This window comes from Oligoflexus sp. (assembly GCF_035638955.1).
In the GTDB taxonomy this organism is placed as follows: domain Bacteria; phylum Bdellovibrionota_B; class Oligoflexia; order Oligoflexales; family Oligoflexaceae; genus Oligoflexus.
Genome location: NZ_DASQYZ010000397.1, coordinates 1 through 56753 on the forward strand (window position 1 = coordinate 1; position 56753 = coordinate 56753).

At 53.2% G+C, this 56753-nt stretch carries 55 protein-coding genes (1 of these 55 running past the window's edge); 20 read left to right on the top strand and 35 right to left on the bottom strand.

Annotated features, from left to right (window positions below; translation table 11 throughout):
* The first annotated feature begins 186 nt into the window (after positions 1 to 186).
* Together VE954_RS34010 and VE954_RS34015 are read left to right on the top strand one after the other, a co-directional pair.
* Complete coding sequence (locus VE954_RS34010; RefSeq protein ID WP_324961454.1) at positions 187 to 960, top strand: hypothetical protein; 774 nt, start codon at positions 187 to 189, stop codon at positions 958 to 960.
* Between the two features lie 36 nt (positions 961 to 996).
* Positions 997 to 1824, top strand: coding sequence for a hypothetical protein (locus VE954_RS34015; RefSeq protein WP_324961456.1), 828 nt, complete (start codon positions 997 to 999; stop codon positions 1822 to 1824).
* Between the two features lie 7 nt (positions 1825 to 1831).
* Here the strand turns inward: VE954_RS34015 and VE954_RS34020 are convergent, their stop codons facing one another.
* The 4 genes from VE954_RS34020 to VE954_RS34035 form a co-directional block, all read right to left on the bottom strand.
* Positions 1832 to 3181, bottom strand: a complete 1350-nt coding sequence (locus VE954_RS34020) for a glycosyl hydrolase family 18 protein (RefSeq protein ID WP_324961458.1) — start codon at positions 3179 to 3181, stop codon at positions 1832 to 1834.
* An 11-nt stretch (positions 3182 to 3192) separates the two neighbouring features.
* A complete protein-coding gene (locus tag VE954_RS34025) occupies positions 3193 to 4500 on the bottom strand; it encodes a family 16 glycosylhydrolase (protein ID WP_324961460.1) in 1308 nt (435 codons plus the stop codon).
* Positions 4501 to 4840: 340 nt separating this feature from the next.
* A complete protein-coding gene (locus VE954_RS34030; RefSeq protein ID WP_324961462.1) occupies positions 4841 to 6760 on the bottom strand; it encodes a sensor histidine kinase in 1920 nt (639 codons plus the stop codon).
* A gap of 71 nt (positions 6761 to 6831) precedes the next feature.
* A complete protein-coding gene (locus VE954_RS34035; protein ID WP_324961464.1) occupies positions 6832 to 7134 on the bottom strand; it encodes a 2Fe-2S iron-sulfur cluster-binding protein in 303 nt (100 codons plus the stop codon).
* Positions 7135 to 7441: 307 nt separating this feature from the next.
* Between VE954_RS34035 and VE954_RS34040 the strand changes: the two genes are divergently transcribed.
* Positions 7442 to 8896: a glycoside hydrolase family 5 protein gene (locus tag VE954_RS34040; protein ID WP_324961466.1), complete on the top strand. Its 1455-nt coding sequence runs from the start codon at positions 7442 to 7444 to the stop codon at positions 8894 to 8896.
* A 36-nt stretch (positions 8897 to 8932) separates the two neighbouring features.
* Here the strand turns inward: VE954_RS34040 and VE954_RS34045 are convergent, their stop codons facing one another.
* The 9 genes from VE954_RS34045 to VE954_RS34085 form a co-directional block, all read right to left on the bottom strand.
* Entirely contained in the window at positions 8933 to 9568 is a 636-nt protein-coding gene (locus tag VE954_RS34045; RefSeq protein WP_324961468.1) for a cyclase family protein, read from the bottom strand.
* An 11-nt stretch (positions 9569 to 9579) separates the two neighbouring features.
* On the bottom strand, positions 9580 to 11007 hold the full coding sequence (locus VE954_RS34050; protein WP_324961470.1) for a Rid family hydrolase: 1428 nt from the start codon (positions 11005 to 11007) through the stop codon (positions 9580 to 9582).
* 2 nt (positions 11008 to 11009) lie between these two features.
* On the bottom strand, positions 11010 to 11903 hold the full coding sequence (locus VE954_RS34055; protein ID WP_324961472.1) for a hypothetical protein: 894 nt from the start codon (positions 11901 to 11903) through the stop codon (positions 11010 to 11012).
* Positions 11900 to 13357, bottom strand: a complete 1458-nt coding sequence (locus tag VE954_RS34060; RefSeq protein ID WP_324961474.1) for an aldehyde dehydrogenase — start codon at positions 13355 to 13357, stop codon at positions 11900 to 11902. Before VE954_RS34060 ends, VE954_RS34055 begins: the two co-directional genes overlap by 4 nt.
* Positions 13332 to 14387, bottom strand: coding sequence for an asparaginase (locus VE954_RS34065; protein ID WP_324961476.1), 1056 nt, complete (start codon positions 14385 to 14387; stop codon positions 13332 to 13334). The genes VE954_RS34060 and VE954_RS34065 overlap by 26 nt, the downstream gene beginning before the upstream one ends.
* Positions 14384 to 15601, bottom strand: a complete 1218-nt coding sequence (locus tag VE954_RS34070) for an LLM class flavin-dependent oxidoreductase (RefSeq protein ID WP_324961478.1) — start codon at positions 15599 to 15601, stop codon at positions 14384 to 14386. The genes VE954_RS34065 and VE954_RS34070 overlap by 4 nt, the downstream gene beginning before the upstream one ends.
* On the bottom strand, positions 15598 to 16362 hold the full coding sequence (locus VE954_RS34075) for an SDR family oxidoreductase (RefSeq protein ID WP_324961480.1): 765 nt from the start codon (positions 16360 to 16362) through the stop codon (positions 15598 to 15600). The genes VE954_RS34070 and VE954_RS34075 overlap by 4 nt, the downstream gene beginning before the upstream one ends.
* A 135-nt stretch (positions 16363 to 16497) precedes the next feature.
* Positions 16498 to 16920 carry an HPP family protein gene (locus VE954_RS34080; RefSeq protein ID WP_324961482.1) on the bottom strand — a complete coding sequence of 141 codons (423 nt, stop codon included), beginning with the start codon at positions 16918 to 16920 and terminating at the stop codon, positions 16498 to 16500.
* A 436-nt stretch (positions 16921 to 17356) separates the two neighbouring features.
* Positions 17357 to 17923, bottom strand: coding sequence for a hypothetical protein (locus tag VE954_RS34085; RefSeq protein WP_324961484.1), 567 nt, complete (start codon positions 17921 to 17923; stop codon positions 17357 to 17359).
* A gap of 264 nt (positions 17924 to 18187) precedes the next feature.
* Here VE954_RS34085 and VE954_RS34090 point away from each other — a divergent pair, with 264 nt between their 5' ends.
* Entirely contained in the window at positions 18188 to 18937 is a 750-nt protein-coding gene (locus VE954_RS34090; RefSeq protein WP_324961486.1) for a LysM domain-containing protein, read from the top strand.
* An 18-nt stretch (positions 18938 to 18955) separates the two neighbouring features.
* Here the strand turns inward: VE954_RS34090 and VE954_RS34095 are convergent, their stop codons facing one another.
* Entirely contained in the window at positions 18956 to 19495 is a 540-nt protein-coding gene (locus VE954_RS34095; protein WP_324961488.1) for a hypothetical protein, read from the bottom strand.
* Positions 19496 to 19632: 137 nt separating this feature from the next.
* Positions 19633 to 20514 carry a hypothetical protein gene (locus VE954_RS34100; RefSeq protein ID WP_324961490.1) on the bottom strand — a complete coding sequence of 294 codons (882 nt, stop codon included), beginning with the start codon at positions 20512 to 20514 and terminating at the stop codon, positions 19633 to 19635.
* Between the two features lie 201 nt (positions 20515 to 20715).
* Between VE954_RS34100 and VE954_RS34105 the strand changes: the two genes are divergently transcribed.
* The 3 genes from VE954_RS34105 to VE954_RS34115 are packed head-to-tail and all read left to right on the top strand — an operon-like array spanning position 20716 to position 24565.
* Complete coding sequence (locus VE954_RS34105) at positions 20716 to 22557, top strand: hypothetical protein (RefSeq protein ID WP_324961492.1); 1842 nt, start codon at positions 20716 to 20718, stop codon at positions 22555 to 22557.
* Positions 22554 to 24032, top strand: a complete 1479-nt coding sequence (locus tag VE954_RS34110; protein WP_324961494.1) for a UbiA family prenyltransferase — start codon at positions 22554 to 22556, stop codon at positions 24030 to 24032. The genes VE954_RS34105 and VE954_RS34110 overlap by 4 nt, the downstream gene beginning before the upstream one ends.
* Before the next feature lie 50 nt (positions 24033 to 24082).
* On the top strand, positions 24083 to 24565 hold the full coding sequence (locus tag VE954_RS34115; protein WP_324961496.1) for a peptidylprolyl isomerase: 483 nt from the start codon (positions 24083 to 24085) through the stop codon (positions 24563 to 24565).
* 133 nt (positions 24566 to 24698) lie between these two features.
* Here the strand turns inward: VE954_RS34115 and VE954_RS34120 are convergent, their stop codons facing one another.
* Positions 24699 to 25583, bottom strand: a complete 885-nt coding sequence (locus VE954_RS34120) for a hypothetical protein (RefSeq protein WP_324961498.1) — start codon at positions 25581 to 25583, stop codon at positions 24699 to 24701.
* A 329-nt stretch (positions 25584 to 25912) separates the two neighbouring features.
* Positions 25913 to 26983 carry a DsbA family protein gene (locus tag VE954_RS34125; RefSeq protein WP_324961500.1) on the bottom strand — a complete coding sequence of 357 codons (1071 nt, stop codon included), beginning with the start codon at positions 26981 to 26983 and terminating at the stop codon, positions 25913 to 25915.
* Positions 26984 to 27187: 204 nt separating this feature from the next.
* Between VE954_RS34125 and VE954_RS34130 the strand changes: the two genes are divergently transcribed.
* Positions 27188 to 28084, top strand: coding sequence for a 50S ribosomal protein L11 methyltransferase (locus VE954_RS34130; RefSeq protein ID WP_324961502.1), 897 nt, complete (start codon positions 27188 to 27190; stop codon positions 28082 to 28084).
* Here VE954_RS34130 and VE954_RS34135 read toward each other — a convergent pair.
* Genes VE954_RS34135 through VE954_RS34145 form a run of 3 tightly spaced genes read right to left on the bottom strand, consistent with a single transcriptional unit; the run spans position 28079 to position 29567 of the window.
* Entirely contained in the window at positions 28079 to 28660 is a 582-nt protein-coding gene (locus VE954_RS34135; protein ID WP_324961504.1) for a hypothetical protein, read from the bottom strand. The genes VE954_RS34130 and VE954_RS34135 overlap by 6 nt on opposite strands.
* Before the next feature lie 28 nt (positions 28661 to 28688).
* Positions 28689 to 29180, bottom strand: coding sequence for a hypothetical protein (locus tag VE954_RS34140; RefSeq protein WP_324961506.1), 492 nt, complete (start codon positions 29178 to 29180; stop codon positions 28689 to 28691).
* 18 nt (positions 29181 to 29198) lie between these two features.
* On the bottom strand, positions 29199 to 29567 hold the full coding sequence (locus tag VE954_RS34145) for a response regulator (RefSeq protein WP_324961508.1): 369 nt from the start codon (positions 29565 to 29567) through the stop codon (positions 29199 to 29201).
* Positions 29568 to 29781: 214 nt separating this feature from the next.
* Here VE954_RS34145 and VE954_RS34150 point away from each other — a divergent pair, with 214 nt between their 5' ends.
* A complete protein-coding gene (locus VE954_RS34150; protein WP_324961510.1) occupies positions 29782 to 32475 on the top strand; it encodes a 7TM diverse intracellular signaling domain-containing protein in 2694 nt (897 codons plus the stop codon).
* 12 nt (positions 32476 to 32487) lie between these two features.
* On the opposite strand, the gene VE954_RS34155 is transcribed toward VE954_RS34150, so the two are convergent.
* Positions 32488 to 32976: an asparaginase domain-containing protein gene (locus tag VE954_RS34155; protein ID WP_324961512.1), complete on the bottom strand. Its 489-nt coding sequence runs from the start codon at positions 32974 to 32976 to the stop codon at positions 32488 to 32490.
* Positions 32977 to 33118: 142 nt separating this feature from the next.
* Here VE954_RS34155 and VE954_RS34160 point away from each other — a divergent pair, with 142 nt between their 5' ends.
* The 3 genes from VE954_RS34160 (at position 33119) to VE954_RS34170 (ending at position 35529) form a co-directional block, all read left to right on the top strand.
* A complete protein-coding gene (locus tag VE954_RS34160; RefSeq protein WP_324961514.1) occupies positions 33119 to 34417 on the top strand; it encodes a dihydroorotase in 1299 nt (432 codons plus the stop codon).
* Between the two features lie 191 nt (positions 34418 to 34608).
* On the top strand, positions 34609 to 35232 hold the full coding sequence (locus tag VE954_RS34165) for a TetR/AcrR family transcriptional regulator (RefSeq protein WP_324961516.1): 624 nt from the start codon (positions 34609 to 34611) through the stop codon (positions 35230 to 35232).
* 36 nt (positions 35233 to 35268) lie between these two features.
* Entirely contained in the window at positions 35269 to 35529 is a 261-nt protein-coding gene (locus tag VE954_RS34170; RefSeq protein ID WP_324961518.1) for a hypothetical protein, read from the top strand.
* Here the strand turns inward: VE954_RS34170 and VE954_RS34175 are convergent.
* Together VE954_RS34175 and VE954_RS34180 are read right to left on the bottom strand one after the other, a co-directional pair.
* Entirely contained in the window at positions 35517 to 36269 is a 753-nt protein-coding gene (locus VE954_RS34175; RefSeq protein WP_324961519.1) for a ThiF family adenylyltransferase, read from the bottom strand. The genes VE954_RS34170 and VE954_RS34175 overlap by 13 nt on opposite strands.
* Positions 36266 to 37132, bottom strand: coding sequence for a hypothetical protein (locus VE954_RS34180; RefSeq protein WP_324961521.1), 867 nt, complete (start codon positions 37130 to 37132; stop codon positions 36266 to 36268). Before VE954_RS34180 ends, VE954_RS34175 begins: the two co-directional genes overlap by 4 nt.
* Before the next feature lie 275 nt (positions 37133 to 37407).
* Between VE954_RS34180 and VE954_RS34185 the strand changes: the two genes are divergently transcribed.
* Positions 37408 to 38736 (top strand): HAMP domain-containing sensor histidine kinase, encoded by a 1329-nt coding sequence (locus VE954_RS34185; RefSeq protein WP_324961523.1) that lies wholly within the window; start codon positions 37408 to 37410, stop codon positions 38734 to 38736.
* Positions 38737 to 38739: 3 nt separating this feature from the next.
* On the opposite strand, the gene VE954_RS34190 is transcribed toward VE954_RS34185, so the two are convergent.
* Both VE954_RS34190 and VE954_RS34195 read right to left on the bottom strand, forming a co-directional pair.
* Entirely contained in the window at positions 38740 to 39240 is a 501-nt protein-coding gene (locus VE954_RS34190) for a chemotaxis protein CheW (protein ID WP_324961525.1), read from the bottom strand.
* Entirely contained in the window at positions 39241 to 41316 is a 2076-nt protein-coding gene (locus VE954_RS34195; protein WP_324961527.1) for a methyl-accepting chemotaxis protein, read from the bottom strand.
* A 216-nt stretch (positions 41317 to 41532) separates the two neighbouring features.
* On the opposite strand from VE954_RS34195, the gene VE954_RS34200 reads away from it, so the two are divergent.
* Both VE954_RS34200 and VE954_RS34205 read left to right on the top strand, forming a co-directional pair.
* Positions 41533 to 42405 (top strand): protein-glutamate O-methyltransferase CheR, encoded by an 873-nt coding sequence (locus VE954_RS34200; protein WP_324961529.1) that lies wholly within the window; start codon positions 41533 to 41535, stop codon positions 42403 to 42405.
* Positions 42405 to 43469 carry a chemotaxis response regulator protein-glutamate methylesterase gene (locus tag VE954_RS34205; RefSeq protein ID WP_324961531.1) on the top strand — a complete coding sequence of 355 codons (1065 nt, stop codon included), beginning with the start codon at positions 42405 to 42407 and terminating at the stop codon, positions 43467 to 43469. The genes VE954_RS34200 and VE954_RS34205 overlap by 1 nt, the downstream gene beginning before the upstream one ends.
* Before the next feature lie 4 nt (positions 43470 to 43473).
* On the opposite strand, the gene VE954_RS34210 is transcribed toward VE954_RS34205, so the two are convergent.
* From VE954_RS34210 to VE954_RS34225, 4 genes are all read right to left on the bottom strand, one after another.
* Positions 43474 to 45039 (bottom strand): chemotaxis protein CheB, encoded by a 1566-nt coding sequence (locus VE954_RS34210; RefSeq protein ID WP_324961533.1) that lies wholly within the window; start codon positions 45037 to 45039, stop codon positions 43474 to 43476.
* Entirely contained in the window at positions 45036 to 46055 is a 1020-nt protein-coding gene (locus VE954_RS34215; RefSeq protein ID WP_324961535.1) for a chemotaxis protein CheW, read from the bottom strand. Before VE954_RS34215 ends, VE954_RS34210 begins: the two co-directional genes overlap by 4 nt.
* A 9-nt stretch (positions 46056 to 46064) precedes the next feature.
* Positions 46065 to 48137, bottom strand: a complete 2073-nt coding sequence (locus tag VE954_RS34220; RefSeq protein WP_324961537.1) for a response regulator — start codon at positions 48135 to 48137, stop codon at positions 46065 to 46067.
* Positions 48138 to 48717: 580 nt separating this feature from the next.
* Positions 48718 to 49359 carry a DUF4360 domain-containing protein gene (locus VE954_RS34225; protein ID WP_324961539.1) on the bottom strand — a complete coding sequence of 214 codons (642 nt, stop codon included), beginning with the start codon at positions 49357 to 49359 and terminating at the stop codon, positions 48718 to 48720.
* 566 nt (positions 49360 to 49925) lie between these two features.
* Between VE954_RS34225 and VE954_RS34230 the strand changes: the two genes are divergently transcribed.
* Complete coding sequence (locus tag VE954_RS34230) at positions 49926 to 50993, top strand: HDOD domain-containing protein (RefSeq protein WP_324961541.1); 1068 nt, start codon at positions 49926 to 49928, stop codon at positions 50991 to 50993.
* The gene (locus VE954_RS34235; RefSeq protein ID WP_324961543.1) at positions 50993 to 51691 is read left to right on the top strand and encodes a response regulator; all 699 of its coding nucleotides are present in this window, start codon (positions 50993 to 50995) and stop codon (positions 51689 to 51691) included. Before VE954_RS34230 ends, VE954_RS34235 begins: the two co-directional genes overlap by 1 nt.
* Before the next feature lie 3 nt (positions 51692 to 51694).
* Here the strand turns inward: VE954_RS34235 and VE954_RS34240 are convergent, their stop codons facing one another.
* From VE954_RS34240 to purU, 6 genes are all read right to left on the bottom strand, one after another.
* Positions 51695 to 52189, bottom strand: coding sequence for a hypothetical protein (locus VE954_RS34240; RefSeq protein ID WP_324961545.1), 495 nt, complete (start codon positions 52187 to 52189; stop codon positions 51695 to 51697).
* Between the two features lie 398 nt (positions 52190 to 52587).
* On the bottom strand, positions 52588 to 52806 hold the full coding sequence (locus VE954_RS34245) for a hypothetical protein (protein ID WP_324961547.1): 219 nt from the start codon (positions 52804 to 52806) through the stop codon (positions 52588 to 52590).
* Positions 52807 to 52865: 59 nt separating this feature from the next.
* Positions 52866 to 53168, bottom strand: a complete 303-nt coding sequence (locus VE954_RS34250) for a hypothetical protein (protein WP_324961549.1) — start codon at positions 53166 to 53168, stop codon at positions 52866 to 52868.
* Positions 53155 to 53694, bottom strand: a complete 540-nt coding sequence (locus VE954_RS34255) for an RNA polymerase sigma factor (protein WP_324961551.1) — start codon at positions 53692 to 53694, stop codon at positions 53155 to 53157. Before VE954_RS34255 ends, VE954_RS34250 begins: the two co-directional genes overlap by 14 nt.
* Positions 53681 to 54355 carry a DUF6249 domain-containing protein gene (locus VE954_RS34260; RefSeq protein ID WP_324961553.1) on the bottom strand — a complete coding sequence of 225 codons (675 nt, stop codon included), beginning with the start codon at positions 54353 to 54355 and terminating at the stop codon, positions 53681 to 53683. Before VE954_RS34260 ends, VE954_RS34255 begins: the two co-directional genes overlap by 14 nt.
* 108 nt (positions 54356 to 54463) lie before the next feature.
* Positions 54464 to 55318, bottom strand: a complete 855-nt coding sequence (gene purU, locus VE954_RS34265) for a formyltetrahydrofolate deformylase (RefSeq protein ID WP_324961555.1) — start codon at positions 55316 to 55318, stop codon at positions 54464 to 54466.
* A 212-nt stretch (positions 55319 to 55530) separates the two neighbouring features.
* On the opposite strand from purU, the gene VE954_RS34270 reads away from it, so the two are divergent.
* The 3 genes in view from VE954_RS34270 to moaA are tightly spaced (at most 12 nt apart) and all read left to right on the top strand, a layout consistent with a single transcriptional unit that may run on beyond the window.
* On the top strand, positions 55531 to 56073 hold the full coding sequence (locus VE954_RS34270; RefSeq protein ID WP_324961557.1) for a molybdenum cofactor biosynthesis protein MoaE: 543 nt from the start codon (positions 55531 to 55533) through the stop codon (positions 56071 to 56073).
* Positions 56070 to 56447, top strand: a complete 378-nt coding sequence (locus tag VE954_RS34275) for a hypothetical protein (protein ID WP_324961559.1) — start codon at positions 56070 to 56072, stop codon at positions 56445 to 56447. Before VE954_RS34270 ends, VE954_RS34275 begins: the two co-directional genes overlap by 4 nt.
* A 12-nt stretch (positions 56448 to 56459) precedes the next feature.
* A protein-coding gene (gene moaA, locus VE954_RS34280) for a GTP 3',8-cyclase MoaA (RefSeq protein ID WP_324961561.1) crosses the window boundary here: on the top strand, positions 56460 to 56753 show its 5' portion. 684 nt of this gene lie beyond the right edge of the window; the window shows 294 of its 978 coding nt (coding positions 1–294); its start codon is at positions 56460 to 56462; its stop codon lies beyond the right edge, outside the window.

A 56753-nucleotide genomic window follows, 5' to 3' on the forward strand; every position in this document is an offset into this window, starting at 1 on the left:
ATGGGCACATTCTACGCAATCCGAAGGTGCTGCACCAAAGGATATTCGCGAGGTTTAAAAATTTTCGTTCTCTATTTTGCGGCGAATTGACTCTGTAAGGATCTCTGCAATAATTTCGGGAAATTCGGTCCTGCCAGGAGCGGCTGTTTCAGGTGGAACGACTGACAAAAACGTGGATAGGACGCGATGGACACGAAAAGACCCTGGAACAATAAATTATTGCAGAGTCTTATAGCGTTCTGGGCGACCTTGATTGGCAGTCTGATTTACTTTGATATGCCGTCAGAACTGCGCAATGTCAGCCACACTGATCAGACTTGGCTGGATGAATTGACATGGATGGATCCACGGCTGCAACAGGAAATCGCAGTAAGCCCCGTTACTGTGGTCAAAGGCCCCTTCAGGCATAATTACGATATCAACTTCAGGATCACCAATCTCCTGCCGAAGACTCGATGCTTTGTGAAGCTTGATCTGCGTCTCAAAGGGGTCCTGCTCCCGTCAATAGTTTATGCCCGAAGTCGCCTGATGCGATTGGGTCGAACTGAAACGGCGACCTGTCTCAGGCCCGGGGAAACGGGCTTTGTTCTCACCAGTAAACTTTCAATGACAAAATTCACGGGTATAGAATTGCATTCCATCGCATCGAGCGACGTTGATGACGAGCCAGTGCCGGTGAATGATGTTCGTGTCCTGTCGCAGACTCTCGAGGGATCCCATATTAAGGTCGTTTTGAAAAATGAAGCGCTGGCCGAAGGTTTCGCCTCCGTTGGTTTCAGTCAATGGGTCATCACGAGCGACGAAAAAATAATCGGCAGCGGTCATTTGAGTTCGGACTCAGTTCAGGACAAAAAGTTTGTCAGGCTCCACGAAACTGTGGAAATTAAAACCAGATCTCACATGAAAGGGCCTTTGCCTGAGAATGCAAAGCTCCATATTATTTTAGGTTCAATGGAATAAGCCCTGCAGCACTTCACCAATAGGAATCGAAAATCCATGAGTATGTCACGCCTATGTATGATTGTCCTGGGATTGGCTTCCATCACTTCCGCCTGCGGTGGATCCAGCAGTAAAAGCGGGGGACCCGATGGCGAGCTCAGGCCGGGTTACGAAGGTCCTTCCCTACAAGCTCCGATCCTTGATCCTCCACGTCTGGAATTTAATTTTGCCGACGCGCGATTGAAACAGGAGATAACCGTCGGCCCTGCTTCGATGCTTGGCAAATTTTTATTTGAAAAGGGCGTTTACAGTCATAGGATTGGCTTCAAAGTCACGAACCTCCTCGAAACCACCCGGTGTTTTATGAGGCTTGATCTTCGAGCTGATGGATATCAATCACCAGGTCTCATGGGCATGACATTTGTTCGAGGTCGTTTGATGAAGGTAGGGCCGGGGAGTACCAACACGTGCCTGGAACCCGGTGGAACAGGTTTCGTCGTGGATGATGTGGAGTCACGATTGCCAGAACCCAGGACTCTCACACTCCATGGCATCGACGATAATGGCCATGGCGCAGAAGCTGAGCCGTTGAATGAAGTCAGCGTCCTGTCACAAACGCTGACCTCGGATGGTTTCAAGGTCGTTCTTAGAAACGACGCGCTGCCTGATGGGTTGGATACCCTGGGATTTACCAAGTGGGTTATCACCTCGGGTGACGCAATCCTGGAGTGGGGCTTTTTGGATATCTCCTCCAGTCGAGACAAGACGGTCGTTCCCCTCAACGAAACTGTCGAAATTACCGTGAGCGCGTTCCTAAAGGGCTCCCTGCCTCAGAATGCCAGGCTCCATATCATCATGGATAGCATGGAGGACTGGAATTCTTAATTCACTGTCATTTCGTGCAGTCCAGGCAGGTCCACTCGATTGCGCCATCGCCCAACCCGAAACGTTGAGCGGTGTAGCTCTCCAGATCGATGAGAAAACCAGTCGGCCGACGATTCTCCGAGCAGCAACCGTTGCAATCAGAATCCGCGCACATATCATAAACTTTCACATCGATCTGCGCTGACTTATGGCGAAGGCGCAGAGTCTTGAGTTTGTATTGCGGGAAATCAGCCGAGTGAACGGCGGCTATGTTCGTCGCTTTTACCCAGCTCTGAGACTGCTTGTCAGGAAGAGCAGCAAACATGCCAGCCCAGGCGCAACCATTGTATTTCAAACATTCTTCACTGCCGGGGTCCGGGTAGGAGGTGAAATTCGTGAGATTGGCCTGGCGCCAGATCGCGGATGGTTGTGAAATTTCGTCGGCGATCGTTTTTAAAAGAGACGTTTCATCAGCTGTATCCTGCGAGATCTCCCAGATCATGACGCCACCCGCTTCCTGACGAGCCAATTTCGTTTTGGCTCGCATGGTCGGTTGTCCATTATAGTCCAGGCCATCGTTGGCTGTATCGGACGCTGCTGCGGAAGCTCCGTATTTGCTGATGATATCCTTATAGGCCACATAACCCTTGGCCCGCGAATAGAAAGGGACACCGAGAATCAGCTTGTCCCGATTCAGCCCTTCGGTTCTCTTCCAATGGACTATCGCTTTTTCCGCGGCAGCAAGACTGGAGTGTGGTGCATCCAAATCATAGACCATGATATTCAGGTAATCGACCGCGCTGATGATGCCTGGATCGGTCGAGCCTGGAAAATCGGAAGCCGTCACCGCCGCCGAGAGAAGTTTGCCCTTTGCATGCAGTCTGACCGATAGCGCCTTCATCAAAGCCTGAAAGCCAGGGACTTCATTCCCATCGGGATATTCCCAGTCGATTTCCACGCCATCAAGCTGCCAGGTGGTGACGAACTGCAAGACGTTGTCGACAAAGGCTTGCCGATAAGCGGCGTTGGCAGCGAGCTGGACAAAGGCTGAATCATCGCCATCATTCCAGCCACCGATTGCAATCAGGACCTTGACTTTGCTGGCATGAGCACGCTGCACCAGTTGGGTTAAACGCTCCGGATCCTCTAAAGCCGACAGGCGACCGTCAGGAGTCGGCAGGAGAAAGGAATAATTAATATGCGTGAGCCGGTGATAGGGAATGCTCTCAACATCACCCGACCACGTGGGGAAGTAACCCACGACCTTGAAATCCGAGCCTGGCGGCACGGCACTGGCACGAACAGTTGACGATGAGCGCTCCACGGGCCGAAAGCACGAAGCCATCAGCATGAGGCCCAGGATCCATAATTGTTTCATCGGACTCCCTCTCATTTCTGATAGACACGCACATAATCAACCAGCATCTTCTGCGGCCAGACATTAGCATCCACACCCTGCGTACCGCCCCAATCCCCACCGATGGCAAGGTTCAGGATGATGTGGAAATTTTTCTGGAACGGCCAGGAATCATCGCCCTTATAATCATTGGGCGAGGTGTAATACTTCACGCTATCGACATAAAAATCGATGCGGTCCGGATACCACTCCATGGCATAAAGATGGAATTTTTCGGTGGCCTGGTTGGTGAACATCGTCCCGGTTCGCTGTTCAGGGCGCTTCCAGTTATAGTTCTGCGAATGAGTCGTGGCATGAATGCGGTTATTCTCGTAGCCCACGTGCTCCATGATATCGATTTCACCACAGGCCGGCCAACCGCGACTCTTGTTGTCGGGCATCATCCAAAAGGCTGGCCATGTGCCTTTGCCGCTTGGAAGTTTGATACGGGCTTCGACCCGGCCGTAAGTCCAGCTGGCTTTACCCTGGGTTTTCAAGCGTGCAGACGAATATTCCAGGCCCTGGAAATAATCGCGACGCCCTTCGATCACGAGGTTGCCTTGTTCCACGCGGGCATTTTCGGAACGATGCCCCGTATAATTTTGCAGTTCATGGTTAACCCAACCCGGCTTTTGCACCTCATAGGACCATTTGGATTCGTCGATGGTATGGCCGTTGAATTCGTCAGACCAAATCAACGTCCAACCGTTTCGATGGGGTGAAGCTGGATTCGAGCCGATGATCCAATGTTCCCAGGGACCAAGCTCGGCGCCGAATGAAAAGACATTCCCGCCGCCACCGTTCTCAGCCGACAGCCATTGCCCGGACGTTACAGCCTGGAGTCCAATGCTGTCGCCGTCCCGAATGGTTCCGCTGCCCGCGGCTTTCACCATGCGGAACGTCTCCCAGTCCTGCTGGTTGCGACTTTCGGCGTTAATGTCGAAGGTCGTGTCGCCCGGAGGCGCCTGGACAAAAAAACCACCCGAAGTTTGCAAGTGGACAAGGTCACCGCTTTCCAAAGAACCACCGTTCTTATCCAGCAGGGTAAAGGTTTCCCATGCCTGGGCTGCCATGCGATTCGCCGTGACCTGACCCCCGCCTTCATTTTCGGCTGTCAAAAAGCGATTCAATATTCTGGTTCTTAATGTGATGGGTGAGGTGCTGCCAGCAGCGACGATGCGGGATTCTGTGTCTTCAGTGTGAAGGGGACTGGTGTTGCGATCGGCACAACTGCTTCCGGCAAGACCAAGAATGATAAGACCAGTGACCTGATGGAATGGTATGCGCCTTGGCTTTTTCATGATTTTCCTCTCCTTTGCAACGCACGATGGGACAAGGAGTCGGCCCAATGCCGACTGCAATCGCACGCAGGTTGTTGAGATGGGTGATGTGTTCAGGCGGTAACAGAAGACGCAAAGCTAGAGAGCATGCATTGATCCCAATGCATCATGTGAAATTCAGTCCGCCCGTATCAAGGTTTATCACATAGATATTTCAAGATTGGAATTACATTTCGGCATTCGAATTCATTTTTTTCGATTATTTTGCGTTGCCTGATGGCGACAGCAACCGAGACGTGTGAAAAACTTCGCGTCTCTGTTCTCAAAAGACAACATACTTCGCGAGACGTGTGAAATGAATTTAAGCTGCGGTTTGATGGGGCGCTTGATCTTTGCGTAGTTCCAGCACGAAACATGTATGGGGCAGGCTTTGATCCACATAAATATGTCCACCATGCCTTTCCATTAGGCTTTTGGAAATGGACAGGCCGAGTCCGGTGCCTTTGCCGATTTCCTTGGTGGTGAAGAACGGATCGAAGATGCGCTCGGCTACAGCGGGTGGAATGCCGGGGCCACAATCCATGATGCGAATGCGAATCAGATCACCTTGGTCCTCGGCATGAATTTCCACCCAGGCCTTATTCATGGTTTCCGTGGCGTCGTACGCATTGTTCAGCAGATTGATCAGGATCTGACAGATCTGACCCGCGTTGCAGCGCAGATGAACGGGTTCCGCCGGCAGAACGACCCGCAGAGCGACACCGTTATGGGCAAAGCGACTTTCGCACAGGCTCAGCGCATCGTGGATCACCGCTTCCAGCGTCGTCTCAGTGAACTCGTCATGGGTCGTATCGCGCGAAAGATTACGCAGCCCGTTGACGATTTTGCGAATACGATCGGTCGCCTTTTGAATGCGTTCGTGGAAAGCGATGGCTTTATCCTGGGTCAGCTGATCCTTTTGAATCAGGGTGGCCATATTTTCGGCATAGCCACTGATAATCATCAGGGGATTATTGATTTCATGGGCAATGCCGCCCGCCATTTCACCAAGCGAGGCCATCTTCGCTGTTTGAATCATGGTCTGCTGCTGTTCCATGACGGTGCGGGTGCGTTCCTCCACCTTCTTTTCCAAGGCATTGTTGGCTTCTTTGAGCTGCCTCATAAGGTCCGCGCGCATGCGGGTGATCTTGCTGCCAATGGCTGAGGACAGCACCAGGATTTGAAAATCGAGGGCAAAGAGTCCGGCATTCTCCGTCAGCATGCTGCGTTGAATCCAGCCATACTGAAGGCCAATCATGATGATCAGCGCCAGGACATATCCACTCCAACCCAGCAGATAGTTGCGGGCCAGGTCATGGCCCTTCCGCCAGGCAACGAAAGCAAAGGACAGACAAAGCATCAGGCACAGCACCATGTTCGCGTCGATGAGATACTGGAATTTACGCGAAACATTGGCGGCTAACAGAACGCAGCAAAGGACGTTGGAAATCTGTCCGGCCAGGAACAAACGGTCAAACGTCGGCGACATGCGGCAGGTGTCGAAGAAGGATCGGGTGAAGCGCAAGCCGCTGGCCATGCTGATGGCAGCAATGCACGCGACCCAGCGGTTGGTCCATGCCGGGAGCCCGAGCACCGTGAAACCACCCGTGGCGCCGAAGCTGGCGACGATCAAACAAAAAGCATAGAGCGAGAAATTCGCCAGATCCAGGTCACGCAGAAACAAAAAGAGGATCAGGTTATAAATTAAAAGGCCTGCGGCGAATCCGGCCAGCATGAAGCCAAAGGAAAAAGCATTGAAGGGACCTTCATAGGCGGAAAAGGTCGGCGGTAGCGCTTCAAATTTCAGACCGGTAATATCTGGCAGAAAGATCTTGAGCAGAATCTGCAGACGTTCATTTGGTTTTGTTTGTAGCTGCAGCAAGGGATAGCGATGGCGTATGGTTTGAGCGGGAAGGGCCTGAAGTTCACTGCCGACCACAAGCCAGGCTTGAAATTCGGAGATCAAAGTATTTTTGATATGAAGAATATCTGTGGGGGCAACGTTGTCCAAAGATCGTATATCGAGGAGAAACCAATGGGAGCTGTCGCTATAGGGGGCGTCGATGCCCTGGAAGGCCCTAGGCTTCGCTTGCATGCTTTGCAGGGCTTCGGCCGGCGTGAGTCTATGCTGCGGATCCTCCCAGTGAAGAACCTGGTCGATCACGAGAGTCTGGGCCTGCAGAGCCTGTGTCACGAGCCCTAGGCATGCCATAAATAGCAGGTATATTGGATACTTGACCAAGCGCTTTCCTCAACAAGACAGACTCACCCTTGGTATCGGCAATCTTGAAGAAAGCTTGAATAGTTCGAGAGTTAGATATAATCGTCGATTTCCAGGGTCAGCGGACCGAAGGCCCGGCACTGGCAGGCGAGCCGTTCGTCCGGTGCCGCCTGCATGGCTTTCAGAAAATCGGCCTCGGCCGATGTTGGCGGCGAAAGATGGTCGGCGCCTTCCTTGACGTGAACGATACAGATTCCACAATCGGCTTTGCGACAGTCGAATTCCAGCCATTCGCAGTGTTTGCCGAGGGCCTGCAGGCCGAGGCCATGGCGCAAAGGAACAATTTTCGTGTGGCCCTTGTGAATGATCGTAACAGGATGAGTTTCAACCGACATAAAAAACTCCGCAGGAATTCAACCGATTCTGTAACATGGCCCTTGAAAAAAGTCACCTACGGCTGTCATCGCTTCAACACCGTGCATACTTTGGTCAGCTGCAGCGAACGGTGTTACGCCTCTTGAGGCAGCTCTGTGAACCTTGAGACCTGATCTAACAAGCCATAAATTCTCGCTAAATTCAAACTCCTGGGTTTTTTCTGCGGGCAAAAGCTCAGTCCATACGAATTATACGTGAGGGACTATATTTTGCTTTGGACTGTTTTGGCATGATTTGTCCTGTGGCACACCTGAACTGAGGTTGAAAATGAAAGCTGATCCTTGCCTGCTGTACCTGCCTCTGCTGATGTTATCCATGTTTTCTGCCTGTCGTGCTCCCTTAACAATTGAGGATGATGGCAGTCGACTGGCTGAAGTCTCCATTCAAGAACTTGAAAATCAGGATTACACGAGCTACCAGTTTGCTTTGGAGCAACAGGATGGTAGCTACAAGATCCCCAGAACGACCTACAATCGTGGCAGTCAGAGCATTGCTGCCAAAGTCCCTGTGGGTACCTATAAAATCATCCTCGACTATTTCAAGGATAAGGACCTGACTCTGAGCACATCATTTTGCAAAGATGGTGTTCGCAATGATGTGCAGGCGTTCAAGGCCGGCCTGAACAGTGTGGTCGTTTCCATTTGTAACATCAAAGCCGATCCGGTGGCGTCCACGGTGGTGATCAAGCCCGTGCCTACCGAGACCGCGCCCAAGCCAGGAAGCAAACCGACCCCGACCCCAACTCCCACTCCAACAGCCGCCGAGACCTTTACCATTCAAAATGGCAATCTGGTCGACCCGAGCGGCAAGACGTTTATTCTTCGTGGCATCAATATACCCTTCGCCTACTACTTTGATCAGTCCTTCAATGCGATTGAAAATACCAAGGCCATGGGCTTTAACTCGGTTCGCGTGGTCTGGTGCGCGGATAACTATCAGGACCCGAGCGGCCGGTGTCAGACGAAAGATTTCCGCCCTGCAGCCGACCTGGATCGAGTCCTCACCAAAATCATCGATCAGCGAATGGTGCCGGTTTTTAACCTGCAGAATGCCACGGGTCAAAATACGGCAGATTCCCTGCAGCTGATGGCTGACTATCTGATTCGCGACGATATCAAGGCCGTTCTGATGAAGCATAAGAAAAACATCATCGTGAACATTGCCAACGAATGGATGGGCGATTGGGCCAAGAACCGGACCTGGGTTGATGGCTACAAGGCCGTGGTCGCTAAGATCCGCAAAGCAGGTCTGCCGCACGTACTGATCGTCGATGCCCGTGGCTATGGTCAGGATTTTTCAAGCATCGAAGAATCCGCAACGGAACTCATGGCTCTTGATAAGAATCTGATCTTCTCTTCGCATATGTATGCAGTTTATAACACTGATCAGATGGTTCAGGAAAAACTGAATTATATCCGGAGCAAAAAAATACCCTATATGATCGGTGAATTTGGCTGTTCGCACTTTGATGACAAAACCGGCATCAACAATACTGTCGCCTGTGATGCGATCCTACGAGAAGCGGCGAACAGCGCCTATCCCATCGGTCACATGGCTTGGTCCTATGCTGGCAACCGTCAGCAGGAAGTGGATCTGGATGTGTTTAATGCGGCTGATTGGAAAACCTTGTCAGCTTATGGCGAGAAAGTTGTGAATAGCACCTATGGTGTGAAAGCCACTTCGAAGCAAGCCTGCTTCTTTGATGCTATGCTTTGTCAATAAGGGGTTTGTGGGCCTGAATCGGGCCCACCCCCTCCTTCACCCATTATAATCCATAGACCAAAGCACGGCTCGGACTGGTGAGGCATCGGCATCAGCCAAAGCCAAAGGCAGAGCTGTCAGCTTCCAATAGCCGGCAGGGACGCGGTCAAGGTCAATCCCCTCAAGCACAGCAAAATCGTTGCGATACAGCGCCTGATGGGATGGCAAATCTTTGGAATCCGCGGGATCCACGGAAGGCGTATCAATGCCGACCAGCTGGACTCCAAGTTCTGCCAGGGCATCAATCAGCTCGGGCGAGAGCGAGGTAAAGGCCATCTGGAACGGTTCCGTATGCTGAAAGGAGCAGCTCTTAAACAGCACGCGGGGCGCTTCAATCGAATCCAGAGGCACGTCGGATGGAAGAATGCGCCGCGGCCCGACATGCTGCACGTCAATCACCTGGCAACGTCCCATATAGAGCCGCAGATCCCGCTGTTCGATCGAGGCTCCATTACGGTGGTAATGGCTCGGCGCATCCGCATGCGCTCCGATATGCAGGGTGGATTTGATCCAGGAAAGACCCAGATGATCGCCCTGCTCGAAACCCATCGTCACGTGTCGCTCGTAAGCCTGATCGCCTGGAAAAACCGGGCTTCCTGGCCTAATTCTGGGCGAGATATCAAAGTACTCCAAAAGCTTCTCCTTCAGGGCCGCGCGATGACTTTGAATTCCACGGCGATCGGGGTGGGCAGCGCGCCCACTTCCACGGTTGTGCGCGTGGGACGAATATGTTTGAAAGCCTCATTGTAAACTTCATTGTAGCCAGGAAAATCCTGGGCCATGTTGGTCAGGAACGCTTGAACATCAATGACCTTCTCCAGGGATGACCCGGCCTCTTCCAGGATTTTTTTGATATTGTCGATCACCGACTGCGTTTGCACGCGAATATCATAGCTCACCACCTTGCGCTGCGCGTCGAAGACGATCCCGGGAATATCTTTCGTTCCATGCTTGCGGGGGCCGATGCCTGACAAAAATAAAAGATCTCCATAACGCCTGGCATGTGGATACGTACCCACCGGCTCGGCACTGGTCTTGCTGACGATTTCGTAATCGGGCAAAGGCGATGCAGGCATGACCGGCGGCGCCTTCCGCATCACGGGTGCTGGAATCACCAGCTGGGAAGAGGGTTGGACCACCGGTCTCGTGACACGTTCAAAGTCGGTCAGCTCTTCCACCATCTCGGCCTGGCTGCCTTCCTCCGAACCCAGCGTGCTTTCCAGAGGTCGAGCCACGACGGGAGCGGTTGGTGTGAGAGCCACGAGGGCCGCGCCTGCACCCCAAACGGGTTCATAACCGTGGATATGGCCTTCAAATTGATTGGTCTGTCCCAGAAGTCCATTCAGCCACCACATGCCTTTGAATTTCTGATCACCGTTGGCCTGGCGCGCGAATTCACGCACGGTTTGGGCGACATCCTCGACATCACCGGCGCCCAGCATGTCGAGAATCTTGCGGTTCCATTCATCGTCCTTGCGTGACGACACCTTGTCCTGCCTCGGGTCAATTTTTTCAATATGAAAGCGATTGGAAAGATTGGAGACCAGAACAGCGACAGCTTTTTTGCCAGATTTTTGCAGAGCGCGCGCTGCGGCCTGGCCGATGCGCGTGGTCTCCTCTTTCTCACTGTACATATTGCAGGAGACAATGGCGGCAGGCAGTCGATTGTTGGGATTCAAGAGCTTTTGAGCAACGATGGTTCCCGTGTCGATGGGAAAACCTCGATAGTTGATCAAGCGCGTTTTATACCCAAGCTGATCCACTTCCGCGGCGTAGCTGGCGGCAAAATCGGTATCGATAAGGAATTGATAGGGAATCGAACCCAATTCATGCCAGTTCTGATCCACATGCACCCACTCGGGTTTCGGATCAGCCTGAAAGGTGTAGCCCAGGATCGAAAGCCACTGGGTGGAGTAGTATAAAATCAAATCTGCCTGCTGCTGCTGAATATCCTCGGCCAAAGCCTGGTAGGCGGCCCGCAAGCGGCCCCAGGCGGGGGACTGGTCCGGAGCCAGGAGAACCTGCGGCATGCCGGAGACGATATAGGCTTTGCTGATCAAAGAACCTTCCACAATTATGCTCCTTGAATCAAGCTGGGATTCCATTCAACGACCGCATTGCCAGTTCCAATCACCGTGCCATAGCCGTGAACGACGGCCGGATAACTCGGCACTTCCATGGCTTCCAGCATCCAGGTCAGGGCTCCGGCCTTGGTTTCCGCACTGGCCATCTCGTTAAATTCCGGCATGATGTCCAGCAGCTCGCGGCACTGACCGCGGCGCATCATGTCGAGGATCTTCATATCCCAGAGGTACTGGCCGTGATGGTGAATGCGTTCGAAACTCATGTCCTCGGGAATATCCGGTTCATGCACGAAATGTCGATGCGAAAGGGAATTGGAGGCCAGCAGCACGCAACGTTTCCCGGAGGCTTCCACCGCGCGCCTTGTGGCATGGCCAACGTCCGCCGCCACCTGGTTGCCCACTTCATTGGAGAAATAGAAAGCCGCTTGATTCGAGGAGATAAAGACCACGGGAATATCCCAGTCAGGATTAATCAGATGCAGACTGATGATGCTGCCATAATCCAGACGGAAGTCAGGATTGGTCACCAGGGTTGTGCTCATGCCGGCCTGTTCGCATTGGCCCATGATGGCCTTCGAAAGTTCGACATCCACGCGAACATCATAATGATAGCGGAAAAGATGCGGAAAAATGGGATCAACGGACAGACCCTTGAAATGGGGCAATCCTAAAAAGTGATGACCGACCACGGTGGGCCAGTGTGGAGAATGCACGATCAGTGCGTCTGGCTTGAGGGCTTTGATATTGGTGCGACACCGTTCATAAGCCCAACGCAGAACTTCCCAGCCACATTCCGCACGCGGTTCATTCTGCGGAGGATTTTCAGCATAAACGAGATGCGGCGGATGGGGTGAAAGCACCCCGGCGACGATCTGGCCTTTCATAGACGATTCCTTCCAATCTGCAGACAGACATTCTTTTCTTCGGTATAAAATTCCAGGCTGTAATCCCCGCCCTCACGACCGATACCAGAATCCTTCATGCCACCAAAGGGCACGCGCAGATCGCGCAGCATCCAGGTGTTGACCCAGATTTGGCCCGCTTTGATATCCGCAGCCGCATGGTGCGCGGTGTCCAGATTTTGCGTCCAGATCGTGGCGGCCAGGCCATAGCGTGTGCTGTTGGCTTTTTCCACGGCATCGGCGTAGTCGGTGAAGGGCGTGATCGTCACAACGGGACCAAAAACTTCCTGCTGCATAATTTCTGAGGACGCATCCTGGGTGCTGATCACCGTGGGTGCGAAATAAAAGCCTTTTTGGAGGGCCGCAGAAGGGGCGACCCGCTCGCCGCCACAAAGAATCGTGTGACCCTGAGCCTTCGCGCGCTGCACAAAACCGTCCACCTTTTCCAAGTGCTCGGCACTGACCAAAGGACCCATGAAACTTTCCGCCGATTCGGGATCACCAACTTTGAGCTGGCGGATGCGTTCGACAAAGAGTTCGGTGAATTTAGGCAGGAGGCTTTCCTGCACGAAGAGCCGCGAGGTGCAAAGACAGATTTCACCCTGATTAAGAAACGAGGAACGCACCGTGGTGGTCAAGGCCGCTTCCAAATCGCAATCGGCAAAGATCAGACCAGGATTTTTTCCACCGAGTTCAAAACTGATTTTTTTATAAAGCGGGGCGGCCCGACGACCGATGATGGCCGCAGTATCCGTTCCGCCGGTAAAGGAAATCAACGGCACATAGGGATGCGCGACCAGGGCATCACCGGCCTTTTCGCCCAGCCCGAACACAAGATTGCAGACGCCCTTGGGAAGACCGACTTCGTCCATGACCTGGGCTAACAGAAAAGCTGTGGCCGGGGTCAGCTCCGACGGTTTGGCGACTGCGGTATTGCCAGCCGCGAGAGCCGGGGCTATTTTCCAGGTTAAAAGATAGAGCGGCAAATTCCAGGGTGATATCAATCCGGCGACGCCCACAGGCTCGCGTCTTGTGTAATTCAGAACTTCGGGACTGGTTTGAAAGGCCCGTTCCTGTTGATGGAGGATGGCACCCGCAAAGAAACGAAAGTTTTCCACCGCCCGCGGAATATCCATACTGCGCGCCAGGTGAATGGGTTTGCCCTGATCCCGGCTCTCCGCGGCGGCGAAGATGTCCAGTTTCTGCTCAATGGCATCGGCGATTTTATAAAGATACTGGGCTCGCTCCTGCCTTTTCAATTTATGCCAGGCTGGAAAAGCGGCCTTGGCCGCAGCGACCGCCCGATCCACATCGGCCGCTGTGGAATCAGGCAACTGCCCATACACCGCGCCGTCGCGAGGCCGATAATTATCGAGAAACTGCCCGGAGGCAGGTGCAACAAAAGAACCATCAATATAGTTGAGAATCCGATCCATCCTGCCAGCCTTTCACATAGGAATCCGGGTTGTAAAACCAGCGATCCTGATCGGGATCCCAGTCATCCCAGGGTTTGACGTCCGACATGTTCTTGCGCAGATCGGGTGGAATGATCTCCTCGACGATAAACGCCTTCTGACGTTCGAGCGGGTAGGGGTTGCGCAGTTCAAAACCGAGCACACCCAGCACCCAGCGCGCCACGTACCATGTCGCCCGGGGATCCCAGCCGTGAGACATTTTGATGACCACGCCCAGACCTTCGGGATAATCAGGATGCAGAATGCTGAGGCCCAGCAGTCCATCCGCGCCTTCCTTGGCGATCACGCGACCGCCACAGGATTTCAAAATGGTCGAATCCAGGCGATTGAATCCCCCGATGTGATCGGGATGACGAATCATCGCCTCCCAAATCCAATCCTCATCCTTGCGAACGGCGAGGTCAGCAAACAGAGCCGCCAGCTCATTGACCGTCATGGCCAGGGTCGGCAGTCCACAGCCATCCTTCGCAAAGACGGACGATTGCAGATCCGCTCCCAGGATTTCGCGCACCTTGGCAACATAGACCTGATGGAAGGGGTGTTGCGGCAGGGTATAACCGATACGCGCCCAATGGTTGATCGCACAGGCCCTTAGAATCGCCGCATGCTTGCCGGAGCAGCTGTGATACCAGCGGCGCGGTCGCCGCAGCTGTTTTCCGAACTGCATGAGCGGCAGGGAATGGGGTGTTTGCAAAAGACCATATTCCGAAGGTTTCAGGATATCCCGCACGGCCTCGATATGAATCGGCTCAGCATTGTGCGACGCAATCGAAACAGCTTTGGATTCCCAACTCAAATGAGGATCCAGTTCCTTGGCGATCACTTTGATTTGAACCGGCTTCATCATGGAACGGCCATAGCAAAGAACGTTGCCGCCATAAGAATGATAGGGCTTTTTACCTTTAAACCAGGCGACAGCACCATGCACGGTGACCTCGGGCACACCGTTGCGGCGATAGTCGACCAGCGGAACCCAGGTGTTGTCGATCATTGTGCATCCTTCATCAGCAGGGGCCTTGTCTGATGCCAGAAGGCTTCCATGCTGGCTTTGATGGCCGCATTATCGTGATTGTTAAAATCAAACCAGAGCATCAGGCGGTCCTCGGGATGATACTTGGCCTTGAGCTGCTGCGCCACGTCCTGGGGGTTGCCATAAACCGCATTTTCCACGGCTTCGGCCACTTTGCGTGGATCAAGCGTGCCTTCCATCGCGCGCCAGTAATTTTCCAAGGCGCTTTGCGCGGACGCCCGTGCTTTGCTCCGCTGCTGATCCGGCGACAGATGCGCATCACCATTTAAAAAAATCAGCGAGGTGCGCGGCATGTAGGATCGGTTCCACGCACCACCTTCGGCATGGTAATGCTGAGTCATGCGCTCATGCGTGGCTTCAATGGTGCTGGTTGGGGTAATGGAAAGATTGAAAACCCAGCTGGGGAAATAACGGTTGGCCAGAATCTGCACCTCAGGATCGTGCGATCCGACCACCAGCTGCAAAAGATCAAGTGGGGCTTCGAAAGGAATCACTCCCACCTTATCAAATTCCCAAAAAGGTGGAATCAGCACACCTTCGTCCTGGGTTCTGTAGGGCACGCGTTCCAGCACGCTCAGGTCCTTGAGAAACTTGCGAGGCAAAATCTGCGGCGCCAGGTCCTGGCTGCTGAAGACTTCATTTTTCAAACTGCGCAGAAAAATTTCCGTGGCCTGATTGAAGATGAGACCTTTGATGACAGACCATCCGGCTTCTTCCAGTTCATTACGGGGTTTGATGCCATAGGGTTTATTGGAAAAAGGAAAACGACCCGCAGCAAAACCGAGAAAGAGTTTACGCTTTTCCTGGGGATCCAGGGTGTGCAGAGTGAAAAAAGTCTTCAAAGCCTCGGCATGGGCCAGCGGTCCGCCATTGCAGAGAATATTGCGAATCGCCGAACCCAGATTGATCCGTTGAGTCAGGCCGAAGGCTTTATGCGCCAGCTGAAAAATATCCGTGTTGAGGCCGATTTCGCCCTTGAAATGCGGAATCACCGCATCCGGGTTGCATTTCTGTGTTTCACAGGACAGATGGGTTTCGGCGACCCAGGCGGTTTCGAAACCCAAGGCATCAGCCAGCTTAAGCTGATCAAAGAAATTCTGAAACATCACCCTTTCATTCGGCATATAGCCATCAATTTCCGTCTGGCAGATGGAAAAGAAAATATCGAATTTCATAAGCAGCCTGTCCTTCCCCCATCAACGGGCAGGTTGATGCCATTGATATAACCGGCCATCGGCGAAGCCAGGAATACGCAGGCATAGGCGAGTTCCTGAGCCTCGGCGAAACGTCCGACGGGGACATCCTTAAGGAAGCCTTTCTCGACCTCCTCGCGGCTCTGGCCGGTCTTCTGCACGTTGTTGACGAGAATCTGCTCCAGCCTTTGCGTGCTGGTGTAACCCGGCAAAATATTGTTGACGGTAATGCCGTGTGGCCCCAATTCCCCGGCGAGAGTTTTGGCCCAGCTGGCGACAGCGCCGCGCACCGTATTGGACACACCCAGATTGGGCAAAGGAATTTTCACGGACGTGGAAATGATGTTGATGATACGGCCAAATTTGTGTGCCCGCATATGGGGAACAAAGGCCTGCACCAGCAAAAGATTGGCCAGGACATGCTGGGTGAAAGCGGCGCCCAGGGACTCGGTTTCCGCAGCCAGGAGCAGTCCCGGGTTGGGGCCGCCGCTATTGCAAACGAGAATATCAACATCGACGCCTATGATGGCAACCGCGGCCCGCACCTGATTCAAATCGCTTACGTCACAGACGACGGGCCTATGGCCCTGACCCAGTCCTTCCAGGCTTTTCATGGTGGCTTCGAGGTTTTGCTGGCTGCGCGCCAGCACCGTGACGCGTGCTCCGGCGCGGGCGAGTTCGATCGCGCAGGCCTGTCCAATTCCTTTGGAAGCTCCGCATACAAGTGCATGCTTCCCCGTCATAGAATCCCGTGTAAACATAGTCAGCACAGCCCCTGATACCGGTGAATTTTGCCTCTCTTATACAGAGATACCGGGGGACTTGCAACGCGGCACTCGGGTTGGTTTCAGCGAACAGGGCGGCCCGAGGCCGCCCACTTAGACCATGGCTGGGAGCGGTTGCGAACGTGTAAAACCGAGGTTCTTGAAGCCAAAACGCAAAAGGTCCGTGGTGGTGATAATGCCGACAGGGCGATGCTTGGAATTCACCACTGGCATGGCATGGATGTGGTGCTCCAGCATCATTGCGGTGATCTGAGCCAGGTTATCCTGGGCGCCACAGGTGATGACATCGCGCTTCATAATGCTGGCCACGCGCGGAAACTCGCGATCGGAATTGGCAACTTCAGCCCAGGCGCGCAGCACATCGCGATCACTGACAAGGCCGCAGAGTTGGGAGTCGACGTCCACCACAACAAGTTGATGAATGTGATGGTGGCGTAATTTACTGAAGGCCTGGTAGATATCGTCGGATTCCATCACATCGACGACGTGCCGGGTCATGATGTCTTCAGCTTTCATGTTGGTTCCTCCTGAATCGATCGATCTTGCTGAAATGACTCATGCAAAACGAAGGCCAGCTGAGCGAACGGTTTTCCGATAGCATGCGGCCGGTTATGATTAAAATGCTTCCTTATGCACAAAATAAGCGCGACCCTGGAGCGGACGGAAAGAATTCAAACTTCGGGGTAGGAAGATCGAGACGGTTGGCACGGAAAGGTGGGAAAATTCGCATTTTTTTCAGCGAACAGTTTAACTCTGATCGCCCTGCCTGCCGCATTTCGCGCATATGAGGTGGGAGATTGCGCAGAAATTTGGAAACCAAGTGCATGGAACACGTTGGATTCCTTTACCATGCAGGTAAATCCATTCATGTTAATAGTGACGGATAGTGTTGAAAAAAAGGAAACCAGGCCCATGGCTGAGCCTGGTTTATGACTGGACTCAACAACTGAAATTACAGACCGTCCCGACCATTGGCCAGAAGCTCACGCAGCGAATGCACGACGATCACAGGGGCCTTTTCGGGCTGGTCGCGATCAAAAATCCGCGCTTCGATTTCCATGGTGGCAATGACCCGGCTGTTCAAATGATTCAGAGGTGTTTCAATCTGAATCTTTTGACCGAAGTCCATGCCTTGGGTCTCCACGAACGTGGCCTTCACGAACGAGTAAGGGCTCGATACAATCCTCCAGTCCACCTGATAACGGCGGGGATCGAGCTTCTCGCCTTCCAAAAACATCTGCAGGCCGATTTCACTCTTCAGCCAGTTGGCCTGAATTCTCTGCTGCTCGACCAGACCTGTAAAGTAAGTGCCGTTGACTGGTGTTGGCGGTGTGGCCTGCTCCCCATCCTGGATCATCACTTCCAGTATGTTTGGACCATTCCAATAGGCATCCGTCTGAGCGCCTTCCGTCAATCCTTCGTCTTCATTCACCTCAAAGTTACGGGCTAATGCTGGGTTTGTCGTGGAACATAGCAGGATCATACCTGCAACCATTTCCATTCGTTTAAAATTTTTCATGAACTATCCCTCCATCCCTACTAAAGTTATCGGCCGGAAATTGTTTCCTGTCCTTTCGGCGAAAATCCGCTAAAGACTGCCAAGACTTGTGAGGGGCGAGTTAATTCGTGCCGTTCACTCGGACTCACACCCCAACCCTTTAGTTCTCGGTAACTCGTTTTAAAACTTAAAATATTCAGAAATCGGGCGGCATTTTCGGCTTTGTGACGTGATGAAAAAATTTGCAATCCGTGCTACAATGTAAGAAAAATTGGAGAGAAAATCATGATGCCAACGAAATGCCAAAATTTCGTCAAAATCGTGTTGGTTTCAAGCTGCTATCTCAGCTTTTCCGCCTGCAGAACAGCCGATGGTTTTGATGATGACGCGATCAATCAACGATCGGTTTACCGTGATGATGATACCAGGGGCCTGCTCCCGACTCCCCAGCAGGCGTCGGAAGAAGCCCGGCAGTATAAGGTGGAGGAGGAAAAGAAAATCGCGCAGCGTAAGCAGGGTGATGATCCTATCGCCGGCGCGGAGAGCGATGGCACGCTCGACGATCTGACGGCTGCCTATACGCAGATTCTGGTGCCCCAGGCCGCGGATGAGCAGGCGTATTTTGCACCCGTTAAAAAAGGTGCTCAGGAGCAGATGGCGACCGCCATGAAAGGTTCCATCAAGGCCGGTGGTACGACGCGACGCCGACCCGTCTTCCTTGGCAAGATCGGTGTGGAAGCCATGATTCAGCAGGCCAAGGGTGTGAACATCAATGCGCCGGCAGCGGTGACCGGCGGGATCATGAGTTTCTCGGCCCGTTCGGCTCGCGGCGCCGGACCCATTGCCAATCGTGAGAACATGGGCAGCTATATCGTGCAGCCAGGGGATACGCTCAGCGTGATCTCGATGAAAATTTACGGAACGTCGGGTCGTTGGATGGAACTCGCGCACATGAATAGGCTGGGGAATGGTTCGGTCATTTTCCCAAACGAATTGATCCTTTATGTCCCGGAAAAGGCTGCCCCGACGCCCTGAATCCTGGTGCGGCCCTTTTCAACGCTTCAAATAAGTTTGACCTGGCAGTAGCTGCATGGCTTCCTGGCGCTGGCCTTTGGTTTTGACGTCACCCTTACAGTCATAGGCCACAGCGCCCTGCTGATCGCGGATTTTCTCGCCCCGATTAATGACCGATAATTTCCAGCTGAGCTGGCAGCGACCGTCATCGATTTTCACCAGCTCGACCAAAGCAAATTTTTCGATAGCACCCGCCATCTGCGAGCCGCGATACACGTAGCGAATCACACCCTGGTCATCGAACTTTTCAGGTTTGCCCGTCGCCGCTACGCCCGGTATGGAAAAACGCTGCTCATGCATCAAAAAATGCAGAGTCGGGAGATTCTCGTTCTGTAGGGTATAAAGCTCAACGCCTTGCTCAATCTCAGCCCGCGAACGGCCTATTTTTTTCGTCAGATCACCGTTCCAGATATCCAGACTTTGTCCTGGTCGAGGCAGGAGGTCCTCGACGCGATCCATTGCGTAACCATTTGAACTCCAACTCCAGCACAGCAGCAGCAGCAAAAGAAAGACCAGCATGGAACCACCTCAGCGAAACGTGGCCCGCGGGCAGCGCGGGTTTCGCCAGGGTAGGAGCAAGGATAATGCCTTTAAAATAAAAGGTGAAAAGGTGGTTCAGGGAAAGATCGGCGCGACAGGTGTCAGAAAATTTGACACTAACTGCGCGGCCACCAGTTCTTCCTGGTGATAGCGCCTTCCGTGCGGTAGCGGACGTAGCCAAGGGCCCCTTCATAACTCACCAGAGGGGCAAGCTCGGTATCCTGGAGAACCTCGGCCAGGGGGAGGGGGCGATCGTCCACGAGGATCATGCCACTGATCAGGCGAATCCCGTGGCTGTAGTCTGCATACCAATTGCCATGAACTGTACTTAGGGGCTGAATGGGCAGGCCTCCGACCTGATGCCAACCGTAGATGGCCACCTTTTGCGGGCGATCGTTGAGCTGATTGGACAGGACCACATCCTTTTTATGGCCAGCGAGCAATTCCTCGGGCGTTTCCCCGTCGAGCTGCAGGCGGATCACCCGGTCGTGCCGTAAAAATTCCTCGACGGTAACCATCGCGTCACTTGCTTTGAACGGATTGGGTGGCAATTTGATTTCCGACGCGCGATAGATTTCGTCGACAAGACGGGCTGTTGGCAGGGAAAAACCAAAGGCATCGGCCACGCGCTGACCGGTCACGGGACTCATGGGAACCCGCACAAAGTCCTCATCACTGCCAACCGCCAGGTAATCTTTCATGGCCCAAAGCGTGACCGTCACCGTGCGACCGGAACGGGTTCTGGCTTTATAGCGAATGCGCGCCAGTTGGCGAAGGAAATCAGGCATATTCCCGCGTCGCAGCTCACGCAGGATGTGGAGCTCGCGGGCCCCTTCATCCGTTGAACGGATCATCTTGGCAAAGGCCAGACCATCCGGGGCATCCCCTTGCCTGATGGGAATGGAGCCGGGCACAAGCGGATTTTCCAAGGTCAGGCAGCCTGTGCAAAGCGTCACCAGGAAAAGCGATAAAATCAGAGGTGTGAAACGCGCATTCATGCAAACGGCTCCTGATCAAAACCCAACACATCGGGAACATCTTTCCATTTTACGGCAGGTAGATGAAAAAATCCTCAGTGATCCAGGATTATTACGAACCGCCGCGCAAACCGCAGCAGGAATTTCTTAAGACCCCTGAATCATGGAACGATAAGAGGACCGGTGAAGTTTTACCGAGCATACCTCAGGCGGCTGGAACACATGCGCAGAATTTTGCAGGCAGTCCATATAGCCACGCTGCTTTTGACAGCGGCCCCGGGCTTTGCCCAGGACGTCGAGACCGAAGAGATGATCTGCCGCGACATTGGCGATATTTTTTGCCTATTGGAAGAATTCTCTAAAAACCTGGAAGGTTCCACGAGTCTATCAGCCAAGCCCACGCCTGCGGCCAAGGCTCCTGTCGATCGCACGGTCGTGGAGCTGCAAAGGGACCGTCGGGAATCCAAGCTGACTTTGTCGGGATCAAGCCAGCCCACCGAGGTGACCCTGATCAACCTCTCGCCTGAAGTCAACGTCTGGTACCTTTTGAAACTGCAATGGAGTCCGCAGAAGATTGAATGGTATCACCTCGACAACGTGGATCCCAGTGGACTCTGGCTCGAGCTGAATCAGCAGGAACCCAATGGCCTTTGGCTGCGCAATGGCAAGGGCGGCGATCGTCTCTGCGAGCTGTGGTCGAAAGATAGCGGTCATCCTTTGCGCGCGGCGCGGGCCGCCAATGCTCCTTATGCTCCGCTTTGCCAGAATGCGCTTTACCTGCGTAATCGTATCGATGGCTATCGCACGACCAAAGAATGGGTGGTGGAATTTTTGCGAGCCAACATCTGGGGCGGTGAAACCATCACCAATATCGTCAAGGAAACCGTTTACAAGGACAGCTTCCTGCTCAAGTCGAATCCCGTGGGAACGACGGGCAGCGCTGAAACCAACGAACTTCCCAACGGGCCAGCTCTGGCTCGCGTCGCCGCGAAAATGAAAGGTGAGATGCTGCCCGTTAAAGAGCTGGGTATCAGCGTGATGGGGGCTACGGACGAAAACCTGGAAGTCGGTCGCTGGTATCGCACCACAAGGCAGGATGGGGTCTTCGTCAGTGTCATGGAACCCAAAGCGGTCGACGAAGACATCATGAAAAGCCACCGTGATTATGTGCGTGACCTGGATGCTGTGGAAATGGAAGCCATCTCCATCCTGGTTGCCTTTGATACCACCGTATTCGATTTGAGCTTCGCCATGGGTACGGATCATCCCGCTGTGGGTTGGTCCGAACGCGTGCTGCCGGATGTTCGCAATCCTTTATCCAAGGGTCCGGATGGTTTTGACAATCTCAATCCGCTGACCAGTACAGGTCTGATTCCTCCTTATCTCTCAGATCGTGTGGCGGGCATTTTCACCGGTGGATTCAAACGCGACCATGGCTCGTTCCGCTGGGGTGATCTGGCCCGGAAAAATCAGGGTTCGCATTATGGTTTCATGGAAAACGGCACGATTCTGAGCAGCATCGTTCCGGATCTGGCGACGCTGATCGTCTATAAGGACGGCCGCGTGGATATGAAAACATGGAATGATCAGGATGCTCTGAACATCGGTAGCATGAAGCATGTCAGACAGAACGGTGTGCCCATCATCGATTGGAATGATCTCACCCAGCAGGCCGTCCCAGGTCGTTGGGTCAGTAATTGGACACTCGGCAACTGGTCAGGTTCGCAGGATAAAAAATTCCGCTCGCTGCGTGCGGGTGTGTGTGAAGCGGAAAACAAGGGTCGACGCTTCGTGATCTACGGTTATTTTTCCAGCATGACGCCAGCAGGCATGGCCCGGGTATTCCAATCCTATGGCTGTACCTACGCGATGCATCTCGATATGAATGCGCTTGAGCATACTTACATGAGCCTCTATTCGACGAATAAAAGCAAAGAACCGGCCCCGCAGCATCTGGTCAAGGGCATGAAGGTTCTGGACGAACGCTTTAAAGGCAATGTGCCTCGGTATATCGGTTACCCGGATAACCGTGACTTCTTCTATTTCACCGAGAAGAAGAAATGATAAAATCTCACCTGCAGCCTGTCACGCAAGAGGAAAAGCGGCCGTTGGTCGTGGATCTGGACGGCACCCTTTTGCAATCCGATTCCCTCTTGGAATCCATGTGCGCGGTGGTGCGGCGCAAGTTTTCTGATCTCTTCCTCATGCCGCTCTGGCTTTCGAAGGGACTGCCTTATTTCAAGCAGCGGGTCTATGCCCGCAACGATAGTGATACTGCGCGTCTGCCTTACAATCTCGATATATTGGAAGCCTTACGCATTGAGCAGAAGCGCGGCCGCCGTCTGATTCTGGCGACTGGGGCGCGACAGGAATTTGCGCAGAAGGTGGCCGATCATCTGGGCCTTTTCGCCGAAACGTATGGGTCCACGGACCAGGAGAACCTGACCGGAAGCACCAAAGCCCAACGTATGGTGGAACGCTTCGGTAGCAAAGGTTTTGATTATGCCGGCAACAGTCGCGTGGATAAAGCTGTGTGGCGTCAGGCTTCGGCGGCATGGCTGGTCAGTGATAGCGAGGCTTTTTCCCGCGAAGTGAAAAGCCTGATACCGGTTTCCAAGGAATTTCGTTTTGGCCCGCCACGCCTGAAGGTTTATCTGAAAGCTCTGCGTGTGCATCAGTGGTCAAAAAACATGCTGATTTTTTTACCCACACTTTTGTCTCATCACTACTTTGAAATGCAGAGTTGGATATCCTGTCTCTTGGCATTTGGATCCTTTTCTGCTATTGCATCATCGGTCTATATTTTGAATGATTTGCTGGATATCGAGGCTGATCGCCGTCATCCGGACAATCGCAAGCGGCCTTTTGCAGCAGGAACATTGTCGATCATCACGGGCTGGAGTCTGGCGCCACTCCTGCTGCTTGGTGGGCTGGGGTTGGGCCTCTACCTTTCATTTAACTACTTTCTGGTGGTTCTCGGCTATTTCGCGATGACCTGCCTTTATTCCTTGAAGGTAAAACAACTCGCCATTGCCGATATCATTGTGTTGGCTCTGCTCTACACATGGCGCGTCCTGGCTGGTGGCGTGGCAACGGAAACGATTATTACCGAATGGTTCATGACTTTTGCTTTGTTCTTCTTTTTGTCATTGGCCACCCTCAAGCGCTGCTCTGAGCTTATTTTAATGGAACAAAATCAGGAAAAGAAAAATAAACGTCGTGGCTATATGGTTGCCGATTTGCCTTTGCTGCTTAGTTTCGGCGTAGCAAGCAGCTACCTTTCCGTGCTGGTGATGGCTTTGTATCTGAATGATCCTCGTGTGGCTGTTCAGCTTCGCTATCCAGAAGCACTGTGGACGTTGTGTCCCATTCTTCTTTACTGGTTAAGCCGCCTGTGGCTGATGGCGTATCGAGGCCACATGACGACTGATCCACTGGTATTCGCTCTCCGCGATCGCACCAGCTATGTCATCGCCTTAAGCGCAGGAATACTGTGGCTATTGGCCCGCGGACCCCTGTTTCTTGCTTTCGCGTTTTAAGATTTCTATGCTAGGGTGGTGACTTGTGCTCTTTAGCGTAGAGGATATTTATGATCGCAGGACAAAATTCAGTCGTTCTCATGGATTATACCGTCAAAGACGACGAGGGCAATTTGATCGATACGTCCGCCGGCCAGGACCCATTGGCTTTCATTCTGGGAATGGGCAACATCATTCCTGGTCTCGAACGTGCCTTCATCGGCAAGAAAAAAGGTGACTCCTTCCAGGTTCGCGTCAAGCCGGAAGAAGGCTACGGTGAAAGAGATGAGGCACTGGTTGAAATAGTGCCCCGCACTCAGTTCTCTGGCATCAAGGATCTCCGTCCTGGCATGCAGCTGCAGGCTCAAACCGATGATGAAGTTATGGTTGTGACTGTTGTTAAACTGACTGATAAAGAAGTGACAGTCGATGCCAATCATCCGCTGGCTGGTAAAACCCTTAATTTTGACGTGGCAGTCGTTGACGTAAGAACTGCGACCCAGGAAGAACTGGCTCATGGTCACGTTCATGGGGTCGGTGGTCATCATCACTGATTTACAATGCAGTCCTGCATATGCAGAAGCGGAAGCCGCCGCGTCCAACACCGGCGATCCGCTTTCTTGTCCGCAAACTTTCGGCCTTTAGGCCGAAAACCTTCCAGCCCTAGGTCGAAACCCACCTAACTTATTATTGTGATGCCATGGGGAATGTCGAGCGACCCGAAATGTGATAGGGCTGTGGAATTACGCCTTCATCACTCAGAAGCGATGCTGTCGGCGATTGGCTCAGCGCATCGCGCAGATCCAGTGTTCTCGTGCCGATTTCCACAGCGTTGGAAACCAGGCGGATGCCATGACTATAGTCAGCGTAATCGGCGCTATGAACGGTCGAGAGGGGTTGAATGGGAGTGGAATTCTTTTGGTGCCAGCCATAGATCGCAATCGCACCAGGTTTTTTCGTCAAGCGGCGGCTCTGCACCACATCTTTCTTATGACCCGCCACGAGCAGGCCTGGGCGCCAGTTGCTGGAGTTCAATTGATTCTGCACCAGACTATGATGCTTCATGATATTGCCCGCGCTGGTGATCGCTTTGTTCGCGGGAAGTGGCGCAGGCTTTAACTTAACTTTGGCTTGGGCGTAAATATCATCCACCATCTTTGCTGTGGGCAGACTCAAATCGAGTTTCTGCGCCAGCGCTTTCACACTATACATATTGAGAGGAACGCGGACGTAATCGCGATCCGAACCGATCGCCAAATAATCCGGAACAGCCCAAAAACGTAAGATTTGACCGCGATAGGGGCCGGCTGTCAGTCGACGTTCCACAGGCGTTAGGAAGCGTTGAAAGTTGGGAATATTACCCTTGAGAATTTCAGCCACAATCGCTTTTTCACGTTTTGCTGGAGCAAGATTTTTGATTTTGTTCACGAATGCCGAACCAGTCATGGCATTCTTAGGCCGCGGAGGCAGGTCCAGAACGCGTCCCGAAGGTTTAGCGGTCAGAGCCAGAGCCGACGTGCTCAGGGTCAATTGAAGACCTAATATCAAGCTCAGGAAGGTGCGCACAGTCATAGCTCTTCTTCCCTCTACCCAGTTAACGTTCCACAGCCCCAAGGTGACAACTCTTCACAATGATAAGCATCCGGCGCCCATCATTACTTTCCGTTTCGACACATGGAACCCCTGATGTTTAATATCAGTGAATCCAGCTGAGAAACCCGAGTCTTGAGGAAACGCTTAAAGCTTCGCACACAATGCAAATGGGAAGTGATCCCAGGTTGCCAAACTTTCTTACGGTAAGGAAATTTTTGCGCAATACCTGTTAAGCATATATTGGTGTCATGTGCTGGAGGAGGGAGAAGACGGGGCCCGCTCCGTTAGGGGAGCGGGATCAAGACGGATTAACCTGCGAGCTTACTTTCAACCAGCTGGGAAAGTTCAGCTGGGCTATGAATATTCACGCGTTGATTATTGAGGAAGAACGTAGGAGTGCCGGTCACGCCAAGGCCATTGACTACATCGGCCGTCTTCTTCACAAAATCCTTGGGCTCCTGAGTTTTCATACAGGCTTCCCAATCCGCCACATTCAGGCCTGCGCCTTCAGCGATGGTTTTGGCTTTGGTGACATCATAAGCGTCATTCATGGTGCCAACAGTTTTGGCGAAGGCAACGTCATGGTATTTCCAGAATCCTTCCGTGCTCTGCTTGCTCGCGCAGAAAGCGCCTTCAGTCAGCGCGCCGCTCAGCTGCGTGGGACGGAGCGAGAAGTTGATTTGAACGAATTTGAGTTTGCCTTTCAGCTTCTCTTCCAGTTTCTTAATCTCGGGCTGAACTTCCGCGCAGTGAGGGCAGAGGTAGTCCGAGATTTCCACCAGAACGTCTTTACCCGCGCCGCGGGATGGGAACATTTCCACGGGAATATTCACGGTGGGCGAGCCAGGCTCTTGCGCCAGCATTTTCAGTTTGCCCGACTTGGTCAAGCGATCCCATTCCTTTTGGAAGGTTTGCATCTTGCCCTGCTGAGCCATGAATTCCTTGATACGCGGAGCGATTTGCTCAAAGGTCATGCCTTGGACTTTATCTTTATTCTGCTCGAAGAATTCCTTCGCCTGCGCATCGGTAGGCGGTGTGAAGGTCAGCAGTGTATCGAGAGCGGGCAGTTTATCCATGGTCGTGAACTTGCCCTGCTCTTTCGAAAGAGCCACGCGCATGGCAAATTCGCGAACCATACCGTTCTTCTGATTGTGGGCTTCCATATCGGCTTGATAAATAGCGGTCTGCACTTGCGAAGGCAGCGACGCGGTATCAAATGTTTGGCCGTCATAGCTGAACCATGCAGTATTTTGCGCAGGGGTCGATGTGCCTGAGGTGGCCGTTGCGGCTTTTTTTGTCGTGGCTCCTGCCATGTAACCCACGGCGCCGCCGATGCCAAGGCCGCCGATTAAAACTGAGACCAACAATCCAGAACTCATAGGTACGACTCCAAAATTAATGATAGGGGGCCCGCTGGGAGAAGCGGGTCAGCTGCCACCCCCTGAGCAGCGCCCATAGTAGCTTAAAAGACCGGGGTCGGCGACGGAAAATGCGGAAAAACGAGCTGCAATAAGGTCAGCTTTCCATCTGGACAAGGCGACACCTTCCCACTACGCTGCCGCCCCAAAGGAGGCTCATACACGATGGATGTCATCGAACTCACATTGACGCCACGAGGGTGCCGTGAAGCCTTGGTGGCTCGACTGCAGGACCTGGGTTTTACCGAATATGTCGAAGGCAGCTGTGATCATCTGGACGCCGATGCCGGTGATGAAGAGGCCTGGATCGATGCCTTTGAAAAGGGCACCCTGGAACTGCCGCTGCTGCTCTACAGTTACGACGAAAGCGTCATGTTGCAACTGGTGCAGGACTTAAAGGCGCAATTTGGCCCGCACGTCGATATTCAATGGCGACGAATTGCTGATGCGATCTGGCAGACAGCCTGGGAGCCAGGTTTTGAAGGCCTTGTCACCGACCGATTCTTTATTACCGATCAGCAGGGGAAGCGGGATCCCGGGACCCGTCAACGTATTCTTTTGGACAGCAGTCCTGTATTTGGGTCGGGGCAGCACGCGACAACGCAGGCCATGGTGCGGCTGATGGAAAAGGAATGTGCGAATCCCGCGCCAGACGCAAGCTTTTTGGATGTGGGAACCGGGACAGGCGTACTGGCCCTGGTGGCTCATTATCTGGGTTATGCGCAGCTTTTGGCCACTGATATTGAACCGGATGCCCTGGCCGTGGCGCGTCGCAATCAGAATTTGAATGGGGTTCCGTTTCCGCTGCTGGAAGGGAGCCTGCCGCCGCGCGACGAACTCTTTAACGTGATCGCCTGCAACATTCTGCCTCCGACCCTGACCCATCTATTGGGGGCGTTGCAGGAGCGCCTTCTGCCCGGCGGCCTTTTACTGTTAGCAGGATTTCATGAAGCGAATGTTGAGCCCATTCGGTCGGCGTGTGCAACCTTGGGTCTGCAGGAAAAGCAGCGGATGGTGGAGCGCGGGTGGATGGCTCTGGCCTGGATGAAGCCAGGCTTATAGAAACTCGATCTCGTCGCTTTCGCTGTCTTCGGGATGGATGTTGGGCTGGATGTTGGCGACCTGAGCCCAATCAAAGACCTGGATTTCCGTTGCGCAGAGGAGCTCATGGACATCCGCTTTGAACATCCAGGTATCGTAAAGCACGTCCTCTTCATCGGTTTTGCCGAGCGGAGGCATTTCCACCATCGCGGGCTTCTGATCGGGCAGGTTGACGATCAGGTCATCGGTTTTCATAACCGTGACCAGATCCGCAAGCCAGACCTTGATCGCGCCGGCGGTCAGGTTGCAGAACTCGCGGATAAAGTCATGATAAATGCGGACCGGCAATTCCTTGCTGCCCGGATGCTTATGATAATAAAGATTCTTGGCCAGAGGGACAGTGTAATACACCTTGAATTGAATCCGGATCGGTTCCGAGCTGACGATGATCTTCACCAGCCAGGTTTCGTCGATCTCATCCACCGCAGCGGGCGGTGGCCGCATTTCAGGGAGCGCGAAGCCTGGCCCAAAAAGCCTATGGAGGGATGCGGTCCGCACCCCTTCTTTTACCAGCGCTATCGTTTTGCTGTCACCCATGTGGCATCATCCTTCCTGAAACTCGGATTCAACTGGCTTTGGAACTTCTGGCTTCAAGCTTTTTGATACGAAGACTCAAGACAGCATGAAAGCCGTCACTTTCCAGGATCTGAACCAGTTCGTGAGCATCGGCCGGGACGGGGGCTGCCGGGGTTTGTTTGGCCTGGGGTTGTTCCAGACGCAATTGATAACCCATCGTCTGGATATGAGCCTTGCTGCCGGCCAGCGTACGATTGCTGATCTCGGCTACCCAATCCAGATAATCTCCATTGTCCAGGACCCCACCGTAGCGGCGTTCCGGATGCGTCTCATGGAGGAATTTTTTGTCGGCTATCACAACCAGCTGTCCTTCGATCCCATCTCCTGTCAGACCGATGGTAGCATGAAAGATAGGGTTGACAAAGGGAACCTGATCCTGCGCACAAAGTGCTGGTCGCAGAGGTTTTTTTAGCGAGATTTGAAACAGTTCCACAAAGCGTGTGTTCAGAATTTCAGCAAGTCGGCTTTCCAAGTCGCTCATCCGCCGGGACTCCCATGCTCAGGCGCAGAATTTTTCCAAAAGGGACTTCACGGAATTAGGTTGGGCAGGCTTTAGGATCCAGCCTTTAATTCCAAATTCCTTGGCCTTATTCAAAACGTCTTCAGCGGCTTCGCTGGTCAGCATGATCACCGGAGTTTCCTTGTGATTGGCTTCCTTGCGCAGCGCTTCCAGAAATTCCAAACCATTCATTTCAGGCATATTGATATCGCAGAAAATCAAGCCGATATCTGTCCTGTTTCGGATCAGTTCCAACCCATATTTACCATTTTCTGCTTCGAAAGCCATCAATCCCAAATTATGAACCAGCCGGACTATCTCGCGCCGAGCTGTTTTGGAATCATCGACAATCATCACCTTTTTGCTCATGAGAGTCCCTCGTTAACAACGTTCCCGAAACCTGAACATACGGCATTTCTAACCACTTCATCATTGTAACAGGAAATCGGTCCTGATTCGTGGGCTAGGCGAAATTTTCCTGAGCCCAACAAGATGAGGGTGGGGGATTAATTTTTTTTTCAAGACACCGATCAGCCAAGGAGAAATTCGTAGAGACGTCAAAGGAAGTAGGAAGGTTATTTTGGTGGCTTGCCGCATAATCGTGGGAATGTTCTTGTGTCTGGGGATGTTGATCTCCGGACGCGAGGCTGCGCTTGCGCAGACGGGAGCCCCGACCCTGGACCTGCGGCAGAGCAACCCCGATTTTAAGCGCGGGCACATGATCCTGCCGGACTGGGAAATCTACTGGCAACAGTTCCTTTCACCAGAAGATCTGCAGGCAGGCAAAGGACTTTTGAATGGCGTCCTGAATCAGGAGTTCTTCGAAAGTTTGGAAGGCGTGATAATTCAGGGGGTCCTGCAAAAATATGGTTATGCGACTTTCCGCACCCGAGTGGTCCTGCCGCCTTCTCAAGAACCCCTGATCCTCAGCACGAATAAAATCCAAGCCGGCACTAAAATCTGGATCGATGGGCGGCTCGCGGGCGAAAGCGGCACGATAGGAATGGATTCCGATTCGGTGAAAGTGGTTTATGTCCCTTTGCAGATGGAACTCATGCCGAGGCCCGAGGGCAATGAGATCGTGATTCAGATGGCCAACTACCGGACAGCCTTCATGGGCCCCTACCGCCCCTGGACCGTGACCGAACGCAAGTCATACGGCATCAAACTCTCTACGAAGTTGATTCTGGATTTCCTGCTCATCGGCGCTGCTATTGTCATGTGCTTCTATCACTTTGCGCTGTATGTGATTCGGCCGAGTGAGCCAGCGGCTCGCAATTTTGCTTTCTTCTGCCTGATCATGGCTATCCGGTCCTTCGTCATGTCGGAGGGTTTCCTGGCCGTCTGGGCCGATACGTTCGGACCCATGAATGGTATCTGGGGCAGCCGTGTGGAGCTCTTGGGCTTTACTCTGGGCGTGACTTTTTTCTATAGCTTCCTGGCCAATCTTTTTCCCAAAGAAATTCCCAAGTTCCTGACCGTTGGCATTGTGAGCATCAGTCTCGTCTACACCGCGCTTATCCTGATCTTTGCCAGCGGCGTCTATCAGGAATATCTGCGCCCCTACCAATTGATCGTTGTCCTGGCTGGATTTGTGGTGCTGTATTCTCTCTCGCTGGCGATCAAACGGCGTCGGGAAGGTTCGCGGATCTTTGTTTTCGGCTTTATTATTCTGTTTGGAACCGTGATCAATGACATTCTTTATAACAATCGGGTGATCAATACCTTTGATATGGTGGCGCTGGGCCTCTTCAGCTTTATCTTCTTCCAGTCGGTGATTCTGTCCAAACGCTTCGCCAAAGCCTTTGAACAGGTGAGCATCGCCGAAAAAGAGATACGGACCCTGAACGACGATCTGGAACTCAAGGTCATCGAACGGACCCAGACCATCCGCACGATTTTGGATAATGTGCGCAGTGGCTTCCTCATGATTGATAGTGAATTCCGCGTGCAGGAAGGCTTTACCAAATCCTGCTGGGAAATCCTCGGTCCCCAGGTGGCGCCGCGTGTGCCCTTGGCCGATCTCCTGGACGTTAGCAATCGCGATCGATCCCTGCTTGAGTTGGCTTTGCGCCAGGCTTTTGAAGATGTCATGCCGGAAGATGTGACGTTGGCGCAGATTCCCAGCCGTTATCCCTTGGGCCGTAAAGTGGTCGCCCTGCAAGGATCGGTTATCCGAAACAGTCTCGGCAAACCCGAGGCGCTGCTCCTTTCGATCTCCGATGCCTCGCAGCTGGTCAAGGCCGAGCAGGAATCCAGCAAGAATAAGTCGCTGCTGAAGATCATCAGTGAAAAGAGCAGTTTCCGAGCCTTCCTCAAGGACTCCTTGGATTCCTTGAATGGTTGCCTCAGTCTGATCGATCAGCAGAATCAAAGGGAAGTCGCCATGGCGCTGCATACCCTGAAGGGTAACTTCGCCCTTTACGGATTGGAACCGATCGCGGCTTTCATTCATGAAATCGAAGAGAAAAAGGTTCTGAGCAAACTCGATATTCGCGCCATCGTCCAGACGGTCGAGGAGTTCATCTCATTGAACGGGCCGATCCTGGGTATCGTTTCGCATGGACTGGATCAGGACGCCTATGAAATCAGCGGCGAGTCCTTGCATAAGTTGGAAATCGATCTGCATAAGGCCAGCATCAATCGCACGGCCATGCAGGTGGTCCAAGGCTGGGTACGCGAGGTGCGTATGGTGCCGGTGCGTGAACTGCTCGGTCCCATCGAAGCCAACGTTGCGCGCGTGGCGGATGCCCTGGGCAAGCATGTTCATTTCTCAATGAAGGGCGCTGACCTGCGGGTGGATCCCGATCGGATGCGGCATCCTTTGAAAAATCTGATTCATGCCGTGATCAATAGTATTGATCATGGAATCGAATATCCTGAAGAACGCGGTGACAAGGAAGCGGCTGGTCACGTGAACCTGACCTTCGGTTACGATGAGATGGCCTATCTGCGCGTCGAAGTCACCGATGATGGTCGTGGTCTTGATCTGGATTTGATCCGGGTTAGGGCTTTGGAAAAGGGACTGGTGACGGCACAGCAGCTCGACGCGATGAGCGAGGATGAAGTTCAAACTCTGATCTTCCGCCAGGGTTTTTCCACCAAGAGCGATGTCTCCGAATTCTCGGGTCGAGGCGTCGGCATTGCTGCATTGGACAATGCCGTGCGGTCCCTCGGGGGCCAGATCCGCATTCGCAGCCAAGCCAATGCCGGAACAACGATCGAGATCAGTATACCCACCGAACAGACGATGGCTCTGCTGACCGGCATTGCCTAAGGCCTCGTCCTTTTAATTTTCCTCAAAACGCAGTTTATTCCGATTCTTCACCGCCTTGCCGGGATCGACCATACGACCGTTCATTACGATATAAGTCCCTGGGGGCAGCGTCTGCACGGCGATGATCGCACAGCCGACGTTAAAGAAGGCATCCGAATTCCGAAGCTTGGCAGGCGCCATGGATCCGGTGAAGACAATCACGGCGTCCTCGATACCGCTCAGGCGCTGGGCCGTCTTGATCATCGTATCCGTACCGTGGGTGATCAGAATGCGCCGCTCAGGGCTTTGCGTGACCGCTTGAAAGATAGCGTCGCGGTCGGCATCGGTGAGGTCAAGGCTGTCCTTCCGGCATATTTGCTGCACATCATATTTCAGATCAACGTTAGCCTCTTCCAGAATTTGCGCAATGGCTGGTTCCCCCACCTGATACTCGCTGAGAGCGTCAAAATAAACCTTGTCAATCGTTCCACCTGTGGTGATGATCCGGATCCTATCAGCCATCTACACTGTCCTTCCCTTGGCTTTCGCGTCAGCCGTCGGCGTCGTCTTTGGATAAGCCATAAAACGAGCTTTTCGATTGAATTTACATGGTGCAAAACTTATGGTCCAGGCAAGTTAGCCTTCCAACGCATAAGGATTTGCCATGTATCATGCCTACCCCCACTATGTGATCAAAAATGTCGAACTTTGGACAGCAGAAGGCGTCGAAAAAGGCCGCGATGTTGAGGTGCATGAGGGCAGCGTGGTGAGCATTCATCCAACCGCTGAATATGCCAGCCCCGTCACAATCATCGATGGCAGTGGTCTGGTTCTCATGCCGGCTGGCGTGGATCCCCAGGTGCATCTGCGCGTGCCCGGTCAGGAACAGAAGGAAACTCCGGGCACTGGCCTCCTGGCCGCTCTGCGTGGCGGTGTGGCGGCGGTGTTGAGCATGCCCAATACCAAACCTGTGATCGATTCGGTCGAGGTTTGTGAGATGGCAGCCTTTGAACTCGACGAGGCGGAAAAGCAAACCGGTGTGCGGGCCTATCTTTCCGCGGCGATCACCAAGGACCTTAAGGGTCAGGAAGCGGTGGATTATGAAGCCCTGGCGAAATGGGGTGTGAAGGCCTTTACCGATGATGGCGTCGGCGTGGTGAAAGATGAACTGATGGAAGCCGTGTTTCAAGCCAGTGCGGTCACCGGATTGCCGGTGCTGCAGCATGCCGAGTATCCGGGGCATGGCGGGGTCCTGGCCGCGGGCCCGGTGCAGGAAAAAATTGGCTCCAAACCTTATCCAGCCGCTGCCGAAGCGGATATGGTGGCCCGCGATCTCAAACTTTTAGCCAAATATCCCAAGGCCCGTTATCACGTGCTGCATGTGTCGGCCACGGAAACCCTGGAACTGGTCGCGGACGCCAAGCGCCGGGGTTTGCCGGTGACCTGTGAAGTGTCACCGCATCATCTCTGGTTCTCGTCGCATGATATCGATGAACATAACAGTGCTTTCAAAATGAATCCGCCTTTGCGCAGCCCCAAGGATCGCGAAGCGCTGCGTCAGGGCCTGAAGAGCGGTGTCGTGGATTTCGTGGCCACGGATCACGCCCCCCATGAATCCACGGTCAAGACCGAAAACTTCAAAACGTCCGCGTTCGGGACCACGGGCTTGGAAACCAGTCTGCGCGTGCTGCTGTCGCTTTGGAAGGAGGGGCTGCTGGCGCCCCAGGATGTGGTGCGAGCCTTTGCCAAGAAACCAGCGGAGTTCATGGGCATCGCCCATGAGTTTGGCAGTATTCAAAAAAATCGACCCTTAAAGGCAGTTTTGGTCAATACCAATACCGAGAGCACGGTGCAGGAGGAGGACCTCTTCAGTCTGTCCAAGAATAATTGCTTCGTGGGACATACCCTGACCGGTCATGTTCATGCGATGTTCCTCAATGACCGCTTCTATCGGTTCACCTGAACCCATCAGTTTCATTAATGCAGGGCTGGCCCCTGCATTGATCTCCCTAATAGCTTGAATCTCCTGATAAAATAGACTTGCGAATTGCGACTGCATAACCGTGGAGAAGGTGGAGGAAGATTCGCTGCGCCTTGAGCCGGTCATAAATTGCACCGATAGTCATGGTATGACCGCCAGTCACGGAGCATTCGATGTCAGTGGCCTTACGCAAAGATCGGGAATTTCAAAGACGCGAGCAGGAAATTATTACTGCCGCCAAGAATCTTTTCATGACGCATGGCCCGGATCGGGTCAGTGTGGATATGATCGTACAGCAGGTGGGAATTGCCAAAGGCACTGTCTACCGCCACTTCCAAAGCAAGGATGATATCTTTGCCGTGATCTGCATCAATTATCTGGTGGAGCTCTGCGAGCGTCTGCGCAAGAACAATAGCGCCAAGCCCATATCGAGCCAGATTCGTTTCCTGGGTCGTACTTATCTGGAATACAGCCTGGGTGATCTCGAAGCCTATCGCCTGTATCGGGACCTGCGGCATCGCATCATTCCCGATAAACTGGACGCCGGCATTCAACAGCGATTGGCCGAACAGTACCAGGAACTGAAACAGCATATCCTGGCTGTGATCGAACCCGGTATCGCTTTGGCAATCCTGCCCGCTGCGGATCCTGAGCATTTGTTCGTGCTGGGATTTGGGCTTCTGGATGGGACTCTGGATACCTTGCTGCAAGGTCCGTTTGATGTTCGTCTGCGCAACCCTGAAGCCTTCCTCCGGATGGCCCAGGATGTCCTGACACGAGCCATCACACAAATATAACTGCAAAGATTTGTTCTTATATCAGGGAGCGTTTGCATGAATTCGGGACTAAGATTATTGCTCATTCATATGCTGCTGGTCGGTTGTGCTTCGACGCCGAAAGCCACGGTGAAGAAGAAACCCGGGGCCGCGGCCACGACTCCTAAAACGGCTAAAGGCAGCATGCCGGTCAAAGGCGGTCTTAAGCCTAAAGCCGTTGTTCCGACCCCCACTCCCACCCCTGAGCCTGAAGTCGAGGAAGTGGAAGAGGAAGAAGATGATCAGTTCTCGCGTATCAAAAAATATTATAAGAAGTGAGGCAGGGTCGCGTCGAGGAAGTAGAATTCCGGAAACGCTTTCAGAGACTCGCCTCGCAAGTGTTTGATGATAAGGCCCAGCATCAGGCTGGACGAGATCGCGCACGAGATCCCCAGCTGCGGATCAAAGGCCGGACGTTCCGGAACAAAGTAACGGGCTGCGGCTTCCTGAAGGTACGGTGCGAACTGGGCCGCTTGGGCCAGATGCTGAAGGATCTTCTGCTTTAAATCCACATGATTCTCGAACTGAAAGAGCTCCGACCAACCACGACCATCCTTTTGAAACACACAGACCGAACTGCCAAAGCCTATGTTCATCGGGAAAAGTTCCAGGACTTCAAACTGCCGACAGAGCCGATTGGACAAGAGGAATACCGGCGAATCAAAATCAATGGTGTTGATCACCACATCGGCCTTTGGAATTTCTTCACGCAGCATGGCTTCATCCAGGAACGCGTCGATCACGCGAATGGAGGCGCTCCTATCGATGGCCCGGAGACGATCGGCGCAGGCCAGGACCTTGCGTCGGCCGATATCGGCGCTGGTGTAATTCTGACGATTCAGATTACTGGCATCCACCTGATCACCATCAGCAATGGTGATGTGGCGAATGCCCGTGCGCAGAGCGAGTTCGGCCATGACAGAACCGATCCCCACCCCCATGATGAGCAGCCGCAGCTCACCCAGGCGCGACTGCAGCTCGGGATCGATAAAAAGCCAGTTGCGTGAATAGTCGATCATTTCAGACTCCAACCCATAAATTTAACAGCGCGTGGTACGGCGGTCTCAAGACGCTTGCCCCAATTCTTCTTCAAGGTCCGTGCGGCAACAGCGAGGCGCCACAGGCGAATCCTATTCACCAGAGCCTGATCTATGACACCGACCTGAATCAGATCCTCTTCCTTATTGTAATCAAGCCAGGTGAAGCAGAAGTTCAGATACTCAAAGGATGAGGACCGCGAGATCTGCCGGAATTCGGTGTTGAAACCCATCTTGCGCGATTCCGAGTGCAGGACGAAGCGACGGTCATCAAACACCACGGCCTCGGGATCGGGAAAGAAGTTGCGCACGTACTGGTCGACCAGCGCCTGAGCCACCTCGGTGTATTCACGCGGCGGCCGGATCAGGTCGGATTTGGGAGTCGGCCAGCACTGGGTGCTCAGCATGGTGAAGGCTTCGATGATGGCTGGCGTGCTCGAAATATTTGTGCTGTATATTTTCCCCAGCTTCTCGAAAGCCAACGACACTGTTCGGGAACCCGCCAGAGCCAGAAGGTTCGACCCCTTATTATGATTGATAATGACAAGCCCAGCGTGAATCACGGTTTTCCGACCTGCTTTGAAAATGGGACTCAGAAGGAAACCGCTGTCCCGACCGGCTACGCGTATGATGCAGACGATCATGCTCGCATAACGCTCCTGCAGAGCTTCCAGGTTGGGAAGTTCTTCAAGAAGTTTGTGCTCAATGGGGTGACGGGCGTCCTTATTAACATCCAGAATCGATTTATGGAGGGCTCGCAGCTGTTTCTCAGACAAGTGGCGGCCAGGGTTAAAGTAGTGATGGAACTCATCGTCACCGAATTTTGAGACGTAAACGCTACTCATGGCTGACTCCTCTTTGATTACTTATGACTCTCTAGGGTCACTCGAGGACTGCCAGCGTTCTTGGTCAGAACTATCGTCCGGGCGTCAATGAAAATCCACTCCTCCATGAAAAGAACCTGTAAAACATCGTCTTGAACTTTGTCTTTAAAGCGCTGACGCATGGTGCTGGTTCTTTGCGATTGCATTCACCAGGCAATTTTTGACCATTTTTAATTTTAAACATCGGTCGATAACAGAATTGTGGTGGAAGTTCTGATATTGGGTATTTGAAAAGCATGAACATTTTACGAATATGGCAGCATCCCGAGTCCTCTGAGGCCCATGTCTTCGGCCCCAGGTATCTGATCGCGTCCATCTGTTACCTGAATCTGGTGGTCAGCTGTGTCTACCTCATCACCAACCTGCGCCTTGATATTGATCCGCGCGCCAATCTCGTCCAAATCTTCGGCAGTCTCGTCACCCTGACGTTTTTGAGGGTGTTCCGCACGCACGGGCCAGCCGCGCATGTTTTCCTGGCAATGGCGGTGATCAATGCCAGTTCCTTGATTCTCACGTTCGTCAGCTTTCCTTATACGATTATGATGTGGCTTCCCGTCTTCACCATTCTTTCCGTTTATCTGGCGGGAACGATGGCCGGAGGATTCTGGAGTTTCATAGCGGTGACGAGTGCCGCATTGATCGTTCTCTATGGTGATCGCCTGAACACGCATCCCGTGACCATCCCGGTCAGTGACCTGCCTGCCATCACTGTGATTACCGTTTATCTGACGGGATGCACGGCATTTATCGGCTCCATGTTCTTTGCCCGGTCGATCAAGGAACTCTTGCGCATTCAGGAACGGCAGAACGAGGAACTCAAGGAGCAGAACACAACCATCCAAGCCTATGCCCAGGATAAGGCCATGCTGGTTTCGATCGTTGTGCATGACATTGCCACGCCGCTCACGATCATCCTGCATGCCAGCGAGATGGCGCAAAAGAATAAGGATGAAACGCAAAATTATCTGCAGAGAGTCCATAAGGCCGCCTGCATCATCGAGGAAATCGCCCGCAGTGTGCGCGAATTCCAGTCAGTGGAATCCGGCAAGAAAACCGTGAAGCTGGGGGCTGTGGATTTACGCAAGGTTTTTGATCGGGCCCGCTTTATTTTTGAAGAGAGGCTACAGGAAAAAACCCTGACCCTTGAATTCCTTGTGCCTGAGACCAGCACCTTAAGGGTCGTGGCCGAAGAGAAATCGTTGAGCAATAGCGTCATCAATAATTTGGTCTCCAACGCCATCAAGTTTTCGCATCCAGGTCAGAGGATTGTGATCAAAGCTCACGAAACCGATGAGCACGTGATTCTGCAGATTCGGGATTTTGGGGTGGGAATGCCGGAAAACAAGGTCAAAAACGTCTTTTCCAAAAATGGCCCGACCTCATCGAAGGGGACTATGGGCGAAAAAGGCACTGGCTTTGGCCTGCCGATCTCCAAAGCCTACGTGGATAAATATGGTGGCGAAATTCAGGTTGAGTCTGTGGAAGAGGCGGAAAGTCCTTCCGATCACGGGACGACGTTTACGCTCAGGCTGCGACGCGCCCCGCCGGACGAAAATCCGACGTGAGCCTTAGCCGACGGAAGCAGGCTTCAAATGAGCCAGATCGGTCACCTCGTGAATGGTGTCCTGGTCCACAAGACAAGCGACATTCAAAAGCACCATAACATGATCACCCACCTTGGCTAGACCGAGAATGGGTGTGGCTGAGACTCCTATTTGCACCAAAGCCGGTGCGGCTTCAATCTGGTCCCGACGCAGGGGAAGGACTGATGCGACGGAATCAACAATGATCGCCACCTGACCTTGCTGACCATCCACGACGATCACACAGGTCTCGCGTGTGTAATCCTGAGCCGGTAGATTAAACTTCCGCCTTAAATCGATGACGGGCAGCACCTTGTCGCGCAGATTGATGACGCCCGCGACGCACGCGGGGGCGTTGGGTATCGGCGTCACGTTCGGCAGCTGATTGATTTCCCTGACCACCGCAATGGCAATGCCAAAGGTCTGCCGATTGAGAGTGAATGTCAGGTACTGGCCCTCGCGGGCCAGGTTGTCCTTGCTCATCATTTAGAATCCTGATGTGGACCCGATGCGGGCCGCTGGTTCGTCATCACCTTCATCACCGAAGGGTATCACAGTTTCCGCATGATGCCTGGGCTTGGGTCCAGGCGCGGGAGATGCTTTGCTCATGGGACGTGCTGGCGGCCTGCGCAGTGGCATAACATTGGACTTCTTCCTTGGCGCAGCCGCATGCGCCGAACGTATGGGGGCGACCGGGACCTGGTTGGTGTGACCTGTAATCACATCGGCCAGATCATGAACCATCGTTTGAAGGGTGGTGGCCTGGGCGCTCATTTCCTCAGAAGAGGCTGCGACTTCTTCGGACGCTGCGGCGTTCCGCTGCGTGGCCTGATCGATTTCATTCATGGCTTTGGAAATTTGTGACAGGCCGGACGATTGCTCCCGGCTCGCCGCTGCGATTTCATTGTTGAGATCAGCCACTTTCCGAACAGACGAAAGGATATTTTGCAGAACCTGGCCGCTGCGATCGGCGATTTTTGTCCCACGATCGATTTTATCGACATTATCACGGATCAAGCCGGTAATTTCCTTGGCGGCGGTGCCGCTGCGCTGGGCCAGATTGCGAACGGCTTCGGCCACGACGGCGAAGCCCTTGCCCTGTTCACCGGCGCGGGCTGCTTCGACCGCAGCATTCAATGCCAAGAGGTTGGTTTGAAACGCGATCTCATCGATGACCGTGATGATCTCTTCAATCTTCTTGCTGCTGTGATTGATCTCGCTGATCGCCCCAATCAGACTTTGCACTTCAGTCTCACCATCCTTGGCAATGCGGCTGCTATTCTGGGCCAGGGATGCGGCTTCGCCAGCATTTTCCGCATTGGTACGGACCATGCTCGTCAATTCCTCGAGGGACGATACCGTTTCCTCGAGCGACGATGCGACTTCCGTGGCACCTGAGGACAGATCCTGACTGGCGTTCGATAGCTGGGTGGACACGCTATCCACCGTATCGCCGGAGCGGGCGATATTTTCACTGATCGCCTTCAGGCGACGGCTCAGGCGGATGGCGAAGAAGCCCGAACCGAGAACGCACAGGGCCAGGACGATCCCGCTAATGATGAAAAAGCGCTGCTTCGCATCCAGAATCCTGCCGAGCAAGGCAGCCTCTTCGATGCGGAACAGGAGGATCCAACCCAGATCATCAAGAAAATCCTCATCACGCAGAGTGGAGAAAGCGTTCACCTGCCTGATATGTTTACGGGTATGATCGGCCACCAGAACGCCTTGTTCGCCTCGCGCGGCCGCAATCACAGCTTGATGACCCAGGTTAATCAAATTGATCTTGAAAAGAATATTATCGAAGTCTCGGACTATGGCATCGTTGGCATTCTGGGTCGATGGATCGTAGTTCACCACCATCTCGCCCTTTTTATTCAACAAGGTCAGTTCGGTGCCGCTGAGGTCTTCTTTTTTCAGGTTTTCGTAGAGATCAATGAAGCGATGCTCGACCCAAGCGAGGCTGGCTCGGCTGGTGATGACAGCAACCATCTTGCCTGCTTCGTCCCTGATCGGCGCCGAAAAACTCATGCCCAGGCGCTTTTCCTTGTAAATCAGGCTCGAGATGGGATCGACCATGGCATCTTCAACGTAAACCCCTGCCAGGCCCTTTTTTGCGTCTTCGCTGTAACGTTCGTGGACGACATTGGTGAACCAGGGGCTACTGGCGAAGTTTTGACCGGACAGCTTGCTGACATCCAGAGCGTTATTTTTGGCATCAACCGTACTGGTGACTATGACCTGACCATTCAGATCCACCAGCAGGATCAGGTCGTAAAGCCCGTAAATATTCACATAGGCGTTGAATGCTTTGGTGATTTCGGCCGTATTTTTGATTTCCATAACGCTATTTTGAGCGAAGACCTGGACGTCTCCATAGCGCTGCGAGAATTCCGCGCCCAATTTTTCTTGCATATCCCGGACCATCAGGAACCACTTTTGCCTGATCCCTTCCTTTTCGCGCTCTGCCGTATCCAGAAATGAATAGAGGCAAGCCAGAAACATGATGACCAAGGATCCGGTGCAAATCCCGAGGAGTTTGCTGGTAAGGCTGACGGCACGCATTATCGTTTCCCTTCGCGGACGGATATTACAGCTTCGCCAGTAATTATCGGCCCATGCCCCTGAAACATAAGAAAAGTTGAGGTCGGGCCTTTGGTTGAAAACCAAGGACCTGCAAAGTTTATTTTCAATTTCAAGCTTTAGCCGGGGCTCGGCGCTGCTGGGACCCCTTCAACGCTATACTGGAGCAGGTGCTTTTATTCATTGCGGAGTCTGCTGATGAGCGATGCCAAGGATTTTCCCAGCGCCGAATTTTTTCATCGGCTCAGCGCCGATGAGAATGGCTATCGTAAACTTGCTGATTGGTTGAAGACCACAACCGGCATCCATATGCCGCCCACTCCCAAGAACTTCACTCTCATGGCCTCACGGCTGTCCAAGGTGATGATCCGGCTGGGTCTGCGTACCTATGCCGAACTGCATCGTAATCTGCTGGACGGCGACCCAAGTGTGCAGAAGGCTTTCATTGAAGCTTTGACCACCAACAAGACCGAATTCTTTCGCGAAGCTCACCACTTCGAAATACTGCCCCGGATTGTTGAAAACATTGTGCAGCATAAAACGGAGCTTCGCCTTTGGTGTGCCGCCGCCAGTCGTGGCCATGAGCCGTATTCCATTCTGATGACTCTGCTGGAGTCGGGTTTCAATCTGCAGACCCATCGCCTGAAATTTCTGGCTACCGATATTGACCAAACCGTTCTGGAAGCCGCCTCGAAGGGGGTCTATCGGGCTGACGAACTGATGGATGTATCGTCGTCTCTACGAAGCAAGTATATGGTGAAGCTCCGTGATACAGCGGCAGGGGAGCGGTGGAAATTCCGTGATGAGCTGCGCAACCTCATCACATTCGCCGGCTTCAATCTGGTGGGTTTTCCTTATGGATTCCAGCACAAATTTGACATAATTTTCTGTCGTAATGTCCTTATTTATTTTGATCCTAAGACCGTCCTGAAGGTGAAGACTCATCTGGCTGAAGCTCTGGCAGCTGATGGTTATCTCTTCATCGGCCATTCGGAAACGGGCGCCAGCCGGGTGCCCACGCTCCAAACCATGGAAGCGGCGGTCTTTAAGAAACTGCAGGAGGCTTCCTAATGGCTGCTAAAATCCGTTGCCTGATTGTCGATGATTCCGCCATTGTTCGTTCCGTTTTGCAACGCATGCTCAACAGTGATCCCGAAATCGAAGTCGTGGGCAGTGCGCCGGACCCCTACGTAGCACGTGAAAAGCTGATCGAGCTGCAACCGGATGTGATGACCCTTGATATCGAAATGCCGCGGATGGATGGGCTCACGTTTCTGGAAAAAGTGATGGCGGCCATGCCCATCCGCACGCTGATTATTTCGAGTCTGGCGCGCGAGCCATCAGAAATGGCCCTGCGTGCCCTGGAAGTCGGTGCCATCGATGTGCTCGCCAAACCTGCGATCAACGTCACCGATTCGCTGCATCAAATGCGTGAGGATGTCATCACCCGGGTGAAAGCCGTGGCGCGAGCGCGACTGCATCCAAGGATAAAGCCCAAGGTTGATTCCAGACCGACCTTGCGCCCAAGCCAGGCATTGGGTCAAACCACACATCAGATTCTGGCCATGGCCGCTTCCACAGGTGGAACGGAAGCGCTTAAGGTTGTCCTTCGTCACCTGCCGCCCGATATCCCGGGAACTTTGATAGTTCAGCATATGCCGCCCGTCTTCACGCGGACCTTTGCCGAGAATTTGAACCGGATCTGCAGCTTTGAAGTGAAAGAGGCGGAAGACGGGGATCGGGTCAAGCCTGGTTTGGTGCTGCTCGCGCCGGGGAACTATCATATGGAACTGACCCGGAGCGGGGCCTATTATTATGTGAAGTTAAATCAAGATCCGGCCCAGCATGGTGTTCGTCCTGCGGCAGATATCATGCTGCGGTCGGTCGCGCGTTACGCAGGAAAAAATGCGGTTGGAGTCGTGCTGACCGGTATGGGCCGCGATGGGGCTCAGGGTCTTTTGGAAATGCGCCAGACCGGGGCTTACACCATTGCCCAGGATGAGCCGACGTCCGTGGTTTATGGAATGCCGAAAGCGGCCTTGGAAATAGGGGGCATTGACAAGGTGCTGCCCCTTGGCGGCATTGCCCCGCACCTTATTCGCGAGTTTCAAAAGCGCGATCTGACCGCGAGTTGAACGATCAACCTGTTTGCAGAACCTTGCGGTTGCGTAGTTCCATCAGGCAGCCGGGAATTTCAACAGCATTCAGGATGTAATCCGCAGCGCCTTTTTCAATCGCAGCTGCAGGGGTGGCGTTGAAGGAGCATTCCTCTGGATTTTGCACGACGGTGATGCCGCCGGTTTCCCGAATTTTCAAAAGGCCTGCAATCCCATCAGCACTGAAACTACTCAAAAGAATACCGCAGACGGAACCTTTGGCAGCTTCGGCAGCGGACTGAAAGAGCTTTTCCGAGGAAGGCTTTTGACCGAAGAAAGGTCCGCCTTTTTCCAGACGTGCCACCAGCCCACCAGAGGGGGTGGAATGGATCTGAACATGGCTGTCAGCCGTCGCGAAATAGACTTTGCCCATCGTCAGCTGTGTTTCTTCCATGCGCAGAATCTGGAGTTCAACCCGGCACTGGGGCTGAAGCCTTTGGGTATACGTGCCAATGAAACTGGAAATCGTTGAGGCGGAAACCACCACCGGAGGCGTGTCCGATGCCAGGCCGCGAATCAGGGCCGCAAGGGGTTCCGAACAGCCCACGTTACCGCCCACAGTTATCAAACGCAAGGCATTCGGGGCGCGTCCACTCTCGGGCAGATGCCTGGGCCCTGCGGTGGGTTTGGCGATCGGTTGAAACGATTTCAGTTGAGCCGTGGAGGCGGCGATAATTTTTTGAATGAGAATTTCACCGAGTTCCGACAGCAGAGCTGGGTCATACTGGGAAGGTTTTTGAACGAATTCCACAGCGCCGAGTTCGAGGGCCCTTTGTGCGGCTTCCCCATCGGCACCCAGTGACGAGACCATCACAACCGGCATGGGATGATGCTTCATCAGCTTTTCCAAAAATGCCACACCATTCATGCGCGGCATTTCAATATCGAGGGTCAGGACATCCGGCTTCAAAGCAATGATTTTTTCCCGCGCATCAAAGGGGTCGGTTGCGGTTCCAACCACTTCAATATTCGAGCTTTGCGCCAAAGCCTTGCTAAAAAGCGTACGGACTGTCGCCGAGTCATCGACGATCAAAACCCGGACACGCTCACGCGGACTCGTGAGGGTGACACCGGAAAGGGTCTCACTTTCCGATCGATTGTCGGAGAACCGATGGTCCACGTTAAAGCTGGACGTATCCAGGGCAATCACGCGACCTTTGGTGCCGCCGATATTGGACTCGAGGACCGGAATTTTCAAGGCTTTCAGTTGCACATGGGCCTCCTCAACATTTCGATCCCCTATGTTGCCATCCAAACGATTGAGATGGTTGACCACGTTGCCGCCTCCATAAATTTTGGCTTGAATATGTTCCCGTTGCGCCCCAAGTTCGAGCATGCGCTGCAGAAGCTCTGGTATCGCAAAGCTTCCGTACCGCGCTGAGGGCACGCTCCCTGGTGTGGGCTCTGGTAAAAGATAGTGACAAAGGCCACCGATGTGATGGGTTCGATCCCAGAGGACGACGCTGACGCAGGAACCCAGAATCGTCTTGATTCGAGCCTTTTCCCTGCTCGCCATCAGCTGGCCAGGATAGACAAAGTATTCATTCATGCCGGAATTACCTCGCGCATCTTCACAAACAGGACAGACTTGTTTTGAAAATGCGCCACGTGCGATATAGCTTTTTGAATCGAGTTATCTGGATTCAGGGGTGCAATTTGATCCTGGAATTCACTAATCGAAGCCACCTGCTTCACGTCATCGACATTGAAACAGAAGGTTCGGTGATCCACTTCGCAGACCACGGTGCAGCGCTTCTTAGGTTCACCCGTTGCCACCCCTGCGTCCTTCGTGTGCAAAATATGCGAAACGTCGACCACCGGACAAACGAGGCCACGCACGGTGACGAGACCGACGATGCCGGGTCTTTGCGAGGGCAGGGGTTGTTCATGCCGGTGCTCCAGGATTTCCCTGACCTGATGGATGGGCAAGGCATACTGCTGCGAACCCAACAGACAGATGAGATAGTGGGAGGCTAACAGATTCTCGGCGGGGACTTCCGGAGACGCTGGCGCCTGCGGAATCTCGGATTTCAAGGGAACGTCAGGTTTGGCCAGAGCCAAAGGCGAGCTTACCGTCCGAGCAGGGGCGGGAGCGGCTGGTTCAGCCACAGATTCATCAAATAGACCCCAGGATCCATCGGCTGTCGTGTCATCGACCAGCGGGGGCATCGGCATCAGAGCGACGCTGGCCTTGGCCAGTTGAGTCAGTCGATAGCTGACCCGGTTTCGTAAATCGAGTTCGTCCTCTTCGCCCATGAAGACAAAGTAATTCGCGAGTTCATAGATGACATCGGACCAGGGGTTAATCAAATTCTTCACTCGATCGACAAACATGGGATCATTCATCCAACCTTGCAGGACGACGCTGATATCAGTAAGGCAATTGGACAGAATTTGCAGTTGGCCTTCCGCCGCGATAGCCTGGACAGTCGCCAGCTCCTTGATGATGATCTGGAGGCCGTCAGCGCCTTTTTCAAACTCACGCAGGGCCACATCCCGCAATCGCTCGATGATGGCGTCGTTGCGCGTTAGTTTGTCCTTGGCGCTTGTCTGCCTGCTATCCATACTCGTCTCCTAGGCTGCCTGCGATGTTGCAGCACTGGCACTCTGCGGCGAAACCAATTTCAAAAAATCCTCGGACGAAACCATATAAGCCAACTGATCCCCCGGCAGGTGAGAAGTGCCTTTAAAACCCGGAATAACCTGCGTAATGCGATCGAAAGGCCGCACGACAGCCTCCAGCTGATCCTTGACTTCATCGATGCGCAGCGCAATGCAGCTGTCCTTATGCATGATGACGACTACCAGCTCGTCATTGGACACGTCCGTCTTCTGCCGATTGATCTGCTCCGGTTGAATCAGCTGCTGATAGGTCGCAATGGGTATGGCTTTGCCGTTGTGTTCCATCATCCAAAAGGGTTTGATATAAGTGAAATCCAAATCTTTCACGGGCTTGATTTCGCTGATGCAGCTCAGTGGGATTGCGATCAAGATGCCGCTGGAACGAGCCACGATCGATTGCTCGACCATAATGGATTTGGGCACGGGAACCTGGATAGTGAGAGTGGTGCCTTTATCCTTGACCGCATCAAACCGAGCGGTGCCGCCCAGTGACGTGACAGCTGTTTTCACCACATCCATACCCACGCCGCGGCCGGATAGGTCCGAGACCACTTCTGCCGTGGAAAAACCGGGAATAAAGAGCAGTTCAAAAATTTCCTGATCGGTCATGCGCGAGATGTCCTGGGTCACCAGACCTTTGGAAAAAGCCTTCGCATAGATCCTATCGCGATCAAGCCCAGCGCCATCATCCTCGACCCGCAGTGTGATCATGTCACCAGCTTGTGAGGCGACCATCCGGACTGTCCCAAGCTCGGGCTTGCCCTTGGCGTGACGCTTGTCCATGATCTCGATGCCATGATCACAGGCATTGCGGATCACGTGAACCAGCGAACCCGACAGCGCCTTGGCTATGGTTTTATCCACCTGAAGTTCCAGGCCCTCTGTTTCATACTTAACGTCCTTCTTCAGGTCCTGGGCAATGCCGCGGACCATGCGAGGAAACTTGGCAAAGGCTTTATGGAGAGAAACCTTGCGGATATCCATGATTTGGGTTTGGAGTTCATCCGTGAGCTTGGACAGGGCTTTATTCATGTCCTCAAGGCCATCGTCAGAACTCAGGTGGCTGATGCGCTGTTTGACGAAGCCATAGAAAATGTTCTTAAAGGCGACGAGTTCCCCCGCCAGTTCCATAAAATGGTCCAGCTTGTCGTTGGAAACCGTGACGCCTTCATCACCCTCGTCCTTTTTTTCGGTACGGGGCGCGGCTTTGTTCGTCTGGGCCAACGGTTGGGCGCGGGTCGTATTGCCGGCCAGAACTGCTTTGAACTGCTGAATGAACGGCTGGACTTTGGGACTATCGCTATTATTTTCGATGGCGTCGATGCATTGCTTCAGCATATCACTGCTGCTCAGCATCAGGTCAACGAGCACCTTATCCAGGATCAGGTTGCCTTCCTTGATCGAAGTCAAAACGCTTTCAAAGGCATGGGCGAGCTCGGACGTGGTCGTGCCGCCGGCCACTGCCGCCGCACTGCCTTTTAATGTATGAATTTTACGGAAGACTTTATTGATTTCGGCTTTATTGCTCGGATCGGTTTCAATGAGGAGGATGCTTTCATCCAGCGTGCTAAGAATGCCGTGGGCTTCCTCGATGAAGAGCGTGCGAATCGTTTCCAGCTCGTAGCGATCCTGCTTGATCTGATCCTGACGCTTTTGGGCGAAGCCACGAACCATATCAATGAGCTTGGGGAAATCCACGGGTTTGTCCGCATAGTCAGTCACGCCCGAACGCACACCGGAGAGAACAGCTGTGCGATCGGCATAAGCTGACAGGATGATGAAGGGCAACTGGCCCCTGCTTTGGCGAACTTCCCGACAGAACTCAAGACCGTCCATTTGCGGCATGCGATAGTCGGACAGGATCATGAAGACCTTGTGTTCCTGAAGGCGCGCCAGGCCCTCCAGGCCGTTGGCTGCTGTCACCGTGGATACGCCAGCGGTTTCAATATGTTCCTTGATCAAATCGAGGATGCCCGCGTCGTCCTCGACGATCAGAACTTTTTCGATGAACTTTTCCTGGCTCATGACATGACTCATTGGCAAAAGGGACCAGACAATAAAAAACTTAGATCTGTCGAGGTGTTCGGAGGGACTGCCGGCGAACTTAAACCGGCTTCCAAATTAGCCACTAGGAAAATTCGCTCAATAATCCAAGGGATCTGACGACAAGATTTCCGGGGGAATGCGCATGCCGCAGTCCTCCTGATCGTCCCTCGGATCAAAAGCCTGCCAGAGATCACGAAAAAACGCCCATCATCGCAGCAAAACCTTTGAGTTAAGCAACGTTTCCCTGTCATGTATTTCAAGAGAAACATCCGACAGGCCGGTGCTATATTGTGTAATTTTAAGGGGTTTCATGGGAATTTTTTCGGCCAGGATCAAAGCGTCTCTTGACCGCCGATGGACTGCTGGAAGATCTCTAAAAATGAATTGTGACGTCGATTGGAAAAATCTGGTTGGACGAGCGCCCGAAGATGATGTGAGCTTTTTGCTGCTGGAATGGCTGGCGGAAGTGGGTCTGATCAAACCTATCGCTTGATATCTCACCATCAACAAATAAGAAACCCCCTGCAGCCAGGCCGCAGGGGGTTTACTTTTCTGCTAATTAGCAGCGGCGCCAGGTCAGGCCCCAAACTTGGACGATTTGACCATCGATCGAGTCGTTGGTGATCAGACCTTGAGCGCTGGGAAACGCTCCCGAGTTGGTGTTCGAGACGCGGATCGAAGTGTTGATGTTCAGAGCGCGCTCAACACCGCAAGGCGACCAAACAGCCGACGCGATACCGACTTTGTCGTTATAAACATAATCGCTTTCGAAGGGACCCCATTTGCTCGATGCGAAAGTACCGGTTTTGCCTTGGCCTTCCAGGAAGTAGCTTGCAGAATGTTCTGCTTTGATACCTTGGTCAAGATCCATGAAACCGCGGTAAAAGAAGCTACCGATGGAATATTGCCAGCCCGCTGGTACGTCGAGGACCAGAGTAGCTACGCAGTTTTTACGACCAGCCGACAGCGAGATGCCAGGGCCAGCTTCAGCGACGAATTCAGAGAAAGTCAAAGTGAAAGCTGTTTTGTCTTCCGAGATGTTCTTGGCAACAGTACCGAGCGGACAGCCTGTGCCGTTGTACTGAATCTTTTTGATAGTGATAGGCTCAGAAGGAACGGAGAAACGTTCTTCAGCGTGTGCTGCTGCGCCGACGACCAGAAGTGGGGCAATAAACTTAATGATGCTTCCAAAAACTTTCATAACTAACCTCTCATGAAACTGTTGGTTGAGGAGCTTTCCTTAACCCAACACTAGCGCGGGCTCACGAAAAGTGTCTATGAAAATTAAATGAAGTGCTCTGTGGGTTTGAAGTTCACGGAACACTATAATTTACGAGGAAAAATGACAAAAGCTCGAACAAAAAAATTCAAGACGAGCCGATCCCCAGGCAACCAAGATGTGCGAATGAGATCTCAGCGAATCTTAGTCGATCTCATCGCATCTTTTTACTCGGAGGGAACTGCTTTTTCGTCTCAAATCCTTGTTGCTCAAGCGTTTTGCGGAAAATGATCGTCCTATTTCATGACGAGCCATACCGAATTCATAAGGACTCTTGCAGGATGTAGGCCAGGGGTTTGGGGCGATTCCTATCCTTTTCGAGGAGTCAGGATTACAGAACATTATTTTTTTCGGGTAGGATGGTCTGGAAAAACTCAATCATTGTCGGGGGAAAAACCCCAAACAGACATCCGAAATGCAGGTTGACGAAGGAATTTCTTAAGTTTAATGGCTGGTTGGACGAAGAACACCGTAAGGATGAGGATGTCATGAAACCGACCTTTTGCCAATGCTGTGAACGTGTTTACGAAGTCCCCGAAGACTACCTCAAGGGAACTTCTAAATTTCGTGTTTGCCCCAAAGCTTTCCTTTGGTTTGAATGCTCGTGTGGAAGTGGACTGGTCCTGAAAAAGGGTGAATACGAGTGGTACTCGCCCACCTTGCGCATGAGCGAGGCCGCCGCGACGATCTTCCAGAACGTTCAGGAAATTCGTAATATTCCATTGGTTCCGACCGCGATCATGACTCTGCAAACCGTCATCTCGGATGAAAACTCGTCGTCCACTGATATCAAGAAAGCTTTGAAGCAGGCCCCCAATATCGCCATGGGTGTGCTACGGATTGCCAATAATCTGCGAGCCTCCTCGATTCCTGAATTCACCAATCTCGAGCACGCCATCAGTTTTGTGGGGCGCAAGACCCTGAACGAATTGATTTTGACCGAAACCCTTCAGGAATTTGATTTCAAAACCAACTTTTTCGCCAAAGACGCCTACTGGCAGGAGTCAATCCTGACAGGCAAAATCTGCGAGTACATCGCGGAACATTTTGCGCGCCATCTGTCGAAGGATGAAGCCTATATCGCGGGTTGTCTCTGTAACATCGGCAAAGTGGTGTCCGCGATCTGCTTTCCCAATGTGACTGATGACGTCGCCCGGCAAACCGTCAATCCCCGTCGGCCACGGACCTGGTCCCTGGGTGAAGACAATATCCGAGCCTACTCGCACGTGACATTGGGCGAGATCGCGGCGTCGCTCTGGGGCTTCCCGGATTATGTCGTGCACGCGATTTCCTACCATCATGTCGTGCCCGAAAAGGTCACGGATTTGCCTCTCGACGTGCTGGATTTTATGGACAATGAAGCTGAGCAGCGCCTGGCCACACTGCAGCAGGTCGTTGCGATGGGCAATCAATTCACGCATTGGGTGCTACTCCAGCCCACACGGATGGATGAGCCCCTACTGAATTCCTATGCTAAGAAGTTCGGTTTGAGTGACGAGCAAATCAATCAGCTGGCGGACCAGTTGATGAAGCTCAAAGAGTTGAAGGCAAGCTGATGGGAAAACTTCTGCTGGTCGATGATGAAGAAGAGTTTCTGGATTCCCTTCGGGCGTCCTTGGAAACGGCAGGCTTTGATGTCCTGACAGCGCCAAACGCCTTTGAGGCCTTGCGTATCATCAAGAACATTAAAGAGCCCATTGATTGCGTCCTGACCGACTATCGCATGCCCGAGATGCGCGGCGATGAGCTCGCCTTTGCGATCAAGCACAATACAGGTATTCCGGTTGTGATCATGACCGGCGATAACTCCGTTTCGGCCGAAGTTCTATTCAAAGCCGGTATTTCCGGGGTTATCAACAAGCCATTTGATGCGGAACACTTCATCGAATTTTTGAGGAACAACGACTTGCAAGTGGAAGTCTCAAAACAGCGAAAATTCCTTCGGCAGAAAGTCAACCAGGCCTCGCAGCGCATCCAGCTCACCAACGGGCGCGATACCGTGGAAGGGGATATCCTGAATATGAGCAACGGCGGCATCGGCGTCTGTCTCGACAGGGCCATGGAACCCATGTCCACGCTGCAGTTTATACTTCAGATCGATGGCGTCGAAGTGAAAGGCTACATGCACTGCCGGTGGCGAGCCATGTTGGGCGAACGGCTGAATGCTGGTTTTGAGTTCGATTCGCTGACCAAAAAATCCCTGTCCAACAATTCCGACTTCATCAAATGGGTCACCATTAATCAGGCGTCCTGAGTTTCAATCCTCGTAGCGTATGACGATCCGCACGGTTCCCTGAGCAGAAAGAGCAACGTGAGCCTCGTCGCAGACGAGGTTATCGTATTCCGTTCCTGCGGGATTGGGGCGACAGGTGATCGTCGTTTCATTCGAGAGCCCATCCGGATTCACGGAAAATGACCCGCGTAACGCTCCAGCTTCGACTCGTACGCTATTATACGCATCCATCCGCGCCGCACAAATTCTGGCACCCAATGTCGGCTTGGGCTCGACAGTATAAAGAGTATTGTCAGCCTTCGGCGTGTAGTCCGTGTACCAGGTGGCCTGGAACCAGCCTGTGCCTTGCAGCACATCCCACTGTCGGCAGCCCACGACCTTGCGTGTCGCCACTTCCCGATAGTTCCACAGAACAGGAATCACTTCGTTGTTCTCGGCGACAAACTCGAAGGTGGTAGCAGCGGCAGGGCTGGACAGCAGAACCATAAGGCCCAATGCTTTGAGGGATTTAATACGCATGCACATCTCCGGGTTTGTGAGTCCCGGCGGTTATAACCCAAATGCATCAAGACGGCAAGCTAGACTCAATGCTTATCTGAAAACTCCAGCCGATCGAATGGCTGTCGCGGCCGTGTCCTTTTAGGGAGCAGCATGCTACGATTTGCGGTGATGGCTTCAAAAACAGAGAGGTCATCCTGATTCTCAAGATATCAGCCCCTAGGAGCTTTCATCCTATATCTCGACAAAATCATTGGAGTGAAATCAATGAAAACAGCTGCAGCAGTGCTTTGCCTCGCTTGCCTAATTTCCGCTGGCTTCCAGATGGGGTTAGCGCTCGGTTTTCCTTGGGGTGAGTGGGCCATGGGCGGACGATTCCCTGGGCGTTGGCCACTGAAATTTAGGGTCGTCGCCTGTGCTCAGGCATTGATCCTCATAGCGATAGGGGTCTTGGCATTCTCCTCTGCTCCCTTGGCAATGGGCTTGCCGTCGGAGCTCCAGATTTTAGGTCGGCGGAGCATACCCTGGATTTTCATTTTCACGATCGTGGCTGCAGGACTCAATACGATTACGCCTTCACGGAAGGAGCGCTGGCTTTGGGGACCTGTTACCTGGCTGATGGCGGTAAGCGCCGGCACACTGTTTTTCGACAAGGCCTAGGGTATAAAAGCAGACGGTTCTGGCTTCAGTATTCCACTTAAATATCCAAAATCCCTTCATCCTTGGCAATGAAAACAAAGAGCCCCAGCACCACCCAGAACGAAAGGGTCGCCGTACTGAGGAGCACCGCCGGCTGCAGGGAAAAGATGGTCCAGCCTTGACCGCTACTGATCCACAGCACGAGGCCCAGGAGAAGGCCCAACGACCAGCTGATGCCAATGACCTTGCGCCGGTAGCGCTGGGGCTTGGGCAGTGCGGTCATGACCTTGTCGCAGAAACCCTCATCAGCCAGGTAATGGGTCTCACTTTGGATCCGGTTCAGGATATCATCGTCTTGCATGAGTTTTCTCCTCGGCTGAGCCGGACAAAAGTTTGCGCAACTTGTCCTTGCCACGATTGATATGGGATTTGACCGTCCCGAGCGGCATATTCAGGAGCTGGCTGATGTCCTCATGAGTCATCTCCTCACAGCTCATCAGATGCAAACAGGTTCTCTCTCCGGTGGACAGGTGCTGCATGGCTTTTTCCAGATCCAAACGAAGTCCATCAGGGAGCGTCGGGGCCGCGCGATCATCCAATGTTTCCAGGAAATCAAAACGTCCCTGCTGACCTTTCATACGAAGCGCTTTACGCAGGCCTATCGTAAACAGCCAGGATCGAAAACTCCCACCGCGATAGCTGCTCAGTTTTTGGTAAGCGATCAACCACATTTCCTGCGCACAATCGTCCGCCAGCCCGGGATCACCCAGGAGTCGCCTTAAAAAAAGTCGAACGGCCGATTGATGCATCAGCACCAGCTGGCGGAAGGCATGGCGATCATCCTCGGCCAGGACACGACCGATCAACTGGGATTCAGCGGGCATCATCGGATGAACCAGCCCTCTGTCTTTTTTGTGATAGACGCCATAGGAAAAGGTAACCCAGGCCCAGCAGTGTCGGTAAAAGTCCTATCGTCCAGAGTTGATTGGCGTCTGCATCTGGAATGGAAAGGAAGACGCCGATCGCTGACAAACCGAGAGCCAGAAGCAGGATGGCCTTGCGCAGATCGCTGTCGGGGGAAGGTTTGGGTTTGGACTCCAACGCTTCCAGGAACGAAGCCGGCAGAGTCTGGCCACTCTGAATAGCGACGCGCACGGTATCCAGCACCTCACGGCGTTTACGAAAGGAAAAATAGATCAGGAGAAAGGAGATGATCGTCAGCGAAATGAAAAATAAGGCTGGGGCCACAACCTCTTCGCCGAACCCAGCGCGATGCCGGTTTCTTTGCGCCTCAGCCTGGGCCTCGACGATCTCCGCCAACTGCTGGGCATCAAGTTTCTTGATCACTTCGTTGGGTAAAGCCAGAGTGCCAAGCATCACCACATCGCCGCTTTGTCCAGCAGTTGTTGGTGGCGTCGGAGCAGGCGGTTCTGTCATCACGCCTTTGCGTTCTTCGACCTCAGCGGCGGAAGCTGGAAGCCATGCAATATTCCAGCTCAGGACGCTGGTCATGAGAGTGAGGATGAGGGATCGGGAGATTCGTTTCATGGGCCGCGCTCCTGCAGGGCAAGGGTTAGTTCTGTGGATAGGAGTCAGGCCGTTATGGTTTTGGATGCATCCCCATTGAAAAACTTTGTAGGACGCGGATTTCATTGCTCAATCGAATACCACAGTCTTGTTGCCATAGACCAGGACCCGGCGTTCGACATGCTGATAAACCGCCCGGGCCAGCACAATTTTTTCCAAATCCTTACCCTTACGCACGAGGTCCTTGACCGTATCCCGATGACTGACGCGGCCCACATCCTGTTCAATAATGGGCCCCTCGTCCAGATCCTGGGTCACATAATGGGCGGTGGCACCAATGATCTTCACGCCGCGATTGAAAGCTTGATGATAGGGTCCAGCGCCTGGAAAAGCCGGTAAAAAGGAATGATGAATGTTGATCACGTGCGGAAAGACTTTTAAAAAACCAGGACTCAGCACCTGCATATACTTCGCAAGGACCACCAGATTGACCTTATACTGACGCAAAAGCGCGAGGGCTTTTTTTTCCTGCTCCAGCCTTGTTTCAGGAGTGATCGGCAGATGCACGAAAGGCACCTGAAACTGATCCGCTATGGAGGCGAGGTCGGCGTGATTGCTGATCACAAGCCCAACCTCGGCCCGCAGATCCCCGCTGCGCTGACGACCCAAAAGATCCAGCAGGCAATGGTCCTGCTTGCTCACCCAAATGGAAAGCTTCGGCCGTTGATCCGTAAAGTGCAGGTCCCAGGTCAATCCCAGTTTAAGGGCGGTTGCAGCAAATTCCTGAGAGATCTGGTCGCGAGGCAGGCGAAATCCGTCGAGGTCCCAGGCCAGGCGCGTACAAAAAATATCCGCTTCCGGGTCCCGATGCTGATCGGCGTCCGTGATATTACCATTGTGTTCATAAATAAAGCGGGAAAGGCTGGCGACCACACCTTTTTGATCACGGCAACTGCCCAGCAGTATCGCGCGCACCGACTCCATTCCCTACCTCCTGGCCTGATTTGAGCTCTTCTTCATTTTGCCAGAACTCACCCCTGTTTTCAAATGGTTGACCGGCTGGGGGATGACAGACATCGACCTGTGGTTTTCCCTGCTGGCCGAAATCAGCTTTTCGCTTTCCACTCGACTGTGGTATGTCATTCGCTAGTTCTTACTCCGTCAGAGCGATTGGAAGAAAGGAAGGGGCGCACAGAATGGCAGATACGATCAAGGTCAGTATCACCGATCAGCCCATCAACACGGGCGAGCTGCTTCAGAGCCTCGGTGCCTCGCATCATGGCGCTCAGGTCAGCTTTTTCGGGGTGGTCCGGGACATCAACCTGGGCCGTCAGGTCAAAGGAATTGAATATGACGCCTTTGTTCCCCTGGCCGAGCAAACCTTTCGCGAATTCTGTGCCGAAGGCCAGGCGACGTGGGGGCAGGATATGCACGTCACCATTGTGCATCGCATCGGCAGTCTGGGTATTGGCGACATCAGCGTAGCTTTGCTGGTCTCCACGCGGCATCGGGGCGAGGCCTATGAAATTTCCCGTTACATTATTGAAGAACTGAAGCACAGATCGCCGATTTGGAAGAAAGAACATTACAGCGACGGTTCGAGTGATTGGGTGCAAGGCCACGCGCTTTGCCAGCATGATCACCGGCATATAACCGGCTGGCGTGACGCCAGAGCGGGGCAGGCATCCACACACGAGCTTAAACACCTTGAATCTCATGAGACGGGGGCGCGCGTATGAACATTCGTTTAGGTGATGGCAGCGTTAGGCTGCGGTTGAACGGGACGGAGGCAGAGACTCTGCTTTCGGTGAACCAACTAACCATAACCATTTCCTGGGTTACAGGGACTGATTTGCGGGTCAGCATGATTCTGAGTGCTGATGCAGCGAGGCCGCGCGTGCGCGGTGAAGGCCTGGAACTTTTAGTGGTTGTGCCTCGGTCGGATTTCATGGAACTTCTGGAACAGTACGGCCGACGCGATGCGTCGATCAGTTGGAAAGAGTTCGGTGCAGACGGTCGGGATGTGGAATGGTCGATCGACATAGATGCCTTCCGCCCACGTTCCAAATCGGAACGCAGTCAGCCGCGGGTGGATACCATGGATATGCTTTAACGAGGACAATGGATGCTGCAGGATTCGCACGGACGTAAGTTTCCCTATCTGCGCCTTTCGGTGACAGATGCCTGTAACTTTCGTTGCGGATACTGCCTTCCCAATGGCTATCAAAAGCCGCAGGGTTGTGCTCCGTTTTTGAATCAGAATGAAATCCGGCAGCTCGTCACCGCCTTCGCCAACCTCGGTTGTCAGAAGGTTCGGTTGACGGGCGGTGAGCCGACCCTCAGGCGTGACATCGTGGACCTTACGCAGATGATTGCGCAGACACCAGGAATCCAAACCGTGGCTTTGTCCACCAATGGC

What these genes read in the sequence shown, in the direction of transcription:
- VE954_RS34010 (WP_324961454.1), top strand. Translation starts at nt 187, where the DNA reads ATGGACACGAAAAGACCCTGGAACAATAAATTATTGCAGAGTCTTATA.
- VE954_RS34015 (WP_324961456.1), top strand. Translation starts at nt 997, where the DNA reads ATGAGTATGTCACGCCTATGTATGATTGTCCTGGGATTGGCTTCCATC.
- VE954_RS34020 (WP_324961458.1), bottom strand. Translation starts at nt 3,181, where the DNA reads ATGAAACAATTATGGATCCTGGGCCTCATGCTGATGGCTTCGTGCTTT.
- VE954_RS34025 (WP_324961460.1), bottom strand. Translation starts at nt 4,500, where the DNA reads ATGAAAAAGCCAAGGCGCATACCATTCCATCAGGTCACTGGTCTTATC.
- VE954_RS34035 (WP_324961464.1), bottom strand. Translation starts at nt 7,134, where the DNA reads ATGTCGGTTGAAACTCATCCTGTTACGATCATTCACAAGGGCCACACG.
- VE954_RS34040 (WP_324961466.1), top strand. Translation starts at nt 7,442, where the DNA reads ATGAAAGCTGATCCTTGCCTGCTGTACCTGCCTCTGCTGATGTTATCC.
- VE954_RS34055 (WP_324961472.1), bottom strand. Translation starts at nt 11,903, where the DNA reads ATGAAAGGCCAGATCGTCGCCGGGGTGCTTTCACCCCATCCGCCGCAT.
- VE954_RS34060 (WP_324961474.1), bottom strand. Translation starts at nt 13,357, where the DNA reads ATGGATCGGATTCTCAACTATATTGATGGTTCTTTTGTTGCACCTGCC.
- VE954_RS34065 (WP_324961476.1), bottom strand. Translation starts at nt 14,387, where the DNA reads ATGATCGACAACACCTGGGTTCCGCTGGTCGACTATCGCCGCAACGGT.
- VE954_RS34070 (WP_324961478.1), bottom strand. Translation starts at nt 15,601, where the DNA reads ATGAAATTCGATATTTTCTTTTCCATCTGCCAGACGGAAATTGATGGC.
- VE954_RS34075 (WP_324961480.1), bottom strand. Translation starts at nt 16,362, where the DNA reads ATGACGGGGAAGCATGCACTTGTATGCGGAGCTTCCAAAGGAATTGGA.
- VE954_RS34080 (WP_324961482.1), bottom strand. Translation starts at nt 16,920, where the DNA reads ATGAAAGCTGAAGACATCATGACCCGGCACGTCGTCGATGTGATGGAA.
- VE954_RS34085 (WP_324961484.1), bottom strand. Translation starts at nt 17,923, where the DNA reads ATGAAAAATTTTAAACGAATGGAAATGGTTGCAGGTATGATCCTGCTA.
- VE954_RS34090 (WP_324961486.1), top strand. Translation starts at nt 18,188, where the DNA reads ATGATGCCAACGAAATGCCAAAATTTCGTCAAAATCGTGTTGGTTTCA.
- VE954_RS34095 (WP_324961488.1), bottom strand. Translation starts at nt 19,495, where the DNA reads ATGCTGGTCTTTCTTTTGCTGCTGCTGCTGTGCTGGAGTTGGAGTTCA.
- VE954_RS34100 (WP_324961490.1), bottom strand. Translation starts at nt 20,514, where the DNA reads ATGAATGCGCGTTTCACACCTCTGATTTTATCGCTTTTCCTGGTGACG.
- VE954_RS34105 (WP_324961492.1), top strand. Translation starts at nt 20,716, where the DNA reads ATGCGCAGAATTTTGCAGGCAGTCCATATAGCCACGCTGCTTTTGACA.
- VE954_RS34110 (WP_324961494.1), top strand. Translation starts at nt 22,554, where the DNA reads ATGATAAAATCTCACCTGCAGCCTGTCACGCAAGAGGAAAAGCGGCCG.
- VE954_RS34115 (WP_324961496.1), top strand. Translation starts at nt 24,083, where the DNA reads ATGATCGCAGGACAAAATTCAGTCGTTCTCATGGATTATACCGTCAAA.
- VE954_RS34120 (WP_324961498.1), bottom strand. Translation starts at nt 25,583, where the DNA reads ATGACTGTGCGCACCTTCCTGAGCTTGATATTAGGTCTTCAATTGACC.
- VE954_RS34125 (WP_324961500.1), bottom strand. Translation starts at nt 26,983, where the DNA reads ATGAGTTCTGGATTGTTGGTCTCAGTTTTAATCGGCGGCCTTGGCATC.
- VE954_RS34130 (WP_324961502.1), top strand. Translation starts at nt 27,188, where the DNA reads ATGGATGTCATCGAACTCACATTGACGCCACGAGGGTGCCGTGAAGCC.
- VE954_RS34135 (WP_324961504.1), bottom strand. Translation starts at nt 28,660, where the DNA reads ATGGGTGACAGCAAAACGATAGCGCTGGTAAAAGAAGGGGTGCGGACC.
- VE954_RS34140 (WP_324961506.1), bottom strand. Translation starts at nt 29,180, where the DNA reads ATGAGCGACTTGGAAAGCCGACTTGCTGAAATTCTGAACACACGCTTT.
- VE954_RS34145 (WP_324961508.1), bottom strand. Translation starts at nt 29,567, where the DNA reads ATGAGCAAAAAGGTGATGATTGTCGATGATTCCAAAACAGCTCGGCGC.
- VE954_RS34155 (WP_324961512.1), bottom strand. Translation starts at nt 32,976, where the DNA reads ATGGCTGATAGGATCCGGATCATCACCACAGGTGGAACGATTGACAAG.
- VE954_RS34160 (WP_324961514.1), top strand. Translation starts at nt 33,119, where the DNA reads ATGTATCATGCCTACCCCCACTATGTGATCAAAAATGTCGAACTTTGG.
- VE954_RS34165 (WP_324961516.1), top strand. Translation starts at nt 34,609, where the DNA reads ATGTCAGTGGCCTTACGCAAAGATCGGGAATTTCAAAGACGCGAGCAG.
- VE954_RS34170 (WP_324961518.1), top strand. Translation starts at nt 35,269, where the DNA reads ATGAATTCGGGACTAAGATTATTGCTCATTCATATGCTGCTGGTCGGT.
- VE954_RS34175 (WP_324961519.1), bottom strand. Translation starts at nt 36,269, where the DNA reads ATGATCGACTATTCACGCAACTGGCTTTTTATCGATCCCGAGCTGCAG.
- VE954_RS34180 (WP_324961521.1), bottom strand. Translation starts at nt 37,132, where the DNA reads ATGAGTAGCGTTTACGTCTCAAAATTCGGTGACGATGAGTTCCATCAC.
- VE954_RS34185 (WP_324961523.1), top strand. Translation starts at nt 37,408, where the DNA reads ATGAACATTTTACGAATATGGCAGCATCCCGAGTCCTCTGAGGCCCAT.
- VE954_RS34190 (WP_324961525.1), bottom strand. Translation starts at nt 39,240, where the DNA reads ATGATGAGCAAGGACAACCTGGCCCGCGAGGGCCAGTACCTGACATTC.
- VE954_RS34195 (WP_324961527.1), bottom strand. Translation starts at nt 41,316, where the DNA reads ATGCGTGCCGTCAGCCTTACCAGCAAACTCCTCGGGATTTGCACCGGA.
- VE954_RS34200 (WP_324961529.1), top strand. Translation starts at nt 41,533, where the DNA reads ATGAGCGATGCCAAGGATTTTCCCAGCGCCGAATTTTTTCATCGGCTC.
- VE954_RS34205 (WP_324961531.1), top strand. Translation starts at nt 42,405, where the DNA reads ATGGCTGCTAAAATCCGTTGCCTGATTGTCGATGATTCCGCCATTGTT.
- VE954_RS34210 (WP_324961533.1), bottom strand. Translation starts at nt 45,039, where the DNA reads ATGAATGAATACTTTGTCTATCCTGGCCAGCTGATGGCGAGCAGGGAA.
- VE954_RS34215 (WP_324961535.1), bottom strand. Translation starts at nt 46,055, where the DNA reads ATGGATAGCAGGCAGACAAGCGCCAAGGACAAACTAACGCGCAACGAC.
- VE954_RS34220 (WP_324961537.1), bottom strand. Translation starts at nt 48,137, where the DNA reads ATGAGCCAGGAAAAGTTCATCGAAAAAGTTCTGATCGTCGAGGACGAC.
- VE954_RS34225 (WP_324961539.1), bottom strand. Translation starts at nt 49,359, where the DNA reads ATGAAAGTTTTTGGAAGCATCATTAAGTTTATTGCCCCACTTCTGGTC.
- VE954_RS34230 (WP_324961541.1), top strand. Translation starts at nt 49,926, where the DNA reads ATGAAACCGACCTTTTGCCAATGCTGTGAACGTGTTTACGAAGTCCCC.
- VE954_RS34235 (WP_324961543.1), top strand. Translation starts at nt 50,993, where the DNA reads ATGGGAAAACTTCTGCTGGTCGATGATGAAGAAGAGTTTCTGGATTCC.
- VE954_RS34240 (WP_324961545.1), bottom strand. Translation starts at nt 52,189, where the DNA reads ATGCGTATTAAATCCCTCAAAGCATTGGGCCTTATGGTTCTGCTGTCC.
- VE954_RS34250 (WP_324961549.1), bottom strand. Translation starts at nt 53,168, where the DNA reads ATGCAAGACGATGATATCCTGAACCGGATCCAAAGTGAGACCCATTAC.
- VE954_RS34255 (WP_324961551.1), bottom strand. Translation starts at nt 53,694, where the DNA reads ATGATGCCCGCTGAATCCCAGTTGATCGGTCGTGTCCTGGCCGAGGAT.
- VE954_RS34260 (WP_324961553.1), bottom strand. Translation starts at nt 54,355, where the DNA reads ATGAAACGAATCTCCCGATCCCTCATCCTCACTCTCATGACCAGCGTC.
- purU (WP_324961555.1), bottom strand. Translation starts at nt 55,318, where the DNA reads ATGGAGTCGGTGCGCGCGATACTGCTGGGCAGTTGCCGTGATCAAAAA.
- VE954_RS34270 (WP_324961557.1), top strand. Translation starts at nt 55,531, where the DNA reads ATGGCAGATACGATCAAGGTCAGTATCACCGATCAGCCCATCAACACG.
- VE954_RS34275 (WP_324961559.1), top strand. Translation starts at nt 56,070, where the DNA reads ATGAACATTCGTTTAGGTGATGGCAGCGTTAGGCTGCGGTTGAACGGG.